The sequence below is a fragment of the Agreia sp. VKM Ac-1783 genome (genome assembly GCF_900177765.1).
Taxonomy (GTDB): domain Bacteria; phylum Actinomycetota; class Actinomycetes; order Actinomycetales; family Microbacteriaceae; genus Agreia.
The window spans coordinates 860067-916614 of sequence record NZ_FXWI01000002.1 but is presented as its reverse complement, the minus strand read 5'-3'; the positions used below and the strand labels follow the sequence as shown (position 1 = coordinate 916614).

The following is a 56548-nucleotide window of genomic DNA, read 5'->3' as shown; positions in this document are numbered from 1 at the left end:
CCGTATTTCGAGGGCATCGCGCAGGGATTGAGCGACACCGGCGACACATACAAGGCCGGTGTCTACGGATCGCGGTTGGTGTGCTCGCGGATCAGCGGCGCCAGCCTCGCCCACTTCTCGTTCGTGGCGGGCATGTCGTCGGGATGGGGCGGCAATGAGACCGAGCCTCTGCCAGGCAACTGGGCGTTCAACCAGATCCAAGCACGACAGATCACCTCAGCAGGCCAGGCCTTCGACATCGACGCCAATGTGCTGTCGGGTCGAGACGGCGGCATAGGTCCCGAGGAGTGGGACTGAACGGACGGCGCGCGCCCGTCCGTTAGGTTCAGAGCATGAGCGATGCTGACCGACACGAGGGTGGGGACGGTGGCAGAACCCGAGGAACGGGTGCGATCGAGCGGCTTGACGTTCGTGCTCTCGCCCTACTGGGAGTCGGCTGGGCCGCGCTCGGCGGGATCGTAGCGGTGATCTTCGCGCTGGTCGTAGCGCCTCACCTCCCCGATCTTTTTCTGATCGAGCTGGCGGGTCGCGGAACCGCATCGTCGTTGGAGGTCGCCACCGACGTCTTCGTGATCGTTCAGCTGGTGTGTGCCGCGCTGACCATGATCGCCAGCATCGTTGCGCTCGTGGCCGGTGCTCGCCATGGTCGGCTCTCGGTGCCCATCAGTGCACTCGTGTCGATCGCCACGCCGCTTGCGATCGCGGTCGTTCTCGTGAACGGGATCATTCCGGCAGGCGGCGACGTCGACCGTGCGGGGCTGGCCTTCCTGGGGATGCTCGGGGGAGCCATCCTGGGAGCGGGATCGTTCTTTGTCGTCGTCCGGGTGTCCGGGCGAACAGACGAGACCGCCACGGAGTCGCCGATCGAGAGTCGTGCGCGCCAAGATCGAGCATGGCTAACCGACTGATGCTGCTCAACACCGCTTGGCTGTACCGGTCAACGCGATCCGGGGGCTGCTCGATATCATTGCCCGGCTCACGGCAGAGTTCGAGGCCGCCCACCTCATCGGTCGGAAGCGATGTATGTAAGAACGGCTCAGTTACTACGGGCGACCGGGTGTGTTTTTACCATCGGATCGAGGATTTCTCGGTAGGTGCGGTGCATTCGTCGAATCTTGGATAATTTCTACCGGATGGCGTCACGAATGGGGCCGGGGCACGTCTTACTCCATCGGATGCTGGCTGCCCCATCAGCTGGCATCCCGCCGCCTCCCCGCTGATCCGAATGCGCTTTTGTCGAAAGGAAACGTATGACCGACTACTCCGCCATCGCGGCGCGCCTCACCTCGCCCGACCAGATGCTCGCCCTCTGCGATGAACCGAAGGTGTTCGGCGCCAAGAAACAGGCGCAGACCGCATACGAGCTCTGGAGCCGGGCGGACGAGCGGTTCGTCGGCGCCTACGCTGGACTTCGCGCTCCCGGTGGGTCAGGTACCGGTTTTGTCATCCGGTTGTTTTGGGATCCGTCCCGAACCACGCCTGACCTCGCCGCCATTCGCATGGCGATCGCATCCGAGTTGCCCGTCGGCATGACGCGCGCAGACGAGAAGGCGACCTACAAGGGCCGAGACAAGAAACAGGGAGTCTTCTTCACCTGGCAGGGCATGTCGTCGCGTCCTCTGTGCGCTTGGTTCAGGGAGCGGTTCGGCGTCTATGCCTGCGCCACCCAGTTGTTCGATGAATCCGATCTGACGCGGGACGTCGCCGTGGTGGCCGTGTCGGGCGGGGTAGATCACCTCTGGACCCTCACCGCACCCTGACGGTCTGCGCGCGGGGCATCACTCGAACGAGCGAAGGAACACCATGATGGGCGAAGGCGAGCGATCCGACAACGAGTTGGTGGCGGCCACACGAACCGGTGACCGCTCCGTCTACGCCGAACTGTGGCCGCGTCATTCCCGAACGGCGATCGCGGGCGCCCGGTTGTACACCGTAGGCAATCGGGTCGGACCGATGCGCACGATCGTGCCTGCGTTCCGATGACAGGCCGCGCTCGCAGGCCACGGGGCCGGCCTTCGTGGTCTCGCTTCATTCGCACGCAGGGGTTCTCGGGCAGCGGCCTCGCCGCGATCGTGGCTGGTGTCGTCTTCGCCGCCGTCGTCATCACCGCGGTCGGGGTCGGCCTGCCTCTCGTGCTGGCCGAGTACACCGCGCTGATCGTGTTCGTCGGTGTTCCGATTCTCGTCGTGATTTTCGTCATGTCGATCGCCTTTGCGGTGAGGTCCACACATCGCGGGGCGGGTGTGCAGGCGTGGGCCGAGAAGTCGGGCATGAGGTACGTGCATCAACGGCGCAGCCGCGACTCCGCGCCATGGAGGGGGACACCGTTTCCCCGAACGGGCGGCTACGCCGTGCGCCACCACGCGATCGGTTCCGACGTCGAGACCGCGCGATTCCGCTCGCTGCCCGACGACTCCGGATATCACTCGGCCGGCCTCGTCAACTCATTCACCTTCGTCAGGTTCACCTTGCCGACGTCGGTGCCGCACCTCGTGGTCACGAGCAATCGATCGTCCACGCTCAACGCGGCCGGGCTCGCCATCTCAGGCGGACGCGTGCTCCGCGGCAGTATCGAGTTCGACGCGTCGTTCACGCTTCACTGTCCCGCCGACTATGAGCGTGACGCGCTGTACATCTTCACACCGGATGTCCTCGCGCTGCTGATCGACGTCGCACCCGGCTGCGATCTCGAGCTCGTCGACGACACGGCATATCTCTATATGTCCCGCGAGCCGAAGCTCTGGGATGAACGCGTCGGCGCCGACCTGCTGGCCGTCGTCGAGCTTCTTCGCCGTAAGCTCGATCGGCAGACGCGGCATTACGTCGACGAGCGATCGAGCGCCGGCACGTCACGGGCTGGTTCGCCCACCGTAGCCAGGAGCGGCTTGCGATTGGCGAACAGAAGGAGCGCGCGCGGCGTCCTTCTTGCAACGGCCTTGTGGATTCCTGGAATCGCCGTGGCCGTGGCGATCATCGCCCAAGCCCTCGGATGGGTCTCCGTTCTCTGAGACCGTGCACAGGCCGTATCGAGCGTTCCTCCGACTCTTGGTTATGACAGTCGTCATAGCGACGGTTGTCATCACCACCGAGGAGTGCAGATGCTTACCAACCAGGGAGCACTCGACGGCGACAAGTAGCTCGCCGTGTGCGCCGGCTCAGCGATCTCGTGGCCGCGGGCGACGCGACCCTCGCCGAGCGCACCTGGGGTCGCGCCCACAGGAACGACGAGATCGTCGGCGCTGCCCACGACGAGATCGCTCGACTTCAGGCGGGCTGATCGACGCTGGTCATTCCGCCATCGGAGTGTGAAGATCGAGCATGGCCGACCGACTGATGCTCCTCGACACCGCCTCGCTGTACTTTCGCGCGTTCTACGGGGTGCCCGACTCCATCAAGCGAGACGACGGCACCCCGGTCAACGCGATCCGGGGGCTGCTCGACATGATCGCCCGGCTCACGACAGAGTTCGAGGCCACCCACCTCATCGCCTGCTGGGACGACAACTGGCGCCCGAGCTGGCGCGTCGATCTGCTCCCGAGCTACAAGGCTCAGCGGGTCGCTGAGACCGCGGTGAATGGGCTCGACGTCGAAGAGGTGCCCACCGGCCTGACCGCGCAGATCCCGCTCATTCGTGAGGTTCTCGACCTCGCAGGAATCGCGATCGTCGGGGCGGCGGATCATGAGGCCGACGACGTGATCGGCACGTATGCCAGTCGCGCCGATCACGCCGTCGACATCGTCACAGGCGACCGCGATCAGTTCCAGCTGGTCGACGACGCCCACGACGTGCGGGTGATCTACACGGCGCGCGGCATGAAGAATCTCGAGCTCGTCACCGACGAGGTGATCGTGAGCAAGTACCGGGTGCTGCCCAGTCAGTACGTCGACTACGCCACCCTGCGCGGCGACACGTCCGACGGGCTGCCCGGTGTCTCGGGCGTCGGCGACAAGACCGCGGCGACGCTGCTCGCCGAATACGGCTCGCTCGTGTCGGTGCGTGATGCAGCGAAGGATGCCGACAGCGGGTTGAGCGGGTCGGTGCGGTCGAAACTCACGGCGGCGAGCGACTACCTCGACGTGGCGCCGAAGGTCGTGAGGGTCGTTCGCGACCTCGAGCTTCCCACGCCCAGCGAGGCCGGTGCGCGCCTGACACCCGTGACAGGCACGAAGCGCGACGAACTCGAGAGTCTGTCGAAGGACTGGAACCTGGGCGGTTCCGTCACCCGACTTCTCGCCGCGCTCGACACCTACGCCTGATCCGACTCCCTCTGCGCCGAGGCGAAGCTCGCCGTGAGTTCGTCGGCGATCTCGGATGCGAGGAATCCGGTATCGAACACACGCTCAGCGAGCCGGTCGCCGGCCTCGGAGTGCGCCCACGTTCCCCAGCAGGCCGAGCCGATCGGGTCGAGTCCGCGAGCGAGGAGGCCGGTGATGGAGCCCGCGAGCACATCGCCGCTGCCCGATACGCCCAGGCCGGGCCCGCCCTCGGTCACGATCCACGACGAGCCGTCGGCATCCGAGATGCGGTCGAAGCACGACACGACGGCGCCGTAGCGTGACGCGACCTCGTCGACGTCGCCGTCTTCGGGCTCATCGTCGGGCGATCTGCCGAGGAGGATCGAGGCCTCTTTCTTGTTCGGGGTGAGCACCAGTCGGCCGGCGAACGGTTCGATGTGATCGATGAGACCCGGCAGCACTCCGAGCGCGAACGCGTCGAGCACCAGCCCAGTGGAGCTCGGCACGTGGGGGAGCAGCGCCTCGAGCACGGTGCGGGCCTCGTCGGCGCTGTGCAGGCCGGGTCCGATCAGAAGGGCGTCGCTGCCTTCGAGCTCGGATCGCAGTGCGAAGACCACGCCCTCGCCCAGCTGACCCGACGAGTTTTCGGGCAGGCCCACGATTCCAGCCTCGGGCAGGGCCGCCGACGCGGCTGCGGCGCGCGATTCTGCGAGGGCGAGCGTGAGACGGCCTCCGCCCGAGCGCAGAGCCGCGCGCCCGGCGAGCAGCACGGCGCCCGGCGACTTGGGCGATCCTCCCACCATGAGAACGCTGCCTCGGTCGCTCTTGGACTCGCCACCCGACGGCAGCGGCCACCTCTGGAGCGACTTCGGGGTGACGCGCTCGGCGTCCTGCTGAGTGGTGTTCTGCTCAGTGGTTCGGTCTGTCATCCATTCCTCCAGAGTGCGTGGTCACGGGTGCACCGTCGTCTGCGAGGTGCGATACGTCGTTGACGCTGTCAGCCGTCCAGAATCCCGAGCCGCTCGGGCGCGAGAGCCGAGTGAGCGAGGCGTTGGCCACGGCCGATCGCTGCGAGGTCTCGAGCAGTTGCGCCTCGGTCATGCCCTCGCAGATATAACGAAGGATGAGGATCATCGCGTCGTGGCACACGATCATGACCCGTTGCCCGTCGTCGATGAGGTCGATGTCCGCCAGGACCGACCGCGCTCGCAGCGTCATGTCTGCCCACGACTCGCCGCCCGGCGGCCGGTAGTAGAACTTGCCGAGCCAGCGACGCCGCTCTGCCTCGAACGGAAGTCTGGCCTCGAAGCCTCGGGTGGTGAGCAGATCGGTGATGCCGAGCTCGCGGTCGCGCAGACGCTCGTCGCCGCGCAGAAGAAGATCGAGGCCCGACTCCGCAATCGCGCGTTGACCCGTGGTCGCTGCCCTGACGTAGGGCGAGGTCCATGCGCGCGTCGGGCGTTGCTCAGGATCGAGGTCGCGAAGCCATGCGCCGACGGCCGTGGCCTGCCGCTCGCCCGTCTCGCTGAGCGGCACGTCGGCATCCCGCATCGCGATGTCGATGGTCTCGGCGCCTTCTCGTTCGGCACGGCTTGCCGCCGCATTACCGATGCTCTCGCCGTGCCGGACGAGAAGAAGTTGTGTGGCGCCCATCGCTCCACGCTAACGAGAAGCAGAATGCTCGACGAGCGGTTGACACGGGCGCGTCACAGCGTGACGACGTATTTGGTGGCCGATGCTCCCCGCCGCAGCGCGTCGAGGGCAGGCTGGATGCTCGCGAGGCCCGAGCCGACGATCTCTGCCCGCGGCGTGGGGGTATAACTTCCCTCGGCAAGCGCGCGTGGAAGGAACTCGCTCCAGAGCATCGGGCCCACCTCGTTGTTCATCAGCGAACTTCCCCAGACGAACCGTGCGCGAATTCCGTGGCGCAGGCCGCGCAGCTGCAGCAGCCCCATGCGATACGCCATCAACGCGCCGAAACGCGCGAGAGAGAGCCAAGCCCGTGGGCGCCGCGGGAGGATGCTCATCGAGACCGATGGGCTGGCGAGGACGACACGCTTGCACCCCAGTGCCGCGGCGATCGCCACGGACGGTTCTGCGGATCCCGTTCCGATGGCGAACACTCCCGCGAGCCGGTGGCCCTGGAGCAGGGAGACGATCTCGCGCACGGCCGACGGGCTGCGGTAGTCGACGACGTGCTGAGCGCCGAGCTCACGCATCCGGTCGTGATTCTGGGGCGACGCTGTGGTGAGCACCGAGTACCCTGCCGCGACGGCGAGTTGGATCGCGTTGCTGCCCACGCTCGTCGATCCGCCCCACACGACGACCCAGTCGCGAGGAGCGTCTCCACGAGGGTGCGTTGTGGGATGCCGGAGGCCCAGCTGGTCGGCCTGGAAGAGGGCGGACGCGGCGGTCGAGACGGCGAGGGGCAGCACGACGGCGCTCTCGAATGCCAGGTCGTCGGGGATGGGCGATGCGAGGTCGGCGCGTACGACCGTGAACAGCTGGAACCCGCCCTCCGCGGCGTGGTTGCGGTTCTTCTCCATGCCCACGGCGTAGGCGATCACCCGATCACCGACGGCGAACCCGGTGACTCCCGGGCCGACGTCGACGACCTCTCCCGCCACGTCTTCGCCCAGAATCGCGGGGTGAGGGAGCCACGAGTACATCAGGTCACCCGTGGACTGTTTGACGTCGTCGAGCGGGTTGACCGCGACGGCACGATTGCGAATGACCAGCTCGCCTGCAGAGGCGGCGGTGTAGGGCGCGTCGCCGACGGTCAGATCGGCATAGGGCGCGGAGAGCCAGGCGGCTGAATTGGTGGGCATGAGGGTGTCCTCGCTGGTTCGATGTAGTGATGGCATGCAGTGACATCAGAATACACGTGATGACACTGCGTGTCATCACTAGAATGGTCCTATGACTCGATGGCAACCGGATGCGCGTGAGCGGCTCGAGCGCGCCGCGTTCGATTTGTTCGTCGAGCAGGGTTTCGCCTCGACTACCGTGCCCGAGATCGCTGCCCGTGCGGGACTGTCGACTCGCACGTTCTTTCGTCACTTCGCCGACAAGCGCGACGCTCTCTTCGCCGACGAGCATGCCGTGCCCGAGCAGGCGGCGCGCATCGTCGACGAGGCGCCGACCGGGCTCGGCCCCCTGCAGATCGTTGCGAGCGGCTTCGACGCCGTCGCCTCGGCGCAGTTCGCACGCGAGAAGAGCTACTACATCCTGCGCCAGCAGATCATCCAGTCAGACGACGGCTTGCGCGAGAGGCAGCTGCGCACCCAGGCTGCGCTGGTCGAGGCCCTCCGCAGCGGTTTCGTGCGGCGAGGTAGCGATCCGGTGGATGCGCTTCTGGCAGCCCACCTCACGGCCACCGTCTTCAGTGTCTCGATCGGTCGCTGGCTGAGTGCAGAGAGCACGGAGCCTCTCGCCGCGCTCCTCCGCGACACCTTCGATCGGATGGTTCGCACGGCGAGGCCGTGAGCGCATTCACTCCGACGCCGGGTGTCCTCCTATTCGGCGTGAGAGTTCACGGGCATATCGCCTCGTCTGGTCAGCCAGCTCGTTCCAGTCGGCGGGGTCTCGGGATGCTCTGTCGAATGTCACCGCTATCGCCGCCGCGGGCCACGCCGCGTGGTCGATGACCGAGACGGCGATCGACGCGATGCCGGGGGTGATCGTCTCGTCCTCGATAGCGAACCCGCGGGCGCGTGTCTGAGTCAGTACCCGCCGCAACTGCGCGTAGCTGCGCGGCCCTCGCACGTTGCCCCGCCTGGCGAAGGCCTTCTCGTCGGGGAAGAGCGCTCGCACCTGGGCTGCGGGCATCGAGGCGAGCATGGCCAGTCCGCTCGCCGTGAGGTGCGCGGGCAGACGCACGCCCACATCGCTGACGAGCGCCGGTCGCCGAGGAGCACGTTCCTCGATCAGGTAGAGCACGTCGCGCCCGTGAGGCACGGCGAGGTGCGCGCTCTCGGCGATGCGGTCGACAAGGAGCGCCAGCACCGGATGGCCCAGCCGCGCCAACGGCTCCTGGCGGGCGAAGCCAGAACCCAGCTCGAACGCCGCGATCCCGAGACCGTAACGCCGGGTCTCGGCGACATGCAGAACGAATCCGGCATCCACCAGCACGCCCAGCAGCTTATAGACCGACGAACGGGGGAGCGACAGGCTCGATGCCAGAGTCGCCGCGGGAACGGGTCTGCTCTGCGCGGCCAGATAGCTGAGGATGCGCAGCGTCGCGCTGGCGGCCGGAACGCCCGTGTCGATGGTCATGGTCAACAGTCTCGTATACGAGACAGCAATGCGGGGTTCGGCTCTCGAAGATCCGGCCGTCTGCGGTCGACTTGCTTCATGACCTCGCAGCTTCTGACCGAACAGCCGCTCTCGACCGTCGTGGTGGTGGGAACCGGCGCCATCGGCATCGACGATGTCGTGGCCGTGGCACGCTACGACGCCCGGGTGCAGATCGACGACGAGGCCCGGAGCGCCGTGGACGCGAGTCGCGCCATCATCGACGCGCTGGCCGTCGACACCGCACCGCACTACGGAATCTCGACGGGCTTCGGTGCACTCGCCTCGACATTCATCGCCGGCGAGCAGCGTGCTCAATTGCAGCGCAGCCTCGTGCGATCGCACGCCGCAGGCTCTGGCGCCGAGGTGGAGCGCGAGGTGGTTCGCAGTCTGATGCTGCTGCGCATCTCGACATTGCTCACGGGGCGCACCGGAATTCGACTCGCGACCGTCGAGAGCTATGTCGCGCTGTTGAATGCCGGCATCACCCCGATCGTGCGCGAGTACGGCTCGCTTGGCTGCTCGGGCGATCTGGCGCCCCTCGCGCACTGCGCTCTGGCGCTGATGGGCGAGGGCGAGGTGCGCGATGCCCAAGGCGTGGCGATGTCCGCCGGCGACGCCCTCGACGAAGCGGGGATCGAGCCCGTCGTGCTCGCCGAGAAGGAAGGGCTGGCTCTGATCAACGGCACAGACGGAATGCTGGGTCAATTGAGCCTCGCCATCAACGATCTGCGGATGCTGCTCACCAGCGCGGACATCGCCGCAGCGATGAGCGTCGAAGCGCTGCTCGGCACCGATGCCGTGTTCGCCTCCGATCTGCAGGTCCTGCGACCCCAGCACGGGCAGGCCCTGTCGGCGTCGAATCTGCGTGCGATGCTCGCCGGGTCGCCCATTGTCGAGAGTCATCGGCCCTCGACGCACACGGTGGTGCAGGATGCCTACTCGTTGCGCTGCTCGCCCCAGGTGCACGGCGCAGCCCGCGACACGATTGACCACGCGGCTCGCGTCGCCGGCAGAGAACTCGCCTCCGCGGTCGACAACCCCGTCGTCACCGTCGATGGACGAGTCGAATCGAACGGCAACTTCCACGGAGCGCCCGTGGCCTATGTGCTCGACTTTCTCGCCATCGTCGTCGCCGATGTGGCGAGCATGTCGGAGCGCCGCACCGACCGCATGCTCGACCCAGCCCGCAGCCACGGGCTCCCCGCGTTCCTCGCCCACGATGCGGGAGTCGACAGCGGGCTCATGATCGCGCAGTACACGGCGGCCGGCATCGTCTCCGAGCTCAAGCGCCTCGCGGTGCCGTCGTCGGTCGATTCGATACCCTCCTCTGCCATGCAGGAGGATCACGTCTCGATGGGCTGGGCGGGGGCGCGCAAGCTCCGCACTGCGGTCGACGGGTTGAGCCGCGTGGTCGCGATCGAGGTCATGACGGCGTCGCGAGCACTCGATCTGCGTACGCCGCTCGTGCCCGGCGCGGGCTCCGCCGCCGTGGTCGAGCTCGTGCGCCGCGAGGTCGAGGGGCCGGGGCCGGATCGCTTTCTGTCGCCCGAGATCGAGGCCGTCGCATCCCTCGTTCGCCGCGGCGCCGTGCGCGACGCGGCCGAAGCGCGGCTCGGCCCGCTGAACTGAGCCGGCGTTCTACTGCACTGTGCCTTCTGCGCGGCGGCCTACTGCACCGACGCCGTGAGGCGGGCGACGGTGTCGAGAGCCTGTGCCACGGCGGGGCGGGCGATCCACTGCTCGAGCGTGATCTCGCGAGACTTCTCGCGGTAGCCGTCTTCGATGTCGCGCAACTGCTCGACGAACGAGGCGCTGCGCACCATCAGAGAGACCTCGAAGTTGAGGCTGAACGAGCGCATGTCCATGTTGCTCGAGCCCACGACGGCCACGTCGCCGTCGACGGTGAAGTGCTTCGAGTGCAGCACGGTCGGCTCCTGGTAGAGAAAGATGCGCACACCGGAACGCAGAAGGGTCTCGTAGTAGGAGCGCTGAGCGTGATACACGACGTACTGGTCTGCCACGGCGCAGGCGAAGAGCTGCACGTCGACGCCGCGTTCGGCGGCGGTGGTGATGGCGTAGAGCATCGAATCGTCGGGAACGAAGTAGGGGCTCGCGATGATCAGGCGCTCCTGCGCGCCGTAGACCAGGGCGTTGAAGAGACGCAGGTTGTTCTCTCCGTCGAATCCCGGCCCGCTCGGAACAACCTGGCACTCGATGCTGTCGGGCGAATTGAGGGGGGCCGCGCGTGAGTCGTCGGCCTCGACGATGTCGCCCGTCTCGCTGTACCAATCGGTGACGAACAGCGCATCCAGCCCCAGTGCTGCGGGACCTTCGAGCCGGACCATCAGGTCTTTCCACTTGAGGCCACGCCGGATGTTGCCGCGCTTGTTGTAGCTGGCATCGATCATGTTCTGCGATCCCGTGAACGCGATGTGCCCGTCGACGACCACGATCTTGCGGTGATTGCGCAGATCCGGTCGACGCCAGTTTCCCTGCCAGGGACGGAATGGCAGCATCTCCTCGAACGGGATGCCGCTCTCGCGAAGCCACGCGCGCGTCGAGCGTCCGCGCGGATTGCGCATGGTCGCCCAGTGGTCGTAGAGCACCCGCACCGTGACGCCGCGCTCGTGAGCTGACTTCAAGGCATCGAAGAACGCCCCGGTCGTGTCGTCGCGCCCCAGAATGTAGAACTCGACGTGCACGTACTGGGTTGCCGATGCGACGGCGTCGGTCATCGCCTGAATCGATGCTTCGTAGTCGGGCAGCAGCGTGGCCGTGTTGCCTGCGATGAGCGGCATGGCACCGAGGGTGCGATTGAGGTGCACGACCGAACCGAACCAGGCCGGTTCGGTCGTCGTGGATTCGGCGCTGTCGAAGGGGCCCGCTGCGTCGAGGATGAACGCGTTGACCTCGCGCTGCTTGTCGCGTCGGTCTTTCGGCAACCGCGAGCTGCCGAGCAGCACGTAGAGGAGGCTGCCAGGGATGGGGGAGATGAAGATCGCGAGGAGCCACGCCATCGCCGAACTCGGTCGTCGATTGCGAGGAACCGTGACGACGGCTCCGATGCGGATGAGGATGTCGACCACCAGGATGATGGTTGGAAACACCTTGAGGATCGAGCGCCAGGTCGTTCTGGCCATCAGGCGGCCGTGAGGGTGCCGAGCGGTCGCTCGGTTGCGGGACGATCCGGAAATGCGGGCACAGGCTCAGATTAGCAATGTGTCGCGCGCCGGATATGGGGTGAGTGTTTCGCGCCCACGAAAAAGCCCCGCCGGCCCGCCCTGGAGGGCGAGGCGGCGGGGCTTCGTCGTGCGGTACTAGGCGCTGGGCGCCCCGGCGTGCTTCGGTCGCGGGGCTTCGTGGGTGTCGTCCGTGTGCTTGCGCTGCAGAGACGCGCCCTCGACGTCGACATCGGGCAGGATGCGGTCGAGCCACTTCGGCAGCCACCAGGCCGACTTGCCGAGCAGGGTCATCACAGCCGGGATGATCAGGAGCCGCACGATGAACGCGTCGACCAGCACACCGAGAGCGAGGCCCAGACCGATCGACTGGATCATGACCGAGTTGGAGAACACGAATCCTCCGAACACGCTGATCATGATCAGGGCGGCGGCGATGACGACCGTGCGCCCGGCATGCACGCCGCGCTGCACCGCCAGTCTGGCCGGCGAGCCATGCGCATACGACTCACGCATGCCGCTCACGAGGAACAGCTGGTAGTCCATCGCCAACCCGAACAGAACGCCGACGACGAGGATCGGAAGGAAGCTCAGGATGGGGCCGGGATCGTGCACTCCGAAGACGGGTGCCAGCCAGCCCCACTGGAACACCGCGGTGATGCCACCGAAGGCCGCGAAGAGAGACAGCACGAATCCTGCGGTCGCGGTGATCGGCACGAGAATCGACCTGAATACGAGGATCAGGATGATCAGCGAGAGCCCGACGACGACGGTCAGGTAGAGGGGCAGAGCGTCGGCGAGCTTTTCGCTCACGTCGATATTGCCCGAAGCATTGCCGGCGACACCGAGTTCGGCCACGCCGTCGATGTCGAGGCCCCGAAGGTCACGCACCAACTGCTCCGTGGACTCGCTGGTGGGGCCCCCCTTCGGAACCACCTGGAATGCCAGCAGCAGATCGTCATCGCTGGCACCGATCGGCGCCACGGCGACGACATCGTTCTCGCCCTTAAGCGCGGTGCCGATGCGCACCTGCTCGCTCACGAGCTGGTCGTCTGTGATCGCCTTGTCGAGGTCGGCCACGACGATTAGCGGTCCGTTGACACCGGCCCCGAACTTGTCGTCGATCAGTTTGTACGCCTTGTAAGCGCTCGAATCGACTGGTTCGGAGGAGCCCGCCGGCAGACCGAGTCTCATCGAGAGCGCGGGCAGGGCCACGACGAGCAGCACCGCGATTCCGACGACCACCGTGATCGCGGCACGCAGCATGTTCATGGGCTTGTTCGGCACCCGTGCCTGGTGATCGGTGTGACCGACCTTGGCGCGCGCCTTCTTCGTGAGGATGCGCATTCCGGCCAACCGGAGGAAGGCGGGAGTCAGGGTGATCGCGATCAGGATGGCGACGAAGACGCAGACCGCGCCCACGGTGCCCATGAGCCCCAGGAACGGGATTCCCGTGAGGTTGAGAGCGAGCAGTGCGATCAGCACGGTCGAGCCCGCGAACACCACGGCATTGCCGGAGGTGCCGTTCGCCAGGCCGATGGATTCCTGCACCTCGGCGCCCGAGCGCAGTTGCGTTCGGTGCCTGTTCAGGATGAACAGCGAGTAGTCGATTCCGACCGCGAGCCCCAGCATCACGCCCAGCACGGGGGTGATCGAGAGCATGGTGACCGTGCCCGACAGTGCGAGCGACACGAGCACGCCCACGCCGACACCGATGATCGCGTTGATCAGCGGCAGGCTGGCACCGATCAGCGTGCCCAGCATCACGAACAGCACGATGGCGGCGAAGATGACGCCGGCGATCTCGCCCGGGCCGAGAACCTCGGGAATAGTGGCCGCGATGTCGTTGGACACCTCGACGGAGACGCCGTCGATCTTGGCGTTGTTCATCGTGTCGACCACGGCCTCTTTGGCCTCGGACGGCACGAGGTTGAGCGACTTGTCGAACTGGACTGTGCCCACGGCGGTTGTGTCGTCAGACGAGACCTGGCGGATGTTGGAGGCCAGGTCGAGCAGCTTCGCACCCTCTTCGAGTGTCGCGCTCTGCGTTTCGAGCTCTGTTCGACCGGAGTCGATCGCGGCCTGCTGCGACGTCAGTTCGGCGTTACCCGCGTCGAGCTGCGCCTGCTGAGCGTCGAGCTGCGCCTGCGCGGCGGCGAGTTGGCCGGAGGCTTCGGCCTGAGCCTTCGCCTGGTCGAGCTGCTGCTGGCCTGCCGCCGCCTGGCTCTTCGCGGCATCGAGCTGAGTCTGACCGGCGTCGAGCTTCGCCTTGCCGTCGGCGATCTGCTGGCGACCGTCGGCGACCTTCTGGGCCTGCGCGTCGATCTGCGCCTGCGTGTCGAACGGGTTGGTCGTGGACTTCACATCGGCCAGCGACTTCGCGTTGGTCAGCAAGTCTCCGATGGCCGTCTTCTGCGCGTCGGTGAATGCCGAGTCGTCGGTCGTCGTGAACACGACCGTTCCCCGTCCTCCGCTGGCAGACGGGAACTTCTGCGAGAGTTCGTCGCTCACCTTCTGCGTAGCCGTGCCCGGAATGCTCACGGCTGAGGTGAGGGTGCCTCCGAACAACGCGAAGGCGCCACCCGCGAGTCCGAGGATCACCACCCACGCAACGATGACGAGCCACGCTCGTCGCGCAGAGAACCGACCGAGTCGGTAGAGAAGGGATGCCATGTTTCTCAGCTTCTTTCTGAAATGAGCGGTGACGGGGGAGGACTCTCACATCGCATCGTTGGGAAGAAGAGGGGAAGCGGGTGGCGGAACTCAGCTCGGGGCGGAGTATCCGTCGCGGACTATCGTGATCAAGCGATGGAGAAGGCTGTTCCACAGGTCGCGAGATGCAGTGTCGAGGGAACCGCCCGACTGCACCATCCAGTACTGAGCAACCACGCCGATGCCGTTCATGAGCGTGCTCACGAGGATCGCGACCTCGAACTCGTCGGCGCCACTGCGGCGGGCGAGTTCGACCGTGAGGTCTTCTGTTGATCGCATGAAGACGCTGTCTGCATTCTGAGTGCGTGCGTCGTCGCCGTCGAGAAGTCCGAAGAAGTAGGAGACGAGGCTAGGCAGATCCATGGCCTGGATCGCTGTGGCGACTTCGTCGAAGAGCTGCACGCGGCTGCCATGGCTCGACGGCGTCACGCTGGCGACGGTAAGAAACTCGTCGATCGCACGATTGAGTGTGCGCGTGCAGCTGGTCATGATCACGTCGTCGAGCGACGAGAAGTGATTGAAAACGGTGCGCCGGGCGATGTCGGCGCGATCGGCGAGTTCGTCGACGCTGAATCGAGCCTTGCCCTTGTCGAGAATCAGCGAGTCTGCTGCGTCGAGAATCGCCTCACGGTGCCGCGCCTTCAACTCGGCGCGGCGATCCATAGCGATCGGCTCGGTAGTCACGGTCGTTACACTACGTGCAACGACGCACTCAGTGCAATCGAAAGCTCGGGCTTCCGTGGAACTCTCAGAAAGCGTCGTCTCGGGCCGCGGGTGCAGTGTGCACTGCGAGTGTGTCCTCTCGAGACATTCGCGCGCGAGAAGTCGACGTGGGTGGCGGACTGGCGGATGCTTGAGAGGTGTGGCCGGTTCAATGGCGGCGGCCGCGACGCCATGGAAGGAGAGAGATGACTGACAAGCTCCGCATCGTCATCGGGTGCGATGACGCAGGTTTCGACTACAAGGAGGTCCTGAAGAAGGATCTCGAGGCCAGCGACCTCGTCGCGAGCGTCACCGATATCGGCGTCGGCTCGACCGGGCGCACTCCTTACCCGAAGATCGGCGTGGCGGCGGGTGAACTGATCGCGGCGGGGGAGGCCGACCGCGCGCTTCTCTTATGTGGAACCGGCATCGGCGTCGCCATGGCAGCCGGCAAGGTCGCGGGAATTCGCGCATCCGTCGCCCATGACAGCTTCTCTGTCGAGCGGCTGATACTCAGCAATAACGCCCAGGTGCTGACGATGGGCCAACGTGTCATCGGAATCGAACTCGCGCGGCGCCTCGTGCGCGAGTGGCTGACGTACCGTTTCGACGAGAGCAGCGCGAGCGCCGAGAAAGTCGCCGTCCTCTCGGAGTACGAGGCGACGGGTTCGTGCTGACGGCGCTTCTTCCCTGAGTTCGTTCAACGGGACAGCCCTACTCGTCTTGTTGTTAGGCTTACCTAACTTGCTGTCGAAGTTAGGTTGTCCGATGTCTGTCACTGCCCCCGCTCCTGGCGCACGTAAGCCTCGCGCGCAGATCGCGCTCACCGTTCTGCGCTCGGAACGGCTGACGCCCCACCTCGTTCGAGTTGTCCTCGGCGGCGCAGGTTTCGACGAATTCGAAAGCAACGACAAGACCGACAAGTACGTCAAGATCCTCTTCACCGACTCCGACGGGCACGATGTGACCCGCACGTACACGGTGCGCGAGGTGAATACGGTCGAGAAGTCCATCTCGATCGATTTCGTCGTGCACGGTGACGAGGGTCTGGCCGGCCCCTGGGCCGCCGCGGCGCGACCGGGCGACGCGGCCGTCATCTCCGGCCCAGGCGGAGGCTACGCGCCCGATCCCTCGGCCGACTGGCACCTGCTCGTCGGCGACGAGTCGGCCCTTCCGGCTATCGCATCGGCTCTGGATGCTCTTCCCCCGTCCGCGCGCGGCGTCGCGTTCATCGAGACCTACTCCGACGCCGACGTTCTCGACCTGCGCGCGCCCGAGGGCGTCGACGTCCGCTGGCTCCTGCGTGGCCAGCGCCCGGCGGGGGAGGCGACCCTCCTCGCCGAAGCCGTGTCGCAGCATCCGTGGCCCGAAGGACGAGTGCAGGTCTTCGCGCACGGGGAGCGCGGCGCCATGAAGCAGTTGCGAGACGTGTTCAAGCAACGCGGCGTCACGCGTGCGCAGCTCTCGCTGTCGGGCTACTGGGCATTCGGCCGCACAGAAGACAGATTCCAGGCCGAGAAGCGTGAGCCGGTGGGAGTAATCGAGCCCGTCTCTGATTGACAGTGCGTGACGATCGGCACACCGGCGTGCAGAATGAACTCATGACCCACGCCTCGCGCCGACCGCGATTCGCTCTTCTTGCACTGACGGTGATGCTGGGCCTCACGGCCTGTGTTGCCGCGCCGGCTCCCGCTCCGACCGTCACGGTCACGCAGAGTGCTCCCGCCGTCACGGTGACTCCAACGCCCACGCCGTCGCCGACACAGCCTCCCGCTGCCGAGCCGGCGCCGGAGCCGACCCCCGCGCCCGAGCCGCCGGCGCCGCCCGTCGCTCCGAATGCGGCAGGCGGCCAGACCGATGGCGGCAATACGGCGACGACACCGTTGGTCAACGACTCGGGATCGCAACCCTTCGCCACGGGGGCGGCGGTGGCGCTCAACGACTACGAGTACACCTACACGGTGGCCAATCAAGACCAGGTGCTGGCTATTGCTTCTCGGTTCAATCTGCAGGTCGACGACGTGGTTCGGGTGAACTTCCGCTGCTCCAACTACCTCGAGGTGCAGCCGGGCGATGTGCTCGACATTCGGTGGCCCCTCGACTCCGAGAAGGTCGGCGTCTGCTGAAGCGAACGGTCTGGTGCAGGCGGGCACTCCTGCTGTCGGGATGACGCCTCGTTATTTCGGTGGAGGCTCTTGCGCATGGGTCGAGACCACCTGCGCTCTTCTGCGCTCTTCTGCGCTGGTCGAGTAGGCCGCCCGCGGCCGTATCGAGACCCACGTGCGCTGGTCGAGTCCCGCTCGTGCGCTGGTCGAGTAGGCCGCCTGCGGCCGTATCGAGACCCGGCCGCGTTAGTCGAGTAGGCCGTCCGCGGCCGTATCGAGACCCGTTCCGCCCTTCTGCGCTGGTCGAGTAGGCCGTCCGCGGCCGTATCGAGACCCGTTCCCTAAGCCTGTCGAAGGGGGTGGGAGGAGGCGTCTAATCCTCCACAGGGCGCCTATTTGGGAGTTATCCACAGTGATATCACCTGATCAAGGGTCAAATGCGGGTTCTAAACCAGTGTCGGTGGCTGCTGTTTGACTTCAGGTATGACATCCACGATCCCGCTCCTCGAGCCCGACCCATACGTGGTCGCACTCGAAGAGGTCGCCGCTCTCGATCAGCAGATAGCCCGGCTGTCTGCGATCAGGGCCAGACGCGTCACCGACGCGAGAAACCACCTGCACAGGCAGGCACCCGCTGACACCTCGACGGGTGGTCCTGTGTGGTCGACGGCCCGAGTCGAGAGGGTCGAGTTATTCACCGAACTCGCCATGCTCACCCGCCGCACCGAGTATCGGGCCGCGACTCTGATCGACACGAGCACTGCTCTCGTGGATCGTCTCCCCGCCACACTCGCCGCAGTAACTGCGGGGGTCGTGTCGTGGGAACACGCCGAGGTCATCGCGAAGCACGCCGACGGCCTCGACGGCGACGCCTTGGTGTTGTACGACACGAGGCTCTCAGCGCTGGCTACAGAGGTGAATCCAAAGCAACTCGATCGAAAGGCACGCCACGAGGTCGAACTCGCCCAACCCACCACCGCGGTCGAACGGGCAGAGAAGGCCGCGGGCACACGTCGTATCTACGTCGATCCCGCAGCGGATGGCATGGCGTATCTCACCCTGTTCGCTCCGGCGCCCGAGATTCACGCGATCACAGACAGGGCGACTCGATTGGCGGCAGGTCTCAGGGCGGGAGGTGACCCGCGGAGTATGACGCATCTGAAACTTGATGTCCTCACCGACCTCATGCTCAACGGAGAAACCTCGATTCCGGGAGCCACCCGAGGCATCCGGGGCAGGGTGCACGTCATGGTTCCCGCGATGACACTGCTCGGGGTTGGTGACGAGGCCGCCATCCTTCGCGGCTATGGACCGATCGACCCGGCCACCGCAGCACATCTGACCGCGGAGGCGACCTCGTGGCGGCGCATCTTGACCGACCGGATCACGGGTCGCATCCTGACGACGGACCCAAGGGATTACCGGCCCACCGCCAGGATGATCGACCACGCCAGGTTGGTACACCCGACGTGTGTGTTCCCGGGATGCACCGTCCCATCGGAGCAGGCAGATGTTGACCACACCGAGGACCATGCCTACGGAGGGGACACCGTTCCGGAGAACCTGGCGCCGTTGAGTCAGGCGCATCACAGGGTGAAGCACCACACGAGGTGGCAGATCGTGCAGAACGGAGACGACACCCTGACGGCCACGTCACCCGCCGGATACCAGTACACGGTCCGGTCGGAAGGCAGGATGCGACCCGCACCGAAACAACTCATCGTCCAAGCACCCGCACCCGCACCCGCACCCGCACCCGCACCCGAAATCGAAGTCGCGGCCGGATCGACAGGACCGGACGACGACCTCGCGGACTGCCCCTTCTGAGAGATCCATGCCCGCACCCGGGTTCGCCCGGCTAGTAGAGGATGACCACCGTGCGACCGTGCCCGTAACTCAGGACATCTCGCGTGCCCGGGGACCGGCAGTCAGGTCACCGATTGCCGCGTGAGAGATTGAGCACCTCACCGGTGAAGGCCTGTGCGTCTTCGGGGTTCGGCGACCTTCTCGGGTTGAGGTAGAAGAGGTCGTCGAGGGCGATGCCGAAGCGTTGAGCGATGGCCGAGAGAGTGTCACCCTGGGCGACTGTGTAGGCGATGGGCTTGTCATCGCTGTCGAGAGTCACGATGCCCATGGCGCCTGCCGAGGCGCCCGAATCCTCGACATCGAGGCCCGGACGCATGTCGGGAATGTTCCAGACAAGCGGCGCATGCGAGACGATCGGAATGGGACATGCTTTGTCGACGGTGCCGCCGGTCGGTGCGCGGGTGAGAACCACCTCACGGATGAACGAGAGATCGCCCTGGCCGATGCCGTCGCTGCCGCCGATCGGGAAGACGAGTGCGGCGGCCGGGTCGTGGCCCGCATCCACCTGCCCGAGACCGAAGCGCCAATCGGAATCGAGGCACGCTTCGTCGGGAGAGAGCGAGTCGGCGGTGAGGGTGAACTGCGTCGCGAGACCATCGGTGACGGAGAGATCGGTGACCACGAGCTGGAAGATGCCCTCGTCATCCACCGTGATGGCGACGGAACCCGTGATGGCACCGGACGCCGCGCCTGTGTCGACGAAGGTGCCGGTTGCCGCTGTCGTGCCGGGAGCGAGCACGGGGCGGGCGTCATCCTGGGCCGCGCCGCCCTGCGGGCCGCCCGCGTTGGGGCTCGGGGCGGGCGTGCCGGCGTCCGCCGAGCATCCGGACAGAAGCAGGATGCCGAGCGCCATGGCCAGAGGCCCCAATCCTCGCGTCATAGCGCAAGTATGCCGTGCGCGAGGTGCGCACGCACGGTTCTCGTGCAGCACGGGCGAGCCGGCTGCCGGTATCGTTGAGGCGACGCAAACCGCACCGCGGCCGACGACGGACGCCGTGCCGCAGCCAGAAACCGGAGCAGAGCATTGACCGATTCCCACCTGGCCATCGTGATCCTGGCGGCAGGCCAGGGCACGCGTATGAAGTCCACCACTCCCAAACTGCTGCACACCCTTGCAGGCATTCCGATCGTGAGCCATGTGCTCGCGACGGCACGTGAGATGGATGCCGCATACACGGTCGCCGTCGTCCGTCACGAACGCGACCAGCTCGCCGAGGTCATCGACGAGCAGTTGCCCGGCGGCATGATCGTCGATCAAGACGAGATTCCGGGAACAGGCCGTGCAGTCGAGCAGGCCGTCGCGGCGCTCCCGGCCGACTTCACCGGCGAGGTTCTCGTCGTGAACGGCGACGTTCCCCTGCTCGATGCCGCAACGCTCACCGCGCTCATCGAATCCCACCGCGCCGGCGCCTCCTCGGCCACACTCCTCTCTGCGTTCCTCGACGACGCCACCGGCTACGGCCGCATCGTGCGCGATGCCGACGGTCGGCTCGAGCGCATCGTCGAGCACCGTGACGCGTCCGAATCTGAACTCGCCATCGCCGAGATCAATGCGGGCGTCTACCTGTTCGGGCTCTCCGAACTGCGCGACACGCTCGCCTCGCTCGACACGCAGAACTCTCAGGGAGAGAAGTACCTGACCGATGTGGTCGGCCTCCTTCGCGAGGCGGGTTCCGAGGTCGCTGCCGTTCCCGTCTCCGAGCCCTGGCTCGTCGAGGGCATCAACGATCGCGCTCAGCTGAGCGTCGCGGCCGCCAAGCTCAACGCTCTGATCGTGCGCGGATGGCAGCTCGCCGGTGTCACCGTTCACGACCCCGCCACGACCTGGATCGATCTCAAGGCGACCATCGCCAACGACGTCGAGATCCTCCCCGGAACACAGATCCGTGGGGCCACCGTCATCGCGACCGGAGCCACCATCGGCCCCGACACCACGCTCGTCGATTGCGAGATCGGCGAGGGCGCTGTGGTGAAGCGCACGGATGCGACCCTGTCGGTCATCGGTGCCGGTGCCAGCGTCGGCCCCTTCGCGTATCTGCGCCCGAACACCATCCTCGAGGCCGGCGGCAAGATCGGCACGTTCGTCGAGACGAAGAACTCCACGATCGGAGCGGGCAGCAAGGTGCCGCACCTCTCCTATATCGGCGACACCACCGTGGGAGTCGCGTCGAACGTCGGCGCCGGCACCATCACGGCCAACTACGACGGCGTCAACAAGAACAAGACGATCGTCGGTTCGCACGTGCGCACCGGATCGCACAACGTCTTCGTCGCCCCCGTTAGAATTGGCGACGGAGCCTATACGGGCGCCGGAACGGTCGTCCGCAAGGACGTGCCCGCCGGGGCCCTGGCCATCAATGTCGCTCCACAGCGAAACCTCGAAGGCTGGGTCGCCACCAACCGACCGGGAACCGCCGCGGCGATCGCCGCTGAAGACCATGCATCTGAACAAAGCGCACCTCAACAGAGTGGAGACTAATTTGTCGGACATCACCTCCACCGGGGAGAAGCGCCTTCTGGTCGCATCCGGTCGCGCACACCCGCAGCTCGCCATCGATGTCGCGGCAGCGCTCGGAACCGATCTGCTCCCCACCGATGCCCGCACCTTCGCCAACGGCGAGCTCTATGTGCGTTACGACGAGAGCGTGCGTGGCGCCGATGTCTTCGTCATCCAGTCGCACAGCGCACCGATCAACGAGTGGCTCATGGAGCAGCTCATCATGGTCGATGCCCTGAAGCGCGCCTCGGCGAAGCGCATCACCGTCGTCGCGCCGTTCTATCCATACGCACGTCAAGACAAGAAGGGCCGTGGGCGCGAACCCATCTCGGCCCGCCTCGTCGCCGACCTCTTCAAGGCCGCCGGCGCAGACCGCATCATGTCGGTCGACCTGCACGCCGCGCAGATCCAGGGATTCTTCGACGGACCCGTCGACCACCTGTTCGCAATGCCTGTGCTTCTCGCGCACATGCGCACCGCTCTCGACCCGTCGATGCTCACCGTCGTGTCGCCCGACATGGGCCGCGTCCGCGTCGCCGACATCTGGAGCGACAAGCTCGGTGTGCCGCTCGCCATCATCCACAAGCGTCGCGACCCGCTCGTTCCCAACCAGGTCTCGGTGCACGAGATCGTGGGAGACGTCAGCGGCCGGGTCTGCCTGCTCGTCGACGACCTGATCGATACCGGCCGAACGATCGTGGCGGCATCCGAAGCGCTCAAGAAGGCGGGCGCCCTGAGCGTCGTCGTCGCGGCGACCCACGCCGTCTTCTCCGACCCGGCATCCGAGATCCTTCAGTCCGACTTCATCGACTCCGTCGTGGTCACCGACACCCTGCCCCTGCCGGTCGAGAAGCGATTCGACAAGCTCACGATTCTGCCGATTGCACCGCTCATCGCGCGCGCCATCCACGAGGTCTTCGAAGACGGCTCTGTGACGAGCATGTTCGACGGGGATGCCTGATCGTTTTTCGAGCGTAGGCTCGTTGGCATGGACTACATTCCCGACGCCGGTACCATCACCATGTTCTCCACCACATGGTGCGGGTACTGCTCACGCCTCAAGACTCAGCTCGACAAGCAGGGCATCGGCTACACCGAGGTCAACATCGAAGAGGTCGAAGGAACCGCTGAGCTGGTCGCGTCGCTGAACGGCGGAAACCAGACGGTTCCGACAGTGATCTTCCCCGACGGCACGAGCGCCACCAACCCCTCGGCGCGCGAGGTCGTCACGCGCCTGGGCTAGGTCGGCTGACCGGGCTCGGGCCTGGTGGGAATCGAGGGAAAGAGCCCGAGGGGCGCGACATTGCGGTCGCCGCCATAGGCACCCACGGTGTAGCACTGCCATCCGAGACCTCCCTCGCCGAAGAGTTCGAAGTGCGCCGATGATCCCTGCGTCGACGGGTCTTGGTACGGTGCGATGATCGCGCAGGCGCGCTCCGCAGTGGCGTGGCTGAAGCTCGCCGTGGTGAGGATTCCCGGCAGCACGAGGCAGATGAGTCCGATGATCACGACGATGCGCATCGCACGGCGCATGCGCACACTCCGAAGGGGCCGTTCGCCATGCGGAACGTAGCCCGAGAGCTCTGGTTCGTCTGAGTAAGAGGACATCTGCGCTCTAGTCTCTCATCCAGTGCCACGAGCTGCGGATCCAGGTTGTAAACACTTCATTACGGCACTGATTCCGTCGCCGTCGGTGAGTTATGCTCTGGATATCGGAGGGCGCCAGAAGTGACTAGTCATGCAGACATTGTCTTCGAGAACGGCTCGGTGTTCGACGGCAGCCGACTGCTTCCCGCATCGACGCGGGTAGCGATCTCGGGCAAGACCATCCTCGCGGTGGGTTCCGATATCGATGCTTTTGTCGGGGCCGGCACTCGCAGGATCGACCTGGAGAGTGGACTGCTCCTTCCCGGATTCACAGACGCGCACGTGCACCCCGTCGAGGGCGGCCTCGAGCGTATGCGTTGCGATCTGTCGTCGGCGTCGACGCGTGACGAGTACCTCTCCCTCATCCGCGCGTACGCAGACGCCAACCCCGATCTGCCCTGGATTCTGGGCGGAGGATGGCAGCTGGCGGCGTTCCCCGGAGGCGTGCCGCAGGCATCCGATCTCGACAACGTCGTCGGCGCACGACCCGTGTTCCTCGCGAACCGCGACCACCACGGCGCCTGGGTATCGACTCGAGCGCTCGAGCTGGCGGGCATCGACAGCAGCACCCGAGACCCGACGGACGGCCGTATCGAGCGACACGTCGACGGTTCGCCGAGCGGGGTGCTGCAAGAAGGCGCACGACTGCTGGTCTCGCGGTTCATCCCTGACGACACCGATGACGACAACTACTCCGCGCTGCTCACTGCACAGAGCTATCTGCATTCGGTCGGAGTCACCGGCTGGCAGGACGCCATTGTGGGCGACTACGGAAACCACAGCGACACGGGAGACGTGTATCTGCGTGCGGCGAAGAACGGCGACCTCACAGCTCGTGTCGTGGCCGCGCTGTGGTGGGACCGCAACCGAGGCGCGGAGCAGATCCCCGAACTCGTTGCGCGTCGCGATGAACTCGCGCACGAACGTTTTGCCGCCTCGAGCATCAAGATCATGCAGGACGGCATTCCCGAGAACCAGACGGCCGCGATGATCGATCCCTACGTCGTGCCCTCCGGGTGTCGATGCGGCGCAGACGGACTCGGGTCGGGACTGTCTTTCGTCGACCCCGCCGTGCTGGGCGATTACGTCGCCGCCCTCGACGCGCTCGCCTTTCAGGTTCATTTTCACGCGATCGGTGATCGCGCGGTGCGCGAGGCACTGGATGCTTTCGCCGAGGCGCGCAGGCGCAACGGGCCGAGCGCGAACAGGCACCATATCGCCCATGTGCAGGTGGTGCATCCACACGACATCGCTCGATTCGCCGAGCTCGACGTGACCGCGAATCTGCAGACGTTGTGGGCGAGTTTCGAGCCGCAGATGGTCGAGCTGAACCTGCCGGTGCTCGGGGCGGAGCGGTCGTCGTGGCAGTATCCATTCGCCGACCTGGCGAACGCCGGTGCGAGCCTCGCCTCCGGCAGCGACTGGCCCGTGACGACGCCCGATCCCTGGGCTGCCCTGCACGTCGCGGTCAACCGCACGCTTCCACCCGACGACGCCGACTACACGCCCCGCCCCTTCTATCCCTCGCAGACGCTGAGCCTCGAGCAGGCGCTGGCGTCGTATACCTCGGGCTCTGCCCGCATCAACGGCCACGACTCGGCCGGCCGCATTGCAGAAGGATTCGACGCCGACCTGGTCGTCGTCGATCGCGATCCCTTCGCCGCGCCGACCGAGTTCATCTCCGAGACCCGCACCCGGGAGACCTGGGTTCGGGGTCGACGGGTGTTCTGATGGCACCATCCCGCACTCTGCTTCTTGTTCCCGCACCACCATCACCATCATTGAAATCACCACACCGAATGAGGCTCCAATGAAATCGATCAGACTCGTCCCCGTCGCGCTGCTGGCCAGCGCGGCCCTCCTGCTCACGGGATGCGTGAACAACGAGCCCACCGCGCCCGCGTCGAGCGGCACCGCGCCTGCCGTCGCGAAAGATGACGCCGCGGCGAAGCTCCTTCCCGAAGACATCGCATCGGCAGGCAAGCTCGTGATCGGCACCGACGCGACCTACGCTCCGAACGAGTTCAAGGACGCCGACGGCAACCCGACCGGCTGGGAGATCGAGCTGGCCGACGCGATGGCCGCCAAGCTCGGCCTGACGACCGACTACCAGATCGCCAAGTTCGACAACATCATTCCGTCGATCACCGGCGGAAAGTACAACCTGGGACTGTCGTCGTTCTTCGACACGAAGGAACGCCAGCAGCAGGTCGACATGATCGACTACTACACCGCCGGAATCCAATGGGCGTCCCTGGCCGACAAGAAGGTCGATCCCGAGAACGCCTGCGGCATCAAGCTCGCTGTGCAGAACGGAACGACGGAGGCCCTCGACGACGGCCCCGCGAAGTCCGACGCCTGCGTCGCCGCGGGCAAGGAGCCGATCGACCTGCTCGGCTATGACACGCAGGACGACGCGACGGCGGCCGTCAGCCTCGGCCGCGCCGACGCGATGTCGGCTGACTCTCCCGTGACGCAGTACGCGGTCGCACAGTCGGACGGCAAGCTCGTCACCTCGGGCGACGTCTACTCCGTCTTCCTCTACGGCATGCCGATCGCCAAGGACTCGGGGCTCGGCGAGGCGCTTCAGGCCGCACTGCAGTCGCTGATGGACGACGGCACCTACACGGAGATCCTCTCGAAGTGGGGCGTCGAGCAGGGCGCGATCGACAAGATCGACATCAACGGCGCCACGGAGTAGCTCGGATGGAGACCACAGGTTCTTCCGGCCAGCCGGAGAGGATCGTCGCGATCCCGCTCCGGCACCCGGTGCGCAACGTCGTAGCCGTTGTCATCATCCTCATCGTCGTGCTGTTCGTGGTCGATGCGGCGTTCTTCCGCCCGGCGTACGACTGGCCGGCGGTGGGAAAGTACATCTTCGACGTGCGGGTCTCGCAGGCGGCGCTCGTCACGATCGAATTGACCGTGCTCGCTATGGTGGGCGCGATCGTGCTCGGCACGCTTCTCGCCGTGATGAGGCTGTCGCCCAATCCGGTGCTGAAGTCGGTGGCCTGGGCCTACCTGTGGATCTTCCGCGGCACCCCGGTCTACGTGCAGCTGGTCTTCTGGGGACTGCTCGCCACGATCTACAAGACCATCTCGGTCGGGGTGCCCTTCAGCTCGGATGTGCTGTTCAGCTGGACGACCCAAGACGCCATCAGCGTGTTCTGGCTCGCCGTGATCGGCCTCGCTCTCAACGAAGCCGCCTACATGGCAGAGATCGTGCGGGCGGGAATGCTCTCGGTCGACCCCGGACAGAGCGAGGCGTCGACCGCGCTCGGTATGTCGTGGTCGCAGACGATGCGTCGCATCATCATTCCGCAGTCGATGAGGGTGATCATCCCGCCCACGGGCAACGAGGTGATCTCGATGCTCAAGACGACCTCGCTGGTCACGGCGGTGCCCTTGTCGACCGACCTCTACACGCGCACGAGAGACATCTCGGCAGAGACGTTCAATCCCATTCCGCTGCTCATCGTGGCGTCGATCTGGTACCTGTTCTTCACCTCTCTTCTGATGGTCGGACAGTACTTCCTCGAGCGTCGCTTCGCCCGCGGATCGCGCTTCGTCGACGTCGGCCCCGGCCAGGAGAACCCGACCGTTCTCGTGGGCGCGACCCCGACCGCTCCGGTCGAAGCGCAACCGGGCACCTCGACGGAAGGCCGATCCTCATGACCGAACCCCTCGCATCCACACCCATGGTGATCGCCGACCGCGTCGTGAAGTCGTTCGGGTCGCACACCGTGCTGAAAGACATCTCTCTGACCGTGAACCGCGGCGAGGTGGTGTGTGTCATCGGGCCGTCCGGCTCGGGCAAGTCCACGTTCCTCCGCTGCATCAATCACCTGGAGAAGCTCGATGGAGGCAGGCTGACGGTCGACGGCGAGCTGATCGGATATCGCCAGCGCGGCGACAAGATCTACGAGCTGAAACCAAAGGAGGCGGCGGCGCAGCGCAAAGACATCGGCATGGTGTTCCAGCGTTTCAATCTGTTTCCTCACCTGACCGTTCTCGAGAACATCATGGAGGCGCCGCTGCAGGTGAAGCGGCAGAGCCGGGCGGCCGCGTCTGCCCGCGCGCTCGAGCTGCTCGCCAGGGTGGGGCTCGCCGAGAAGGCGAAGGCCTACCCGGCTTCTCTGTCGGGCGGGCAGCAGCAGAGGGTCGCCATCGCGCGCGCTCTGGCGATGGATCCGAAGCTGATGCTGTTCGATGAGCCCACGTCTGCGCTCGACCCCGAACTCGTGGGGGAGGTTCTCGATGTGATGAAGCAGCTCGCCAAAGACGGAATGACGATGATCGTTGTGACGCACGAGATGGGCTTCGCCAGGGAGGTGGCCGACTCGCTCGTCTTTATGGACGGCGGCGTCGTGGTCGAGCGGGGCGATCCTCGCGAGGTGCTCACGAACCCTCAGCAGGATCGTACGAAGGCGTTTCTCTCGAAGGTGCTGTAGACGACGAAAAGCCCCGTGCCCGCTGAAGAGCAGGCACGGGGCTTTTTCGTGTCGGCTAGTGCGAGGAGCCCTCGGACTCGATCTCGGTGCGGTCGCCCGACCACAGCGTGTGGAAGGTGCCCTCTTTGTCGATGCGCTTGTAGGTGTGCGCACCGAAGAAGTCGCGCTGGCCCTGCACGATGGATGCCGGCAGGCGGTCTGCGCGCAGGCCGTCGTAGTAGGCGAGCGACGACGAGAACGCGGGGGTCGGGATTCCGGCCTGAACCGCGCTCACGACGACCCGGCGCCAGGCGTCCTGCGTTCCGGCGATCGCCTCGGTGAAGTACGGGGCGGTGACCAGGGCGACGAGGCCCGGGTTCTCGGCGTACGCCTCGGTGATGCGGTTGAGGAAGCGGGCCCGGATGATGCAACCGCCGCGCCAGATCTTGGCGATCTCGCCCTTCTTGATGTCCCAGCCGTAGTGCTCGGCGCCGGCGACGATGGCGTCGAAACCCTGCGAGTAGGCGATGATCTTCGACGCGTAGAGCGCCTTCCGCACATCTTCGATGAACGCGGCCGGGTCGTCGACGGCCACGGTCTCGCTCGGACCGGGCAGGCTGCTGGATGCGGCGCGCTGGGCGGGCTTGGACGACAGGGCCCGGGCGAAGACGGCCTCGGCGATGCCCGAGACGGGGATGCCGAGGTCGAGCGCGGTCTGTACTGTCCAGACGCCGGTGCCCTTCGATCCTGCCTGGTCGAGGATCACGTCGACGAGCGGGCGGCCCGTCTCGGCATCGACCTGGCGAAGGACCTCGGCGGTGATCTCGATGAGGTAGCTCTCGAGCTCGCCGGTGTTCCACTCGGCGAAGACGTCGGCGATCTGGGCGGGGGAGTAGCCGGTGCCGCGGCGGATCAGATCGTAGGCCTCGGCGATGAGCTGCATGTCGGCGTACTCGATGCCGTTGTGGATCATCTTGACGAAGTGGCCGGCGCCGTCTGTACCCACGTGGGTGACGCAGGGCTCGCCCTCGGCGACCGCGGCGATCGAGGCGAGGATGGGGCCGAGGGTCTCGTACGCCTCTGCGGAACCGCCCGGCATGATGCTGGGGCCGTTGAGAGCTCCCTCTTCGCCTCCCGAGATTCCGGCGCCGACGAAGTTGATTCCGCGCTCGCGCACGGCCTTCTCTCGGCGGATGGTGTCGGTGAAGAGCGCGTTGCCGCCATCGACGATGATGTCGCCCTCTTCGAAGAGGTCGGAGAGCTGGCTGATCACCGCGTCGGTGCCCTTGCCCGCCTGCACCATGATGATCGCTGTGCGGGGCTTCTGCAGTGAAGCCACGAACTCCTCGATCGTCTTGGAGGCCACGAACTCGGCCTCGGGGTGCTCGCTGGTGAGGAGGTCGGTGCGCTCGGGAGAGCGGTTGTACACGGCGACCGTGTTGCCCTCGCGGCTGGCGAGGTTGCGGGCGAGGTTCGACCCCATCACGGCGAGGCCGACCACGCCGATGTTGGCGGTGGCCGTTGAACTTGAAGTGTCTGACACTGTCTGGTCTCCTAGGTGTTGTTCCGTCGTCTACAGCGTAGCCAACGGGGTTACTCGGGGCCTCTGATATAGCGGTGAATGACGGCGAGGTCGTCGTCTCCGAGACCCGCTGCGACGAGGCCGTCGAACTGGCTGCGCAGCGCATCCAGAACCGGCGCGGCCGTGGCCGTCTCGACGGCCGCCGCGTGGGCGAACGACAGGTCTTTGACCATGTACCGGGCCGCGCCTGTAGGGGAGTAGTCGCGCTCGACGAGCCTGTTCTTCTTGGTCTCGAGAACGCGACTGCCCGCATACCCGCCCTGAAGCAGCGTCAGCAGGGCGTCGAGGTCGAGCCCCGAACGCTCGGCGATGACGCTGGCCTCGCTGATGGCCGCCATCGTCGCGGCGACGATGAGCTGGTTGCAGGCTTTGGCGATGTCGCCCGAGCCGAGGGGGCCGAGGTGAACGGGCGTGCCGCACGCCGAGAGAACAGGCACGACGAGGGAGACATCGGCATCGGCGCCTCCGACCATGATCGACAGCGTCGCTGCCGCCGCGCCCTCTGTGCCGCCCGAGACGGGGGCGTCGACGATGCGCATGCGGCCGTCGGTCTGGCGCCGCAGACGCTCATCGGTCGCGCGGATGCCGGTTGGTGAGACCGACGAGCAGACGACGACCACGCAGGTGGTCGGCGCCTCGGCCATGCCCCCCTCGCCGAACAGGAGTTCGTCGACCTGAGGAAGGTCGGGGACCATGAGGATGACGACGTCGCTCGCCTGGGCGACGTCACCCGGAGTGTCTACCCATGATGCGCCTGCCGTCAACACGGCGGCGGCCCGATCGCGGGAGCGGGCTGTGACGGTGAGTGAACCGGGGAAGGCGGCGAGAAGATTCACGGCCATGGGGGCGCCCATGTTGCCGAGACCGATCATTCCCATCGAGGGCCGGGTATCAGAATTGCTTGCACCTGAAGAGGCTGTATGCGCCGTTGACATATGAACAGCATATAGAACACTGTTCACAATGGTGAATAGCTGGATAGACTGACGTTCAGACAAGCTTACGGATTTCAAAGGACTGTGACGTGACTCGAGAAGACAATCGACTCCGCGTGGTAGCGGCCACCCCGATCAGCGAAGAGCTCATCGACATGGTCGTCGCGCGCGAACCTCGCATCGATTTCATCCGCGACCAGGAGCTTCTGCCCCTGATGCGGTTCCCGGGTGACCACTCGGGAGACCCCTCCTTCGAGCGCACCCCGGAGCAGCAGGAGCGCTTCGAGTCTCTGATCGACAGTGCCGAGGCGCTCTATGGCTTGCCCGACGAATCGGCCACTGCGCTCAAGCGCGCAGCCGACGCGAACCCGGGCCTGCGCTGGGTGCAGGGCATGCCGGCTGGCGTGGGTGGCCAGGTCAAGAGGGCAGGCCTCACAGACGAGCAGCTCGATCGAGTTGCTGTGACCTCGTCGGCCGGCGTGCACGTCGGCCCGCTCGCCGAGTTCGCCGTCTTCGGCCTTCTCGCGGGCGCCAAGACTCTCCCGCGGTTGCAGGAGCAGCAGCGCGAGCACCGCTGGACCGACCGGTGGAACATGAAGCACCTGGGCCAGCAGACCATTCTCGTCGTGGGTCTCGGCAGCATCGGTCGCGAGACCGCACGAAAGCTGAAGGCGATGGGCGCGAAGGTCGTCGGAACCAGCAGGCACTCGGCCCCGGTCGAGCACGTCGACGAAATCGTGCATCCGGATGAGCTGGCCGAGGTCGTCGCTCGGGTCGACGGAATCGTCGTCACGCTCCCAGGAACGTCTGCAACCGAGAAGATGATCGATGCCCGTGTGCTCGCGAACGTCGTTCCCGGTACCACGCTCGTGAACGTGGGTCGTGGCACCGTCATCGACGAAGACGCCCTCGTCGCCGCTCTCGCCGATGGGCGAGTCGGCTTCGCGGCGCTGGACGTGTTCGCGTCCGAGCCGCTCTCAGGAGACAGCCCGCTCTGGGATTCGCCTCACGTGCTGGTGAGCCCGCACACCGCTGCGGTCAACTCTGAAGAGGACCGGCTCATCGCCGAACTCTTCGCAGAGAACGCGCGGCGTTATCTCGACGGCGAAGATCTGATCAATCGGGTTGATACGGTCGAGTTCTACTAGCCGACGGGCCGCGAGTCCGAGTCGAAGGGGAGACGATGGCCGTTCCAGACACCGAGGCCGACAAGGCTGCGCTCGCTCCGGCAGTCGTGAAGGCCGTCAAGATCCTCGATCTTCTCTCCGAGACGCCCGGGCGCGCCAGAGCCCTGAGTGATATCGCGCGAGAACTCGGCATCGCGAAGTCGTCCACGTCGAATCTGTGCGCCTCCCTCGAAGAGGGCGGTCTCGTGCGACGCACGGAGGGCGGCTTTCTTCTGGGTAGGCGCGCTGTCGAGCTCGGTAGCGCGTATCTGGCCGGGTTCGATCAGATCCGCGAGTTCTATCGCATCTGCGAGGAGTCCGAGGTGCTGCGCTCTCAGCTCGTGCAGATCGCGATGCTCGACGGGGCGCGAGTTCTGTACCTGGCTGTGTACGAGGGGCGCGAGAGGTTTCCGCTCTCGGCCAGTGTGGGCGACCGCTATCCGGCATCCGCGACCGCCGTGGGCACCGCTCTGCTCGCCGAGCTCGATCCGCAGCGCATCGAAGCACTCTTTAGGGAGCCCAGCCACCTCGTGACGCTCACCAATCGATCGACCGCCGACCTCGAATCGTTGCAGGCGAAGCTCGAAGAGACGCGAACGCGCGGATACGCCATAGACGACGGAGAAGTGCACCTCAGTGTGCTCGGTCTCGCCGTTCTCATCCCGTCGAGTCGCGTGGGCGAACCCTCGTTCAGTATCGGCGCGTCTCTCGTGCATCCGGGAGACACCCAGGAGCAGCGCGATGGCGTTCTCGATGCCCTGCGTGTGGCCGCTGACGAACTGACGCGTCCTCTGCTTGTCGCGTGACGACCGCGCACAAAGTGAGCAAAAAGTAATTCGTTCAGAATGTTGAACTCTGTTCAGCGGAGTGTTAGCGTCGGTTTCGGCGGGCAAAGCAGCCCGCTGAGGTCGACGCCTCGAAATCAACGGTGACTTCTCGTAGAGCACCGCGTGGGGTGTCTCCGAGCGAGGGGAACAACCGTGACTACACACGATCAAGCAACACCGGCCAGGGCATCCGACGATCCCGACTACGCTGCGAATCTTCGTCGAGCTACGCTCGCCTCCAGCGTGGGAAGCGCGCTCGAGTACTACGACTTCGCTCTCTACGGGCTGGCTTCGGCGCTCATCTTCTCCAAGGTCTTCTTCAGCGATCTCGATCCCGCGGTGGGCGTCGTGGCGAGCATGGCCACGTTCGGCGTCGCCTTCATCGCGCGTCCGCTCGGCGGCATCTTCTTCGGAACCATCGGAGACCGTCTCGGTCGCAAGTGGGTTCTCCTCGTCACGATCGCTCTGATGGGCGGAGCGTCTACGCTCGTCGGCGTTCTGCCGAGCTACGAGCAGGTCGGCATCTGGGCTCCTATTCTGCTGGTGCTCATGCGTCTGTTGCAGGGCTTCGGAGCCGGTGCTGAACAGGCGGGAGCGACCGTTCTGATGGCCGAGTATGCCCCTGTTCGTCGCCGCGGCTTCTTCGCCGCCCTACCGTTCATCGGCATTCAGGCCGGAACGCTTCTGGCCGCCGGCGTCTTCGTCTATCTCGGCACCCTGCCGACAGAGGTGCTGCTCGCCGGTGTATGGCGCATCCCGTTCCTCGCCTCGATCGTCCTCATCGGCGTCGCCTTGTTCATCAGGCTCCGGCTTCGCGAGAGCCCCACCTTCGTTCAGCTCGAGAAGCAGGAGCAGGTCGCAGACAGCCCGCTGAAAGAGATCTTCACCAGCTCATTCCCCTCGGTACTTCGCGGCATCGGTCTGCGGATGGCGGAGAACGGCGGTTCGTACCTCTTCAACACGCTGGCCGTCAGCTACGTGGTCGGCACCATCGGCATCGGCGCGTGGATCGGACCGCTGGCCGTCGCGGTCGGCTCTCTGGTGGGAATGATCTCGGTACCCTTCGCCGGCCACCTGTCCGACCGGTTCGGACGGCTCCCGGTCTACCGATTCGGAGCCGCGTTCCTGCTCGTGCTCGCTTTCCCGGGCTGGTGGCTGCTGTCGCTGGGCAACCCCGTGATCGTGATCATCGTGATCGCCGTCGCGATCGGTTTCGGTGTCAACACGATGCTCGGCGCGCAGTGCGCGATGTTGCCCGAGCTCTTCGGCAACCGTCACCGCTACATCGGTGTAGCCACCGCACGTGAATTGAGTGCGGTGCTGGCCGGAGGCCTCGCCCCCGTTCTCGGCGCGTGGTTCATCGCCATCACAGGCGGAGCATGGTTGCCGCTCGCGATCTACGTCTTCGTTCTTGCGGCCATCACGCTCGGCACCACGTTCATCACTCCCGAGACGCGTGGACGAGACCTGACGAGGCTGCAAGACGCGGTGCTCGACAGCGAGGAGGACGTGCGCACCCGCCCGACCGCCATGGTCTCGAAGAAGGAACACCTTGCTCGCTCCTCGCGCTGACGATCACACTCCATGATCTGCACCCGGCTCGAATCACACAAAAAAGGACTCCCGATGACAGACCTCTTCGACCTCACGGGCCGTACCGCCCTCGTCACCGGTTCGAGCCGTGGCATCGGCCTCACGCTCGCCCGAGGCCTGGCGACCGCCGGCGCGCGCGTCGTACTGCACGGTCGTGACCAGGCCACTCTCGACGCGGCCCGCGAAGTGGTTCTGGCGTCCTCGGATGTCGAGATCTTCACCGCCACGTTCGACGTCACCGATCGTGACGCCGTCGAATCGGGGGTCACTCGGATCGAGCGGGAGTTCGGCGACGTCGACATCCTCGTGAACAACGCGGGGATCCAACGCCGGGCGCCGTTCACCGAGTTCAGCGCCGACGACTGGAACGATCTCGTGGCGACGAATCTGTCGAGCGCGTTCTTCGTCGGACAGCGGGTCGCACGCGGCATGGTGCGTCGAGGCTCGGGAAAGATCGTGAACATCGGCTCGGTGCAGTCGCAGCTCGGGCGGCCGGGTATCGCCGCCTACGCGGCGACCAAGGGCGGCATCGCCATGCTCACCAAGGGGATGTGCGCCGATCTCGGACCGAGCGGAGTGCAGGTGAACGCGCTCGCGCCCGGGTACTTCGCGACCGAGCTCACCCAGGCGCTCGTTGACGACGCGGTCTTCAGCGAGTGGGTCAGAACGCGCACCCCGGCCGGTCGCTGGGGCGACACGCAAGATCTGGTGGGCACGCTCGTGTTCCTCTCGTCGCGTGCCTCGGACTTCGTCAATGGACAGATCGTCTACGTCGATGGTGGGATGACCGCCGTCGTCTGACCCGCGAGCTGGTTCTCTCCTCTGCTCGCACTCTCTGAAAGGCACCGATATGCGCATCGCGCGAATTGAGACATCCAACGGCCCGAGCCACGCCGTGGCCGACGCGACGGGCTGGCGGCACATCGCCGATCCCTTCGCCGCCGAACTCGTGTTCACGGGCGGATCGACGGCGTTCGACGAGGCGGTGCTGCTGGCACCCGTCGATCCCCGCGTGCTGCTCGGGATCGCTCAGAACAAGGGCAACAACGACCATCTGCTGCCCATTCAGGCCTGGTACAAATCGCCCCACACGGTGACCGGGCAGAACGCGACTATCGAGATCGTGCGCGGAGTGGGCCAGGTCAATATCGAGGGCGAGCTGGCCGTGGTGATCGGTCGGCATGCGTCGAAGCTCACTCCCCAGAATGCTCTCGACGCCGTGCTGGGCTACACGGTCGCGAACGACGTGACCAATGTCGATCAGGTTCCCATCGACGAGAAGAACTTTCAGAGCAAGAGCGGCCCGAACTACACGCCGCTCGGCCCGTGGATCGAGACCGAGATCGCCGACCCCGAGTCCGTACCCACCGAGGTCGCCATCAACGATGTCGTGCTCGCCGAATCGGGCTCGTTCAACCTCGGCTCGACGGTGGTCGAGACTCTCGTCTATGTCACGTCGTGGCTTGACCTCGAGGCCGGCGACGTCGTGATGACGGGAGCCCCTCGGACTTTTCTTCCCGTCCAGCCCGGTGATCGGGTCGATATCCGCCTCGAGGGAATCGGAACCCTCAGTAGCACGATCGTTTAGGAGACGCACCCGATGAATTCCAGCACTGACGCACCCTCGGCCGACGTCTCTGTCGGCGTCGTGGCGCATGCGAAGGACGATCTGCGCGTCGAGAACATCGCCGTGCCGGTGGCCCGTGCCGACCAGGCGATCATCGACGTGGCGTATGGGGGCATCTGCGGCTCCGATCTCCACTACTGGTTGCACGGGGCTGCTGGCGAGTCGATCCTGAAGCGGCCCATGCTCCTGGGGCACGAGGTCGTGGGCACGGTGCGTATCGCGGCCTCCGACGGCTCGGGACCCGCGGCCGGCACGCGCGTTGCAGTGCATCCGGCCACGCCCGGAGCGGGCGATGGCTCTCGCTATCCCGAGGATCGGCCCAACCTGTCACCCGGATGCACCTACCTCGGCAGCGCAGCCAGAGACCCGCACACCGATGGAGCCTTCGCGTCTCGCGTCGCGCTCGACGCCAGGATGCTTCGCGCACTTCCCGAGGGACTGTCGTTGCGCGACGCGGCGCTCGTCGAGCCGGCCAGTGTGGCCTGGCACGCGGTCGCCCGGGCGGGCGACGTGCGGGGCAAACGAGTTCTCGTGATCGGAAGCGGTCCGATCGGAACGCTGATCGTCTCCGTGCTGAAGCGTGCCGGAGCCGCCGAGATCATCGCGACCGACATGTTCGAGGGGCCGCTTGCCATCGCATCGGCAGTCGGAGCCGACAAGACGATCCTGGCGACGGATGCTGATGCCATCGCCGCAGTCGACGCAGACGTCGCGCTCGAATCGTCGGGCAGCCACCGAGGCCTTGCCTCGGCCATGCGCGGAGTGACGCGAGGCGGCCGAGTAGTCATGGTCGGGCTCCTGCCCTCGGGCGAGCAGCCCGCCCTCATCTCCCTGGCCATCACTCGCGAACTCGAGCTCGTCGGGTCTTTCCGATTCAACGACGAGATCGATGACGTGATCGCCGCGCTCGCGGACGGTTCGCTGCGAGTGGGACCTGTCGTCACCCATGAGTTCGGCGTCGACGAGGCGTTGCAGGCGTTCGCGGTGGCGAAGGATTCCGCGGCTTCAGGAAAGGTGCTGCTGCGGTTCTGAGCGCACGAGGTCGGCGGGGTCGGGCGCGAGCTGCAGACGTCTGCTCTGCGGAATGACGTAGTTGTCGGTCTCCGGCAGCACGGAGCGCAGATAGCGCTGGTTCGTGCCGCTGACGCTCAGGCCGTCGCCTCCGTATTGCTCGCAGCAGATGACGCCCTGAAATCCGCACGAGAGTGCGATGTCGAGAGCCTCTCGATAGCTGATCACTCCGCCCTCGAGCGTCGAGGGCACGGCGGTATACCTGCCCGAGCTCCTGTCCTCGTCACGCTGGTAGTTCTTCACATGCCAGTAGTTTGCGTAGGGGAGTGTGCGCTCGAGAACGTCGCGCCAGTCGTCGATGGCACGGTGCAGTCGCAACAGGTTGCCCGTATCGGGATTCAGCCCGACGGAGTCGAGCCCGACGTCTTCGACGAGGTGCACCGCAGAATCCGCCGTGCCGAGGTAGGTGTCCTCGTACATCTCGAGACTCAGCAGAACTCCGACCTCCTGCGCATGACGCCCCAGCTCTCGCAGACGAGCGACGGCGCGCGCCCACATGTCAGGATCGCCCACTGGATCCTGATGGCCGGTGACCGTCCAGAACCAGAGCTGTTCCTTCTGTTCGGAGGTGAGCTCCTGGTGCAGACCGACAGACACGACGCTGGCCCCGATCAACGCTGCTGCGTCAATGGCTCGATGGCTGTAGTCGAGGTTCTCGTCGCCGCGGCTCGCGTGAAGCACGCTCCGACGGATGAGCGAGATAGCGGGAGTCGAGAGGCCCTCTGATCTTGCAGCCTCTGCGAACGCTCTGAGACGGGCCGGCTGCAAATCGGCAGCACGCACCCATACGTCGGTGAGATCGACACTGCGGAATCCTGCCCGAGCGACCTGATGGAAGGCCGCAGCCCACCTTTCGGGAGTGGCATCCTGCGCCTTCGTGCCGTCTCTCGCGACGGAGGAGAACTGGAGAAGGGCGACGGCGATCGGCCAGGTGTCGGCGCTATAGGGCATGACAGGCCCCTTTCATTGGTGGTGCAGAAGGCGGTGACGCTGGAAACAGTGATGCGGGGCGGATGCGCTGATCGCGCATCCGCCCCGGCGCGGTGTGGCTACTTGCCCCACATCTTCGTGAACACGTCGCGGTAGCCGCTATCGGGGTCGAACACATCGCCACTCGGCACGTTCTTCACCGTGATGAGGCCGGGCGCCGGAACGAAGGTCGACGGATCGGTGCCGGCGAACGCGCGATTGGTCTCGTCGATCAGCTGCCAGGCCTCGAGAACGAGCGGCTCGGCGACGGTCGCCGACTGGTAGTCGACGTTCCGGATGCGCTGGAACTCGGCCGGGTCACCGTCTCCCGCGGCGACGGACTGCGGCGAGCCGGCTGGGTCCTTGCCGGCTGCCCTCAGTGCCTGCTGGGCTCCGCCGAAGTAGTTGCCGTTGATCGCGAGCAGATACGTCAGCTTGTCGCCCTGCTCCTGGAGGAGATTCGAGATCAGCCCGGGCATGCGCTGGCTGGCCTCGGCGATGGGCGAATCGTTGTAGCTCAGCACGGAGCATCCCGAGCAGGCTTCGATGTACGCCTTCATGGCATCGGCCTTCTTGACGGCGATGCCGTACTGGCCATCGGTGAAGATGGCGACCCCGGCCTTGCCGTCGGAGTCTGCCACCGCGTAGGCGGCCGCGAGTTGAGACACCTGCAGCGGATCGGTGCTCACATTGGTGAACAGCCCGTTGCCCGGGCCTGTATCCGCGCCGGCATGCCAGCCGAGAACCGGGATCCCTGCCTCGGTCGCCTGCTTGATCGAGCTGGCAGACTCCGTCGGGTCGGAGCCGCCCAAGATGATCGCGTCGGACTTCGCCGCGATCGCCTGGTTCATCGCCGTGGTTCGTCCCTGGGCGGATGCCTTGCCGTCGTAGACGTCGACGGTCCAGCCCATGACTGCCGCCGCTTCCTGCAGACCCGTGGCGACAGCATTGACTCCGCCATTCGTCAGGTCGCTTCCCACATACGCGATCTTGGCCCCGGGCTTCTGCGCCGTCGGTCCGTCGGTCGATGGCGTGAAGCCTGTCGCTGCGCTGAGGCTGTCAGCGACGAGTTTCTTAGAGGCCTCGACGATGTCACCCTCGGGGATGATCGACGAGAAGTCTTCCGCAGCGGCGGTCGCGGCGCCTGTTCCGCCCGCCTTCTCCGCCACACTGCCGCTGGAGCACGCGGAGACGCTGATGAGGACTGCGACGGTGAGGCTCGCTAGTGCGACCCGGCCGACCGTTCTAGGGATGGTCATGGCTCATTTCTCTTCTCTGTTGGTGAAGGACACGGCGTCGTCGTCGTGCGGTTCTTCGGGGGTTTCGGTGGGCGAGGCGACGATCGGGGCGTCCGCGCGGGACGCGCGGCGACGGCTGGCGAGCGAGGCGATGGTGATGGCGGCGACCAGGGTGAGTCCGTTGAAGAGGGGCTCGAGGAAGAACTGGCCTGGGATGAGCTGCTGCAGGCCCGAGATGCCGATCGTGGCGATGACGACGCCGAGGATCGTTCCGAGTGCGTTGACGCGGCCGGGCTTGATGGTCGTCGAGCCGAGGAAGGCGGCAGTCAGGGCAGGCAGAAGGTATTCCGGGCCGATGTTGGCCTGAGCGACGCCCGCCTGCTTCGAGGCAAGGAGCACTCCGGCGACGGCGGTCAGCACACCGGAGGCGACCATGGCGGAGACGACGTAACGACGCCGGTTGACGCCGGTGAGCTCGGCTGCGCGCGGGTTTGCTCCGACGGCATAGAGGTAGCGCCCGGCGGGAAGGAATTCGAGCACGAGCCACAGCAGCAGGGCGAGCACGAGGGCGATGACGAAGGGGCCGGGAACAGGCCCGAGCGACCAGGTCGATAGGGCATCGAACGCGCTCGCCCGCACGCCGGCATTGTCGGTCACCTGGCGTCCGCCGGTAGTCCAGTAGGTGATCGCGAAAATGACCTGACCGGTGGCGAGCGTCGCGATGAACGCGTCGACCTGGGCGAGCTCCACCAGAAGGGCGTTGAAGAGTCCGACGAGAGCCCCGCCGAGCAGACTCAGGAAGATCACCAGGCGGTAGTCCATGCCCGCGATCTGCCATTGCAGGGCCATCACCTGCCAGAGTCCGACTCCGTAGCCGATAGACAGATCGATCTTGCCGGCGACCATGGGAATGGTCACGGCGATCGCGAGGATCAGCAGTGTCGACTGGCTCGACGCGAGCAGCTGGAAGTTGAGCAGCGTGGCGAATGTGTCGGGTCGGGCGATCGCGAAGATCACGAAGAGCACCCCGGTCAGCACGACCATGCCGTAGACGGTCGTGAGCTTGCGATACCAGGGAGCGGATTTCGGCGGCTCGAGTGCCGTCGATTTCAGCGATGTGTTCATGGTCATGATGCGCTCCCTTCGAGCACGGTGGTCTGTCTATCGAGGTCGGATGCGGCCGCGATCAGGTTTGCGATGGTGAGGTCGGCGCCCGTGATCTCGGCGACGACGCGGCCCCTGCCGAAGACGATCGCGCGGTGGGCGATCGCGGTGACCTCCTCCATATCTGTCGAGACCACTACGGCAGCCGTGCCCTCCCTGGCGGCGTCGCGCAGGAGGGCGTAGATATCGGCTTTCGCTCCCACATCGACGCCCATGGTCGGCTCTTCGAGTACCACGGCCTTGCGGCCAACGCCAAACCAACGGGCGAGGATGACCTTCTGCTGATTTCCTCCCGAAAAGGTGTCGAGCGGCAACTCCGGGTCGGACGGACGGATGCCGAAGTCGTCGATGTAGCGGCGGGCCGCGAGCTTCTCTGCTCGCGCTCCGCGGAACTGCCAGAAGCGCCTGCCCCACACCGCCGGATTCAGGAACAGATTCTCGCGGGCAGAGAGGCCGGCTCCCACGGCCTCGCTCTCTCTGTTCGATGTTGCGAACCCGACGCCCGCCTCGACGGCGACGCGGGGATTCTTTGGTTCGAACGCTGCTCCGTCGAGTTCGAACGAGCCCGCCCGCACTCTGGCGTCTCCAGCTATGGCGCGGCCTATCTGCTCGTGGCCCGCCCCGCGGAGTCCGCAGAGTGCGACGACTTCGCCGCGGTGCACATCGAGTGAGACGGGTCCGACGTTGCCGACCTCCACCGCGTCGAGGCGGAGGCGAACCTTGCTCTGCGGGGCGTCGAAGGTGGGATTGACCGTGTTGCGCCCCACGATCAGGTCGACCAGTTCGCGGTGGCTGAGCGACGCCACTGTTCGATCGCCCACGACCTGCCCGCTGCGCATCACGACCGTGCGGGTCGAGATCTGATAGATCTCGTCGAGACGGTGAGACACGTAGATCATGCCGACACCCGAATCTCTGAGCCGCCTCAGCACCGAGAACAGGCGCTCCACGTCTTCGGCGGGCAGCGAGGCGGTCGGCTCGTCGAGCACGAGGAGCTTCGGCTTGGTGACGAGACCGCGTGCGATGGCGAGAAGGCTGCGCTCGGTGCGCGGCAGATCGAAGATCCTGGCGTTCGGGTCGATCCCTCCGCCGACGAGCTCGAGCACCTCGCTCGCTCGCCTCATCACGGCCGCGTGGTCGATGAATCCCAGCCGTTTCGGGTAGCCGAGCACCTGTGCGATGTTCTCAGCCACGGTCATCCACTCGATGAGGCCCAGGTTCTGATGGATGAAGGAGATGCTGCGGCGGGTCTGGCCACTCGCCAGGTCGGCGCCGGCGAGAGTCATGGTTCCGCTGTCGGGCTTGTAGACGCCCGCGAGCATCTTGATGACCGTCGACTTTCCGGCACCGTTCTCTCCGAGCAGCGAGACGACCTCGCCCTGGCGCACATCGAAGCTCACGCTCTGAGCAGCGTGGGTGGCGAAGAACGACTTGTCGAGATTCCTGACTTCGAGCAGAGGAATCATGGGTACTCCCGTTCGGGTTGAGGGTGGGTTCGTGCTGTTTTCGGCATGGCTGAAGAGCCCCGGTGTCGCGGGCTGAGACGCCGGGTGGGGAAGGAACAGGGCCGTGCGGGTTCTAGGTCGCGGCTCCGGCGAGCTGCCTCGACAACTTGCGCAGGTCGAGGATCAACCGATCGCGCAACTCCGGAGTGGCGCGGTACGACAGCAGAGTGGAGCTCACCGCGGTGGGCTGGCGCAGTCCGGTGACGGCGACGCCGAAGCACGTCACTCCGGTCGTGTTCTGCTGGTCGTCGATCGAGTATCCGCGCACGCGGATGGCAGCCAGGTCGCGTCGCAACTCGTCGACCGTGCGGAAAGAGTGATTCGTGAGTCGGGGCATCTCCGTCACGTGTTCGAGACGGGCATTCATCTCGTCTTCGGGCAGTGACGCGAGCATCGCCTTGCCGAGGCCTGTGACGACGGCGGGCAGACGATGGCCGATGTCCGTGGCGAGACGCACGGGCTGATTGCCGTTGTGTCGCGCGAGGTAGAGCACGTCGAGACCGTCGAGCACGGCGATCAGCGCGGTCTCTTCACGCAGCGTGGGCAGCATGTTCGCCAGCCGACGGAACTCCGAGACGAGATCGGTCGACGAGAGCACCGACTGGCCCAGCTCGAGCACCTTGTATCCGAGAACCCATCCTCGAGAAAGCTGGCGCGCCATGCCGGCCGCCTGCAGCGTCGTCATCAGATTGGAGATCGACGACTTCGCCATCCCGGTGGCCCTGGCGATCTCCGAGAGCGTGACCGGCCCCTTGTTCTGGGCCATGACGTCGAGGATGCGGACGGCGCGCATGACGGCGGGAACCGGCGTGGAGGACTCCCGGGCCTGGGCGATATCGATGAGCGCCATCGTCACGCCTCCTGCGGTCGAGCCAGCATCGTCGACGCGGCATCTCTGGTCGACGTGGCGATGGAGTAGAGGCTGGTGGTCGCGGTGATGAAGAGGGTCGTGCCGTCTGGGCCGCCGAAGCACACGTTCGACACGGTTTCAGGAACGGGAATGTGGCCGAGTCGTGTGCCTTCCGGTGAGTACACGCTGACTCCCGACGCGGTCGAGGTCCAGACATGTCCATCGACGTCGACGCGGAAGCCATCGGAGATACCCTCGTCGATGACCGCGAAGACGCGGCCGTTCTTGCATCGGGTGCCGACGACGTCATACGCGCGGATATGATGATTGCCGCCGCCGGTTCGCAGCGCGGCCGATGTATCGGAGACGTACAAGACGGATCCATCAGGCGAGAAAGCCAGTCCGTTGGGCTCCTCGACGTCGATGACGACAGGTCGCGTCTCACCGGTGTGCGGATCGTGGCGGAACACGAAGTTGTCGCCATACTCGCGTTCGCCGGGGTGGCCCTCGATCGGCACGACGATGCCGTAGGGCGGGTCGGAGAACCAGATGCTGCCATCGGAGGCCACGACGACGTCGTTGGGGGAGTTCAGGCGTGCGCCGTTGTACGAGTCGACGATCGGCGTCACGACACCGTCTCTATCGCGCTCGATTCGTCGGCGTCCGTGCGAGCACTGGATAACAGAACCGTCGTGATCGAGAGTCCGTCCGTTGGTGAACTCGACCTCGGTGGCGTAGACGGAGAGAGATCCGTCGGCAGGGGAGTACTCGAGGATCCGATTCGCGGGGATGTCGCTCCACCGAACGGACTGCGTCGCGGGAATCCATGCCGGACCTTCGGACCAGGTCGCACCCGTCGCGAGTACCGCGAGTTCCGCTCCCGTGGCGAGCAAGCCACTGAGACCGGATGTCTCGGGGGAACGAGCGTCCATGGTCACCTCCGTTGGTTGATAGCTACTACAGCACCACTGGAGTCACCGCGCAATGTCGTGTTCGAAATACCGAACGCTGTTTATTACTCTGAATTGCGTGCTGTCGCGTCCTCGCCGCGCGCATGCGCAGCTTCGGCCACGAGCTCGTCGAGAACGAGTCCCACCGCACGTCGCGCGGCACGGTCCGGTCGCATAAGTATTTCGATTCGTCGGCCCGCGCGAAGATCGGTGAGCGGCAGCAACACATAGCGTCCGGATGCGCGTTCGAGCGACGTATGGCGGGGTAGCAGAGCGACGCCATGACCCGCCGCCACGAGTTTCTCGGTGAGCGGCAGATGGGTGGTGCGGTGCACGACCCTGGCGGTGATGCCGGCCTGCGCGGACATCGCCTGCAGCACTCGGTCGAGCGGAAAGTCGAGGGGAACCCCGATCCAGTCCTCGTGGATCACATCGGTGGGGGAGACCCGCGACCGCGACGCCAACTCATGATCCAACGGCAAGGCCACGTCGAGCGGTTCGCGCAAGAGAGGGATGACGCTCAGGCGCTCGCGGTCGGGTGGCAGCACGTCGTCGGAGCGGTGGGCGACGACGACATCGAAGTCGCTCGTGAGTGCGGCGAAGTCGTCTTGCGACACGTCGCGGTCCGAGATCTCCAGCGAGATCCCCGGATGCGCACGCATGCGCGTGAGCAGGCCCGGCACGAGAAGTTCTGCCGCCGAGTAGAAGATCGCCATGCGTACGGTTCCGGATGCGCCGCCCTGGAACGCGCTCCAGGTCGCTTCGGCCTCGGCGATGGCCGTCGCCACCCGCACCGAGCTCTCTGCCAGGGCGTGCCCGGCGTCGGTGAGACGCACGCCGCGACCGACTCGCTCGACGAGGACGGTGCCCATCTGCCGCTGCAGGGTGCGCAACTGCTGAGACACCGCGCTCGGCGTCTTACCGAGGGCGTAGGCCACCTCGGTGACGCTGCCGCGCTCGGCCAGTTCTCGAAGCAGGGCGAGCTGATTCACATCCATGAAGTCAGGCTACAAAGTGAATGATCTTTGTTGCAATTGTCCTTCAGTGAGACTTCGGCCACGATGGGCACATGTCCACCCGAGATCGACTCCTGGCCGTGATCGTAGCCGTGTGCTGGGGAGTGAACTTTCCTGCCACGGCACTCGCCCTCGAGCACTTCCCGCCCTTCTTCCTCGTAGCTCTCCGATTCGCGTTGATCGCGATTCCGACGGTGCTCTTCGTGCCGCGTCCCCAGATCAAGCTGCGCTGGCTGCTCGGTGTCGGACTCGGCATCGGCCTGCTGCAGTTCGCCTTCCTCTACGCAGGCATGGCCGCCGGGATGCCGAGCGGGCTCGCCTCGCTCGTGCTGCAGGCATCCGCGCCCTTCACCGTGCTGATCGCCGGCATCTGGCTGCGCGAGCGGATCACGCAGCGACAGGCGATCGGCATCGCCGTCGCTGTGCTCGGGCTCGCGGCGATCGCTGTGCACCGGGCTCAGGTGGCGGCCCTGCTCCCTGTCATCCTCACTCTGTGCGGTGCGCTCGGTTGGGCGATCGGCAACGTCTCGACGCGCAAGGCCGAGGCGCCGAATCCCTTCCGCCTCACACTCTGGATGTCGGTGGTGCCGCCGGTCCCGATGCTCGCGCTCGCGTTGCTGGTCGAGGGGCCGCAGCGCATCGGCGACAGCCTCGGAACGATGTTCACCCTCGACGCTCTGCCTGCCGTATTCGGGCTGCTCTACATCGTGCTCATCGCCACGCTCGTCGGCTACGGGATCTGGGGCGGGCTTCTGAAACGCAACCCGTCGAGTGTGGTCGCACCTTTCTCCATGCTCGTTCCCGTGGTGGGCGTGCTCGCGTCGTGGCTGGCGTTCGGAGAGGTCATCGACGTCGTCGAACTGATCGCCGGCGTCTTCGTGGTGGGTGGCGTGCTGTTCGCCAGCATGCGAAGCAGACGGGTGGCGGTGCCCGCGACGGCCTGACAGGATCGCTGCATGTCTCAGCGAATCTTCTCCGCGTCCGACTTCCAAGAATCTCCCGGCCGAAGGTCTCGCTCCGGGGGGTCGGTCGTCGGCAGGATCGTCAGCTCGCTGATCGGTCTGATCCTCACGATGCCAGCGCTGTTCCTCGTGATCTCGGGAGGCGGTCGCGGCTACTCGCAGACGCTGATGGAGAAGAATGCCGAGCTCGACATCGGAGCCATCCTTCTCGCGCTGGTGGGCCTCATGCTTCTCCTCGTCGTCGTTCTGACGGGACTGTTCTCTGCGGCTGGACTCCTGGTCGGCGGAGTCCTCACCACGGCCGCTGGCGCGGCATTCGTGATCGATCCCGGTGTCGCCCGGTGGGTCGCCGAGTTCGTGCCGGGGTTCGGACCGGCGGCGCCCTTGACGCTCGGCGTCTGGGGGCAGTCCGGGCTCCTGCTCGTCGTTGGCATCGTGCTGCTCGCGTCGTCGCTTGCACGCGTCGTCGCTGCGCGCTCGGGAGGAACTCGCTCTCGAGGAGCGCGCACCCTCATCTCCATCATCGTCGCCGTCATCGCCACCGTCGGCGGACTCGCACTGGTCATCGTCGGATCAACCGCGTTGCTTCGCGCCGTCGGGTCATACGGCGGCAATGGGTCGATCGACATAGGCTCGCTGCTCATTCTCCTGGCGGGGGCAGTGGTTCTTGGAGTGGTGGCGCTCACCTCGGCGTGGAGCTCTGTCGGCGCGATGATCGTCGGCGCCGTTCTATTGGTCGCCGGTGTCGCGGGATTCCTCCCAGCTATATCGCGTGGCGTCTTCCAGGCTGTCGCGCCGTTGTCGTCGGACGGCGCAGCCGGAGCATCCAACGTCTTTGCGATCGGAGTCGTGGCGGTGCTCGGCGTGGCACTGGTCGGGGCGGCGGCGTCCTGTGCTCGAGCGCGACGAGCGGCGCGCTGACCCGCCGTGTACACTGGCGACTGAACTTCGGCGAGGGATGCCATTTGGCGTGCGGTGAACGCACCCGAAAGCATCCGTTATCGACGCGGTGGATGAGGCACGCAAGAACTGGGTCTTTCCTCTCGCAATACGCGGTCGAGTTGAATCATTGACACTAACGATGCGGGCCTCGCGGCTCGCCAAGGAGCATTCTCATGGCTGACAAAAAAGAAGCCCAGAACGAAAACAGCGTCGTAGCCGAGGTTCGCACCTCGTTCGGCAAGGGCGCTGCCCGCAAGATCCGCGCCGTCGGCAAGATCCCGGCCGTTCTCTACGGTCACGGCACCGAGCCCGTGCACATCACGCTGCCCGGCCACCAGGTCGCGCTGATCCTGCGCAAGGCGAACGCCGTTCTCGACCTCGACATCGAGGGCACCGAGCAGGCCGCCCTGGTCAAGGACGTTCAGAAGGACCCGGTTCTGCAGATCATCGAGCACATCGACCTCATCGTCCTGCGCAAGGGCGAGAAGGTCCAGGTCGAGGTTCCGATCCACGTCGAAGGCGAGTCGTTCGCCGGTACGTTGGCGTCGCTCGACGAGAACACGCTGCTCGTCGAGGTGCTGGCCATCAGCATCCCGGAGCGCATCGTCGTGAACATCGAAGGAGCCGTCGAGGGCACGCAGATCCTCGCGAAGGACGTCGTGCTGCCCGAGGGTGCCACGCTGGTCAGCGACCCCGAGCTGCTCGTCATCAACGTCACCGTGCCCGAAGAGGCCGACCTCGGCGACTCGCTGAGCGCGGGCGACGAGGCCACCGGTTCGCCCGAGGCTGCCGAGTAACACCGTTCAACGGAATACGTGAGGCACGACGCTGTCTGACAACGTCTGGCTCGTAGCCGGGCTCGGGAATCCCGGGCCCGGCTACGCTGGCAATAGGCACAATGTGGGCCAGATGGTCCTCGCCGAACTGGCCGCCCGAAACGGCGCGAAGTTCGGCAAACACAAGACGAACTCCACGGTCGCCGAGGGGTTTCTGCGCCCCGGCGGGCCGAAGCTGATTCTCGCCAAACCCAATTCGTTCATGAATAACTCGGGCGGCCCGGTCTCCCAACTTCTCAACTTCTACAGTCTCGAGCCGTCGAGGCTCATCGTGGTGCACGACGAACTCGACATTCCGTTCGACACTCTCCGGCTGAAGTCGGGGGGAGGTCCGGGTGGTCACAACGGCATCAGAGACATCATCAGCGCCGCAGGCACGCCCGATTTCATCCGCGTGCGGGTCGGTGTGGGTCGGCCGCCCGGTCGAATGGATGCGGCCGACTTCGTGCTGCGGGACTTCTCTGCCGCCGAGCGTCAGGTGCTTCCCAATCTGCTCGTGGATGCCGCGGACGCGGTCGAGAAGATCGCCGACGACGGTCTGACGGCCGCGCAGCAGCAGTTTCACTCGCCTGTCTGAGGCATTTACCGGCTTGATGCGGCAGATCAGCCGACGTTGCTGAAGATCTCCGGAGCCGAGGCGAACGTCACGGCGTAGAACACGACGAACGAGATCACGGGCGTGGCGACCGAGAGGGCCATGGCCACGATCCCGAATGCCCTGCCGCGTTTCTTGATCGTGGCGATCAGGCCCTGTACGAGGGCCCACAGTCCGAGCACTGTTCCTCCGATGAAGAACGCCGTGCTGAGCACACCGAAAGCAGCGATGCCCGGATCGCTGCTGTTGATGACGGTCTGGTCGATCGTGCCTCCGGCGGTGATCGCCTTGCCCGCGATGGGCGCGAAGGCGAGACCTCCGACGACCGAGAGCACGACAGCGAACAGGAGCACGACGAGGCCGGCGACGAACGCCACGACTCCGAGCGTCTTCGGCTTCGCCGGGGGAGCGTTGTGGAAGATGGCGGACGACGGCGTGAACGTCGAGGCGGCGAAAGGCTGGGACTCTGCGGCGGTGCTCGTGGGTGCGGCGACCGACTCGACAGCCTCGACGGGAGGGTTCTGCGACGCGGGCGCGTACTCGCCATAGCGTGGCCGCGGGCGCTCGTCACGAGCGGGCTCGGATGGTTCGATGGGGGGAACGTGCGACACGGGAGTCCTCAGAACGGTTCGGGCAGAGTGAGTCCCTAGGAACTCTACCGGCGCCAGGGGCGCCTGTCGGTGGGCCCGCGTAAGCTTGCACGGTGATCCTTCAGGGCTTGACTCACGCGCTTTCGCGCGCCTCCACGTTCGACAACGCCCTTGCGTATGCTGCGCGCGACGTCGACTTCTCCCTGACCGAGGGGCTTCGTGCTCCGCTGCTCGCGGGCCTTCTCAGCCAGCGCGGGGCGAATGGTCTGCCGCAGGCTCTGCTCGTGGTCACGGCCACCGGACGAGAGTCGGAGATGCTCAGGGGAACTCTGGCCTCGATGACTCCCGAGGCCGAGATCGTCGAGTTCCCCGCGTGGGAGACGCTGCCACACGAGCGACTCAGCCCCAGCGCCGAGATCGTCGGCAAGAGAATCGACGCGCTGCGTCGACTTTCGACCTGGAACGGCAAGAAGCCGCTCGTCGTCGTCGCGTCAGTGCGTGCCGCCCTGCAGCCTCTCGCTGACAACCTCGCCGATCTCGAGCCCATCCATCTCGTCGCGGGCGCGCGTGGGCACGACCTTGCGCGGCTGTCGCTCGACCTGGTGAACCTCGCGTACTCGCGTGTCGACATGGTCACGCGCCGCGGCGAGTATGCGGTGCGCGGCGGCATCCTCGATGTCTTCCCTCCCATCGCCGAGCACCCCTACCGGGTCGACTTCTTCGGCGACGAGGTCGAGACGATCCGTGCCTTCTCCGTCGCCGACCAGCGCTCTCTCGACACACCGGTCGAGTCGGTCGACCTTCCGCCCAGCCGTGAACTCCTGCTCTCCGACGCTGTGCGCCAGCGTGCCAGAGAGATGCAGCACGAGTTCCCGAGCATCGCAGGACTGCTCGCGAAAATCGCCGAAGGAATCCCGGTCGAGGGCATGGAGTCTCTCGCTCCGGCACTGCTCGATCGGCTGGTCACCGTCGCGCACTACCTGCCGAAGGGCTCGGCCATCGCCGTGCTCTCGCCCGAGAAGGTCGCCAGTCGCGCGGTCAGCCTCGCCGAGACGAACCGTGAGTTCCTCGCGGCGGCGTGGACCGCCGCGACAGCCGGGGCCGAAGCACCGATCGACCTGACCAGCGGCGAGTTCATCACCCTCAACGAGCTGCGGGCCGCGGCCGGCCCCGACCGTGCGTGGTGGACGCTCTCGACGTTCCAGTCCGCTCCGGGAGCAGCCGACGGTCTCATCGAGGTTCTGCCGGAGCACCGCGACATCGAGGAGCATCTCACGGTGCGCATCGAGGCCGACCCGGTGCCGAGCTTCCAGGGCAACGTCGACGGCGCGATCGAGCACGTGCGGGGGCTCGTGGCCGACGGGTGGACCGTCGCGGTCGTGGCTCAGGGCGCCGGGCTCGTCGAGCGCGCCGCCGATGTCCTGGCCGAGAATGAGATCGCGGCCCGTGTCGTCGAGCTGTTCCCGGCAGACGCCGAGCCCGGCATCGCCTATCTCCTGAAAGCCACGGTCGACCATGGCTTTCAGTTGCCCGAGATCAAGCTGGCACTCATCGCGGAGTCCGAGTTCTACGGTCGAACGGTCGGGTACGACTCGCGCCAGGTCAAGAAACTGGCCTCTCGACGGCGCAACGTGGTCGACCCGCTGCAGCTCAAGCAGGGCGACTACGTCGTTCACACCACCCACGGCATCGGTAAGTTCATCGAGCTGACCCAGCGCGAGGTCAAGTCGGGTGGCCGAAACCCCATCAAGACCACGCGTGAGTACCTCGTCATCGAGTACGCGCCGTCGAAGCGCGGATATCCCGGCGACAAGCTCTACGTGCCCACCGACCAGCTCGACATGCTCTCCCGCTACGTCGGCGGTGAGGCCCCCGGGCTGTCGAAGATGGGCGGCAGCGACTGGTCCGCGGCAAAGGGCAAGGCGCGCAAGGCCGTCCGCGACATCGCGGTCGAGCTCGTCAAGCTGTACTCGGCCCGCATGGCGTCGAAGGGGCATGCGTTCGGCCCCGACACCCCCTGGCAACGCGAGCTCGAAGAGGCGTTCCCGTTCGCCGAGACCCCTGATCAGCTCACTGTCATCGACGAGGTGAAGGCCGACATGGAGCGGCCCATTCCCATGGACAGGCTCCTGTCGGGCGACGTCGGTTTCGGAAAGACAGAGGTCGCGGTGCGGGCGGCATTCAAGGCGGTACAAGACGGCAAGCAGGTCGCTGTGCTCGTTCCGACGACGCTTCTCGTTCGTCAGCACCTCGAGACCTTCCAGGAGCGCTTCGCCGGCTTCCCTGTGCATCTGCGGCCGCTGAGCAGATTCCAGACAGAGAAGGAGTCGAAAGAGACGATCGCCGGCATGAAAGACGGCACGGTCGACGTGGTGATCGCGACGCACCGACTGCTGTCGGAGAACATCGGCTTCAAAGACCTCGGCCTGATGATCATCGACGAGGAGCAGCGCTTCGGAGTCGAACACAAAGACGCGCTGAAGAAGCTCAAGACCAACGTCGACATCCTCTCGATGAGCGCCACGCCTATTCCGCGCACGCTCGAGATGGCGGTCACCGGCATCCGTGAGATGTCGACGCTCGCCACCCCTCCCGAAGACCGGCATCCGATCCTCACCTTCGTCGGCCCCTATTCCGACAAGCAGGTCGGAGCGGCGATCCGCCGCGAGCTGCTGCGCGAAGGCCAGGTCTTCTTCGTACACAACCGGGTCTCGAGCATCAACAAGGTCGCGGCCCAGCTCGCCGAGCTCGTTCCCGAAGCACGCATCGGTGTCGCCCACGGCCAGCTCGGCGAACACCAGCTCGAACAGGTGATCGTCGACTTCTGGGAGCGCAAGTTCGACGTGCTCGTGTCGACCACGATCATCGAGACCGGGCTCGACATCGCCAACGCCAATACGCTGATCGTCGACCGCGCCGACAAGTACGGTCTGAGCCAGCTCCACCAGTTGCGAGGCCGCGTAGGACGCGGGCGCGAGCGCGCCTACGCCTACCTCCTCTATGACGAGCACAAGCCGCTCACCGACCTGGCGAACGACCGGCTCACCACCCTGGCGGCCAACAACGAGCTCGGCTCGGGCATCCAGGTCGCTCTCAAAGACCTCGAGATCAGAGGCGCCGGAAATCTCCTGGGCGGAGAGCAGTCCGGGCACATCGCCGGCGTCGGCTTCGACCTCTATCTGCGCATGATCGGCGAGGCCGTATCGACCTTCCGAGGAGACGTCGCCGAGGGCCAGACCGAGCTGCGGCTCGAGCTTCCCGTCGATGCGCACATCCCCGACGACTACGTCGACAGTGAGCGGCTGCGCCTCGAGGCTTATCAGAAGCTGTCGACGGCGAGTTCGCCCACGTCGAACGACGAGCAGATCGACCTCGTCATCGAGGAGCTCACCGACCGCTACGGACAGCCGCCCGAGCAGGTGGCCAACCTCGTCGCCGTGTCACGACTACGCCGTCAGGCCCAGAAGTCCGGGCTCGGCGAGGTCGTCACCATGGGGTCGAATCTGCGCCTCGCGCCGGCCGATCTTCCCGACTCGATCCAGGTGCGCATGCGCCGCATGTACCCCGACGCCAAGTACTTCGCTCAGGCCGGCGCCGTCTCCATCCCGCTGCCCGTCATCGACGGCGCGGTTCTCGAAGACGCCGCCCTCATCGAGTGGACGAAGAGCGTGCTCACCGCGCTCTTCCCCGCGCCGGTGCTGGCAGAGAGCGAGAAGCAGTCATGACGTACCCCAAGCTCGACGAGCTCGTGCGCACCGTCGCCCGGTTGCGCGGACCGGGCGGATGCGCGTGGGACGCGGATCAGACGCACGAGTCGCTCGTGCAGTACCTCGTCGAAGAGAGCTACGAGCTGATCGAAGCGCTCGAAGCAGGCACGCGCGACGACATCATCGAAGAGCTGGGAGACGTGCTCTACCAGGTGCTGTTCCACGCCGACCTCGCCGCCCACACTCCCGGTGAGGACTTCGATATCGAGGTCGTCGCCGAGCGTATGACCGCCAAGATGGTCGGCCGGCATCCGCACGTGTTCGGCGACGCAGTCGCTCATACGGCCGACGATGTCGTAGCCGTCTGGGACGAGCTGAAGGCCGTCGAGAAGCCGGGGCGCACCAGCGTGCTCGACGGAATACCGCAGGGCATGCCCGCACTGGCGCTCGCTGACAAGGTCATCGGGCGGGCACAGAAGGTCGGCGTCCTCGACAAAGAGGCGATCGCGGCGACCCCGATGCAGACCGAAGACGAGCTCGGCGGGCTGCTCCTGGCCATCGTCGCGTCGGCCAAGGCTCAGGGCCTCGACGCGGAGCGCGCTCTCCGATCCGCACTCCGCGACCTCCAGGGTGAGATCCGCGATGCCGAGACGCATGCCGGCGGTCAATAGAATCGAACAATGGCTTCTGCAGTAACTCCTCCCCGTGGCATGCGCGATTTTCTCCCCGGCGAGAAGGCCAAGAGGGAGCACGCGCTCGGTGTGATCCGACGCAGCTACTCGGCTCACGGTTTCGACGAGATCGAAACTCCTGTCATGGAAGACATCCAGCGCCTTCACTCGGGTCTCGGCGGCGACAACGAGAAGCTGTCGTTCAGCGTGCTGAAGCGAGGCATCGAGCAGAGCGACCTCGATGCGGCGGCACAGAGCGACGACGCCCAGGTTCTGGCCGATCTCGGGCTGCGCTTCGACCTCACCGTTCCGCTCGCACGGTTCTACGCCACGCATCGCGCAGAGCTGCCGCCGGTATTCCGCAGCGTGCAGATCGCGCCGGTCTGGCGAGCGGAGCGCCCGCAGAAGGGCCGCTACCGCCAGTTCATGCAGTGCGACATCGACATCATCGGCGATGCCTCCTCGTTGGCGGAGGTCGAACTGATCTCGGCGACGCTCTCGACTCTCGACGCTCTGGGTCTCCAGGGCTGCACGGTGCGCATCAACGACCGGCGTCTGCTCATCGGCATGCTCGACCTCTTCGGTTTCCCGGCAGATCAGCACGACTTCGTTCTCATCGTCATCGACAAGATCGACAAGATCGGCACCGAGGGCGTCGTCGCCGAACTGCGCACCAAGGCTCCCCAGCTGGCCGAGGCGACCGATGCGCTCGAGGCATTCTTCCTGCGCCCGGATGCCGGAACGGCACCGGCCTTCGGGCGCGACGCCATCGCACGGTCGTTGCCCGAGGGCATCGACGCAGACGTGATCGCTCAGCTCTCGTCCATCGGCGACGCGCTGGATGCCGGTCGCATCCACTTCGACCCGTTCCTGGTTCGAGGCATGGGCTACTACACGGGCACCATCTTCGAGATCGCTCACCCCGACTTCTCGTTCTCTCTGGGCGGGGGCGGTCGCTACGACGGCATGATCGGACGGTTCCTCGGAACTGATGTTCCCGCGGTCGGATTCTCGATCGGCTTCGAGCGCATCGTCGATCTCGTCGATCTGCCCGACGAGCAGGCGACCGACTCGGTCGTGGTGCTGCACGATGCGGCGGCATCTGCGGTGCTGTTGCAGTCCCTGAAGACCGAGCTGATCGCATCCGGTTCTCGGGTGCGGCTGGAGCGCAAGGCCAAGAACGCCAAGCTCCAGCTCGAGCGACTCAGCGCTGCCGGTTTTGCGCGTGTCGCATCCGTGCAGCCCGGAGTCGAACGGTCCGCAGACCTGACATTCCGGTCGCTGGGGCACTAGAGCATAGCTGGGCTATACAATGAATCAAGTGAACAGCGAACTCAGCACCATTCTCGGCGACCTCGTATCGGTCACCCACCGTCTTACCCGCCTCGCTGCGCAGGCCACCGGCGATTCTACGTCTCCTGCCACCTGGCGCACGCTCAGCGTGCTCACCTCTTTCGGCCCCATGCGTCTCGGCGAACTCGCCAAGCACAGCCGGGTCAGCCAGCCCACCATGACCAAGATCGTTGCGAATCTCAACGAGCTGGAGTGGATCAAGCGCATCGCAGACACCACGGATGCGCGCGCGTGGCAGATCGCCGTCGCTCCGAAGGGTCAGCGCGCTCTGGCCGACTGGCGCGATCGCCTCGGTTCCACGCTGGAGCCCCTCTTCGAAGAGCTCGATCCCGACGACGTCGCCGTGCTCCAGCGCACGGTCGATCTCCTCGAATGCAGCATCGCGGTGCGCAGTGAGGTCGTCGCCGCCTGATCTGAAAGTCAGACGACGTGCACCGACCCTCGGAGAAATCCGGGGGTCGTTGTGTTTTATCAACTAGTTTGATATCGTTGACGCAAGTCAACTTTCTCCTCATCGACGAGCGGTGAGGAGTTTTCTTTTTCAGGAGCCCCTTTGTCTTCTCTCTCCACGGCCGAGTCCCAACCCGGCGCCGCTGCTTCAGCGCGGCCATCCATGACGCCACGGCAGACGCTGCAGGCCCTGTCGGGTCTCCTGCTCGGTATGTTCGTCGCCCTTCTCGCCTCGACGGTCGTGTCGAGTTCATTGCCCAAGATCATCGGCGATCTCAAGGGCAATCAGGCCGCGTTCACGTGGGTGGTGACGGCGACCCTGCTCGCTACCACCGTCTCGACGCCGATCTGGGGCAAGCTCGCCGACCTCACCAACCGCAAGCTGCTCATCCAGATCTCCCTCGTCATCTTCACGCTCGGATCGATCCTTGCGGGCTTCTCGCAAGAAACGGGAACGCTGATTCTCTTCCGCGTCCTCCAGGGGCTGGGCGCCGGCGGTTTGACCGCCCTCGTTCAGGTCGTGATGGCCGACATCATCAGCCCGCGGGAGCGTGGAAAGTACATGGGGCTCCTCGGTGCGGTCATGGCTGTCGCGACTGTCGGGGGACCGCTGGTCGGCGGCATCGTCACCGACTCCATCGGATGGCGCTGGAACTTCTACATCGCCGTTCCCTTCGCGGTCGCCGCGATCATCGTGCTGCAGCTGACGCTGAAGCTTCCCAAGGTGCGCAAGAAGGTCACCATCGACTACCTCGGCGCCGTGCTGATCGCCGCCGGTGTCTCCCTGCTGCTCATCTGGGTCACCCTCGCGGGCAACAACTTCGAGTGGAACTCGTGGCAGACCTACCTCATGGTCGGCGGCAGCGTCGCGCTGCTCGGTGCCGCCGTGTGGGTCGAGCTCACCGTGAAGGAGCCCATCATTCCGATGACGCTCTTCAAGAACCGCACGTTCACTCTCGCTGTCGTCGCCAGCATCTCTGTGGGCGTCGCCATGTTCGGCACCAGCGTCTTCCTCGGTCAGTACATGCAGTTGGCCCGTGGCGCCACCCCGACCGAGTCCGGCCTCCTGACGATCCCCATGATCGGAGGCGTGCTCGTCTCCTCGACCGTCATCGGCCAGCTGATCAGCCGCACCGGTACCTGGAAGCGCTACATGGTCGTCGGTTCGATCCTTCTCACCATCGGTGTCTCGCTGATGTCGACCCTGCGCTACGACACGAGTTACGTTCTCGTCGCAGTCTTCATGTTCATCATGGGTTCCGGTGTGGGCATGGTCATGCAAAACCTCGTGCTCGTCGTGCAGAACTCCGTAGACCCGCGCCAGCTCGGCGTGGCGAGTGCCTCGGTCGCATTCTTCCGCAGCCTGGGAGGCACGATCGGCGTCTCTGTCATGGGCGCGGTTCTCGGCACCCAGGTCGCTCAGTTCGTGAAGGATGGCCTGACGGGCCTCGGTGCGGCCGGCGCGCAGGCGGCGCAGGGCCTCAGCGGCGGAGCGATTCCCGATGTCAGTTCCCTTCCGGCTCCCGTGCGAGTGATCGTCGAGTCGGCATACGGCCACGCGATCGGAGATGTCTTCATGCTGGCCATCCCGCTCGCCATCGTCACCGTGATCGCGATCGCATTCCTGCCGGCCAAGCCGCTCGGAACCAAGACGGCTCTCGAGCAGATGTCGGATGCGCCCGCCGACACGATCGTCGCCGTGAGTGCCGACGAGGTCGCCGCGACGCCGCGCACCGACTCGATGCCTGCTGTGAAGGCCCGCTAATCTAATGGCTGTGACAGATCCCACGAACGTCGAGCAGGAGTTGCTGCTCGGCATCGAGGCCGGCATCGCCCAGCTCTTCCGCTCCGGACGATCGGCGCTGCGGGACTACTCGAACGGCTTCCATCCCGAGCTGCAGCCCACCGGTTTCAACATCCTGCGCATGATCTTCACGTGCGCCCCGGCCCAGGCGAGCACGATCATCCAGCAGACCGGACTCGACAAGAGTGCCGTGAGCAGGCAGATCAAGGTGCTGCGCGACCTCGGGCTCGTCGACACCCAACCCGATCCCCGCGATGGGCGCTCGAGCTTCCTGGTTCCGACGCCGCTGGCCGAAGAGCGCATGGAGGTCCTGCGTCAACGGGTGAAGAGCGATTACCGGCACAGGCTCGGAGAGTGGAGCGTCGATGAACTCTCCACGTTCTCTGCTCTCCTCGAGCGTTTCAACGCGAGCGACCCACGGGCCTGACACAGCCACGCGCATCCGGCGGTCGTTAGACTTGCGAGCGGACAGCGG

At 65.8% G+C, this 56548-nt stretch carries 55 protein-coding genes (1 of these 55 running past the window's edge); 36 read left to right on the top strand and 19 right to left on the bottom strand.

The window, feature by feature from the left end:
- From CCK87_RS09325 to CCK87_RS09300, 7 genes are all read left to right on the top strand, one after another.
- A protein-coding gene (locus CCK87_RS09325; RefSeq protein ID WP_086461098.1) for a glycoside hydrolase domain-containing protein crosses the window boundary here: on the top strand, nt 1-297 show its final stretch. It extends 1338 nt beyond the left edge of the window; the window shows 297 of its 1635 coding nt (coding positions 1339-1635); its start codon lies off the left edge, out of view; its stop codon occupies nt 295-297.
- A gap of 35 nt (nt 298-332) precedes the next feature.
- On the top strand, nt 333-908 hold the full coding sequence (locus CCK87_RS09320; RefSeq protein ID WP_086461097.1) for a hypothetical protein: 576 nt from the start codon (nt 333-335) through the stop codon (nt 906-908).
- A 342-nt stretch (nt 909-1250) separates the two neighbouring features.
- The gene (locus CCK87_RS09315) at nt 1251-1760 is read left to right on the top strand and encodes a hypothetical protein (protein ID WP_086461096.1); all 510 of its coding nucleotides are present in this window, start codon (nt 1251-1253) and stop codon (nt 1758-1760) included.
- Between the two features lie 43 nt (nt 1761-1803).
- Nucleotides 1804-1983, top strand: a complete 180-nt coding sequence (locus CCK87_RS09310) for a hypothetical protein (protein ID WP_086461095.1) — start codon at nt 1804-1806, stop codon at nt 1981-1983.
- Nucleotides 1980-3008 carry a hypothetical protein gene (locus CCK87_RS09305; protein WP_086461094.1) on the top strand — a complete coding sequence of 343 codons (1029 nt, stop codon included), beginning with the start codon at nt 1980-1982 and terminating at the stop codon, nt 3006-3008. Before CCK87_RS09310 ends, CCK87_RS09305 begins: the two co-directional genes overlap by 4 nt.
- Before the next feature lie 137 nt (nt 3009-3145).
- Entirely contained in the window at nt 3146-3277 is a 132-nt protein-coding gene (locus CCK87_RS18645; RefSeq protein ID WP_283160432.1) for a hypothetical protein, read from the top strand.
- Between the two features lie 41 nt (nt 3278-3318).
- Complete coding sequence (locus tag CCK87_RS09300) at nt 3319-4257, top strand: 5'-3' exonuclease (protein WP_086461093.1); 939 nt, start codon at nt 3319-3321, stop codon at nt 4255-4257.
- Here the strand turns inward: CCK87_RS09300 and CCK87_RS09295 are convergent.
- The 3 genes from CCK87_RS09295 to CCK87_RS09285 are packed head-to-tail and all read right to left on the bottom strand — an operon-like array spanning nt 4248 to nt 7064.
- The gene (locus CCK87_RS09295) at nt 4248-5165 is read right to left on the bottom strand and encodes an ADP/ATP-dependent (S)-NAD(P)H-hydrate dehydratase (protein WP_086461092.1); all 918 of its coding nucleotides are present in this window, start codon (nt 5163-5165) and stop codon (nt 4248-4250) included. The genes CCK87_RS09300 and CCK87_RS09295 overlap by 10 nt on opposite strands.
- Entirely contained in the window at nt 5146-5889 is a 744-nt protein-coding gene (locus CCK87_RS09290) for a histidine phosphatase family protein (protein WP_086461091.1), read from the bottom strand. Before CCK87_RS09290 ends, CCK87_RS09295 begins: the two co-directional genes overlap by 20 nt.
- A 53-nt stretch (nt 5890-5942) precedes the next feature.
- Complete coding sequence (locus tag CCK87_RS09285) at nt 5943-7064, bottom strand: zinc-binding alcohol dehydrogenase family protein (RefSeq protein WP_086461090.1); 1122 nt, start codon at nt 7062-7064, stop codon at nt 5943-5945.
- A 91-nt stretch (nt 7065-7155) separates the two neighbouring features.
- On the opposite strand from CCK87_RS09285, the gene CCK87_RS09280 reads away from it, so the two are divergent.
- The gene (locus tag CCK87_RS09280; RefSeq protein ID WP_086461089.1) at nt 7156-7722 is read left to right on the top strand and encodes a TetR/AcrR family transcriptional regulator; all 567 of its coding nucleotides are present in this window, start codon (nt 7156-7158) and stop codon (nt 7720-7722) included.
- Between the two features lie 6 nt (nt 7723-7728).
- Here CCK87_RS09280 and CCK87_RS09275 read toward each other — a convergent pair whose 3' ends face one another.
- Nucleotides 7729-8511, bottom strand: a complete 783-nt coding sequence (locus CCK87_RS09275; protein ID WP_086461088.1) for an IclR family transcriptional regulator — start codon at nt 8509-8511, stop codon at nt 7729-7731.
- A gap of 78 nt (nt 8512-8589) precedes the next feature.
- Here CCK87_RS09275 and hutH point away from each other — a divergent pair, with 78 nt between their 5' ends.
- Entirely contained in the window at nt 8590-10161 is a 1572-nt protein-coding gene (gene hutH, locus CCK87_RS09270; protein ID WP_086461087.1) for a histidine ammonia-lyase, read from the top strand.
- 38 nt (nt 10162-10199) lie between these two features.
- Here hutH and cls read toward each other — a convergent pair whose 3' ends face one another.
- The 3 genes from cls to CCK87_RS09255 all read right to left on the bottom strand — a co-directional run bounded on the left by cls (nt 10200) and on the right by CCK87_RS09255 (nt 15107).
- On the bottom strand, nt 10200-11672 hold the full coding sequence (gene cls / locus CCK87_RS09265; RefSeq protein ID WP_086461086.1) for a cardiolipin synthase: 1473 nt from the start codon (nt 11670-11672) through the stop codon (nt 10200-10202).
- Between the two features lie 177 nt (nt 11673-11849).
- Complete coding sequence (locus tag CCK87_RS09260; protein ID WP_086461085.1) at nt 11850-14384, bottom strand: MMPL family transporter; 2535 nt, start codon at nt 14382-14384, stop codon at nt 11850-11852.
- Nucleotides 14385-14474: 90 nt separating this feature from the next.
- Entirely contained in the window at nt 14475-15107 is a 633-nt protein-coding gene (locus CCK87_RS09255) for a TetR/AcrR family transcriptional regulator (RefSeq protein WP_140162800.1), read from the bottom strand.
- Between the two features lie 224 nt (nt 15108-15331).
- Here CCK87_RS09255 and CCK87_RS09250 point away from each other — a divergent pair, with 224 nt between their 5' ends.
- The 4 genes from CCK87_RS09250 (at nt 15332) to CCK87_RS09235 (ending at nt 19057) form a co-directional block, all read left to right on the top strand.
- Nucleotides 15332-15802, top strand: a complete 471-nt coding sequence (locus CCK87_RS09250) for a ribose-5-phosphate isomerase (RefSeq protein WP_086461083.1) — start codon at nt 15332-15334, stop codon at nt 15800-15802.
- A gap of 91 nt (nt 15803-15893) precedes the next feature.
- Complete coding sequence (locus tag CCK87_RS09245; protein WP_086461082.1) at nt 15894-16685, top strand: siderophore-interacting protein; 792 nt, start codon at nt 15894-15896, stop codon at nt 16683-16685.
- A gap of 41 nt (nt 16686-16726) precedes the next feature.
- Nucleotides 16727-17251 carry a hypothetical protein gene (locus tag CCK87_RS18245; protein WP_170927210.1) on the top strand — a complete coding sequence of 175 codons (525 nt, stop codon included), beginning with the start codon at nt 16727-16729 and terminating at the stop codon, nt 17249-17251.
- Between the two features lie 462 nt (nt 17252-17713).
- A complete protein-coding gene (locus tag CCK87_RS09235; RefSeq protein WP_086461080.1) occupies nt 17714-19057 on the top strand; it encodes an HNH endonuclease signature motif containing protein in 1344 nt (447 codons plus the stop codon).
- A gap of 106 nt (nt 19058-19163) precedes the next feature.
- On the opposite strand, the gene CCK87_RS09230 is transcribed toward CCK87_RS09235, so the two are convergent.
- Nucleotides 19164-19976, bottom strand: a complete 813-nt coding sequence (locus CCK87_RS09230) for a LysM peptidoglycan-binding domain-containing protein (protein WP_086461079.1) — start codon at nt 19974-19976, stop codon at nt 19164-19166.
- A 144-nt stretch (nt 19977-20120) separates the two neighbouring features.
- Here CCK87_RS09230 and glmU point away from each other — a divergent pair, with 144 nt between their 5' ends.
- The 3 genes from glmU to CCK87_RS09215 are packed head-to-tail and all read left to right on the top strand — an operon-like array spanning nt 20121 to nt 22836.
- Nucleotides 20121-21575 carry a bifunctional UDP-N-acetylglucosamine diphosphorylase/glucosamine-1-phosphate N-acetyltransferase GlmU gene (glmU, locus tag CCK87_RS09225; protein ID WP_086461078.1) on the top strand — a complete coding sequence of 485 codons (1455 nt, stop codon included), beginning with the start codon at nt 20121-20123 and terminating at the stop codon, nt 21573-21575.
- A gap of 1 nt (nt 21576) precedes the next feature.
- Entirely contained in the window at nt 21577-22554 is a 978-nt protein-coding gene (locus CCK87_RS09220) for a ribose-phosphate diphosphokinase (RefSeq protein ID WP_086461077.1), read from the top strand.
- Nucleotides 22555-22581: 27 nt separating this feature from the next.
- The gene (locus CCK87_RS09215; protein WP_086461076.1) at nt 22582-22836 is read left to right on the top strand and encodes a mycoredoxin; all 255 of its coding nucleotides are present in this window, start codon (nt 22582-22584) and stop codon (nt 22834-22836) included.
- Here the strand turns inward: CCK87_RS09215 and CCK87_RS09210 are convergent.
- Nucleotides 22833-23201, bottom strand: a complete 369-nt coding sequence (locus CCK87_RS09210; RefSeq protein WP_086461075.1) for a hypothetical protein — start codon at nt 23199-23201, stop codon at nt 22833-22835. The genes CCK87_RS09215 and CCK87_RS09210 overlap by 4 nt on opposite strands.
- Before the next feature lie 120 nt (nt 23202-23321).
- Between CCK87_RS09210 and CCK87_RS09205 the strand changes: the two genes are divergently transcribed.
- The 4 genes from CCK87_RS09205 (at nt 23322) to CCK87_RS09190 (ending at nt 27691) form a co-directional block, all read left to right on the top strand.
- Entirely contained in the window at nt 23322-24971 is a 1650-nt protein-coding gene (locus CCK87_RS09205) for an amidohydrolase (RefSeq protein WP_086461074.1), read from the top strand.
- Between the two features lie 79 nt (nt 24972-25050).
- On the top strand, nt 25051-25941 hold the full coding sequence (locus CCK87_RS09200; protein ID WP_086461073.1) for an ABC transporter substrate-binding protein: 891 nt from the start codon (nt 25051-25053) through the stop codon (nt 25939-25941).
- Nucleotides 25942-25946: 5 nt separating this feature from the next.
- The gene (locus tag CCK87_RS09195) at nt 25947-26915 is read left to right on the top strand and encodes an amino acid ABC transporter permease (protein WP_086461072.1); all 969 of its coding nucleotides are present in this window, start codon (nt 25947-25949) and stop codon (nt 26913-26915) included.
- Nucleotides 26912-27691, top strand: coding sequence for an amino acid ABC transporter ATP-binding protein (locus CCK87_RS09190; protein WP_086461071.1), 780 nt, complete (start codon nt 26912-26914; stop codon nt 27689-27691). The genes CCK87_RS09195 and CCK87_RS09190 overlap by 4 nt, the downstream gene beginning before the upstream one ends.
- Nucleotides 27692-27746: 55 nt before the next feature.
- On the opposite strand, the gene gndA is transcribed toward CCK87_RS09190, so the two are convergent.
- Both gndA and CCK87_RS09180 read right to left on the bottom strand, forming a co-directional pair.
- The gene (gene gndA, locus CCK87_RS09185) at nt 27747-29213 is read right to left on the bottom strand and encodes an NADP-dependent phosphogluconate dehydrogenase (RefSeq protein ID WP_082466153.1); all 1467 of its coding nucleotides are present in this window, start codon (nt 29211-29213) and stop codon (nt 27747-27749) included.
- A gap of 50 nt (nt 29214-29263) precedes the next feature.
- Nucleotides 29264-30130, bottom strand: a complete 867-nt coding sequence (locus tag CCK87_RS09180; RefSeq protein WP_249273801.1) for an NAD(P)-dependent oxidoreductase — start codon at nt 30128-30130, stop codon at nt 29264-29266.
- A 146-nt stretch (nt 30131-30276) separates the two neighbouring features.
- On the opposite strand from CCK87_RS09180, the gene CCK87_RS09175 reads away from it, so the two are divergent.
- The 6 genes from CCK87_RS09175 (at nt 30277) to CCK87_RS09150 (ending at nt 36432) form a co-directional block, all read left to right on the top strand.
- Nucleotides 30277-31335 (top strand): D-2-hydroxyacid dehydrogenase, encoded by a 1059-nt coding sequence (locus tag CCK87_RS09175; protein WP_249273800.1) that lies wholly within the window; start codon nt 30277-30279, stop codon nt 31333-31335.
- Between the two features lie 35 nt (nt 31336-31370).
- The gene (locus tag CCK87_RS09170; protein ID WP_086461069.1) at nt 31371-32159 is read left to right on the top strand and encodes an IclR family transcriptional regulator; all 789 of its coding nucleotides are present in this window, start codon (nt 31371-31373) and stop codon (nt 32157-32159) included.
- A gap of 174 nt (nt 32160-32333) precedes the next feature.
- Nucleotides 32334-33752, top strand: a complete 1419-nt coding sequence (locus tag CCK87_RS09165; RefSeq protein WP_086461068.1) for an MFS transporter — start codon at nt 32334-32336, stop codon at nt 33750-33752.
- Nucleotides 33753-33806: 54 nt separating this feature from the next.
- Nucleotides 33807-34574 carry an SDR family oxidoreductase gene (locus tag CCK87_RS09160; protein WP_086461067.1) on the top strand — a complete coding sequence of 256 codons (768 nt, stop codon included), beginning with the start codon at nt 33807-33809 and terminating at the stop codon, nt 34572-34574.
- A 49-nt stretch (nt 34575-34623) separates the two neighbouring features.
- A complete protein-coding gene (locus CCK87_RS09155) occupies nt 34624-35361 on the top strand; it encodes a fumarylacetoacetate hydrolase family protein (protein ID WP_086461066.1) in 738 nt (245 codons plus the stop codon).
- Between the two features lie 12 nt (nt 35362-35373).
- On the top strand, nt 35374-36432 hold the full coding sequence (locus CCK87_RS09150) for an L-idonate 5-dehydrogenase (protein ID WP_086461065.1): 1059 nt from the start codon (nt 35374-35376) through the stop codon (nt 36430-36432).
- On the opposite strand, the gene CCK87_RS09145 is transcribed toward CCK87_RS09150, so the two are convergent.
- The 7 genes from CCK87_RS09145 to CCK87_RS09115 all read right to left on the bottom strand — a co-directional run bounded on the left by CCK87_RS09145 (nt 36406) and on the right by CCK87_RS09115 (nt 44145).
- Nucleotides 36406-37422 carry a sugar phosphate isomerase/epimerase family protein gene (locus CCK87_RS09145; protein ID WP_086461064.1) on the bottom strand — a complete coding sequence of 339 codons (1017 nt, stop codon included), beginning with the start codon at nt 37420-37422 and terminating at the stop codon, nt 36406-36408. The two genes, CCK87_RS09150 and CCK87_RS09145, sit on opposite strands and share 27 nt — an antisense overlap.
- A 98-nt stretch (nt 37423-37520) precedes the next feature.
- A complete protein-coding gene (locus CCK87_RS09140) occupies nt 37521-38699 on the bottom strand; it encodes a substrate-binding domain-containing protein (RefSeq protein WP_086461063.1) in 1179 nt (392 codons plus the stop codon).
- Between the two features lie 3 nt (nt 38700-38702).
- Nucleotides 38703-39809, bottom strand: coding sequence for an ABC transporter permease (locus CCK87_RS09135; protein ID WP_212638204.1), 1107 nt, complete (start codon nt 39807-39809; stop codon nt 38703-38705).
- On the bottom strand, nt 39806-41308 hold the full coding sequence (locus CCK87_RS09130) for a sugar ABC transporter ATP-binding protein (protein WP_086461062.1): 1503 nt from the start codon (nt 41306-41308) through the stop codon (nt 39806-39808). The genes CCK87_RS09135 and CCK87_RS09130 overlap by 4 nt, the downstream gene beginning before the upstream one ends.
- 112 nt (nt 41309-41420) lie before the next feature.
- Nucleotides 41421-42197: an IclR family transcriptional regulator gene (locus tag CCK87_RS09125; protein ID WP_086461061.1), complete on the bottom strand. Its 777-nt coding sequence runs from the start codon at nt 42195-42197 to the stop codon at nt 41421-41423.
- 2 nt (nt 42198-42199) lie between these two features.
- Nucleotides 42200-43129 carry an SMP-30/gluconolactonase/LRE family protein gene (locus CCK87_RS09120; protein ID WP_086461060.1) on the bottom strand — a complete coding sequence of 310 codons (930 nt, stop codon included), beginning with the start codon at nt 43127-43129 and terminating at the stop codon, nt 42200-42202.
- 83 nt (nt 43130-43212) lie between these two features.
- On the bottom strand, nt 43213-44145 hold the full coding sequence (locus CCK87_RS09115) for a LysR family transcriptional regulator (protein ID WP_086461059.1): 933 nt from the start codon (nt 44143-44145) through the stop codon (nt 43213-43215).
- A gap of 71 nt (nt 44146-44216) precedes the next feature.
- Between CCK87_RS09115 and CCK87_RS09110 the strand changes: the two genes are divergently transcribed.
- The 4 genes from CCK87_RS09110 to pth all read left to right on the top strand — a co-directional run bounded on the left by CCK87_RS09110 (nt 44217) and on the right by pth (nt 47480).
- Complete coding sequence (locus CCK87_RS09110) at nt 44217-45107, top strand: EamA family transporter (protein ID WP_086461058.1); 891 nt, start codon at nt 44217-44219, stop codon at nt 45105-45107.
- A 12-nt stretch (nt 45108-45119) separates the two neighbouring features.
- Nucleotides 45120-46046 (top strand): hypothetical protein, encoded by a 927-nt coding sequence (locus tag CCK87_RS09105; protein WP_086461057.1) that lies wholly within the window; start codon nt 45120-45122, stop codon nt 46044-46046.
- A 194-nt stretch (nt 46047-46240) separates the two neighbouring features.
- On the top strand, nt 46241-46864 hold the full coding sequence (locus CCK87_RS09100) for a 50S ribosomal protein L25/general stress protein Ctc (RefSeq protein ID WP_086461056.1): 624 nt from the start codon (nt 46241-46243) through the stop codon (nt 46862-46864).
- A gap of 31 nt (nt 46865-46895) precedes the next feature.
- Complete coding sequence (gene pth, locus CCK87_RS09095; protein WP_086461055.1) at nt 46896-47480, top strand: aminoacyl-tRNA hydrolase; 585 nt, start codon at nt 46896-46898, stop codon at nt 47478-47480.
- A 26-nt stretch (nt 47481-47506) separates the two neighbouring features.
- On the opposite strand, the gene CCK87_RS09090 is transcribed toward pth, so the two are convergent.
- A complete protein-coding gene (locus CCK87_RS09090) occupies nt 47507-48109 on the bottom strand; it encodes a hypothetical protein (RefSeq protein ID WP_086461054.1) in 603 nt (200 codons plus the stop codon).
- A 92-nt stretch (nt 48110-48201) separates the two neighbouring features.
- Between CCK87_RS09090 and mfd the strand changes: the two genes are divergently transcribed.
- From mfd to CCK87_RS09060, 6 genes are all read left to right on the top strand, one after another.
- On the top strand, nt 48202-51813 hold the full coding sequence (mfd, locus tag CCK87_RS09085) for a transcription-repair coupling factor (RefSeq protein ID WP_086461053.1): 3612 nt from the start codon (nt 48202-48204) through the stop codon (nt 51811-51813).
- On the top strand, nt 51810-52466 hold the full coding sequence (locus CCK87_RS09080) for a MazG family protein (protein WP_086461052.1): 657 nt from the start codon (nt 51810-51812) through the stop codon (nt 52464-52466). Before mfd ends, CCK87_RS09080 begins: the two co-directional genes overlap by 4 nt.
- A 9-nt stretch (nt 52467-52475) precedes the next feature.
- Nucleotides 52476-53759 carry a histidine--tRNA ligase gene (hisS, locus tag CCK87_RS09075; RefSeq protein WP_086461051.1) on the top strand — a complete coding sequence of 428 codons (1284 nt, stop codon included), beginning with the start codon at nt 52476-52478 and terminating at the stop codon, nt 53757-53759.
- Between the two features lie 28 nt (nt 53760-53787).
- Nucleotides 53788-54231: a MarR family transcriptional regulator gene (locus tag CCK87_RS09070; RefSeq protein ID WP_249273799.1), complete on the top strand. Its 444-nt coding sequence runs from the start codon at nt 53788-53790 to the stop codon at nt 54229-54231.
- A 201-nt stretch (nt 54232-54432) separates the two neighbouring features.
- On the top strand, nt 54433-56034 hold the full coding sequence (locus CCK87_RS09065) for an MDR family MFS transporter (RefSeq protein ID WP_086461049.1): 1602 nt from the start codon (nt 54433-54435) through the stop codon (nt 56032-56034).
- Nucleotides 56035-56044: 10 nt separating this feature from the next.
- The gene (locus CCK87_RS09060) at nt 56045-56500 is read left to right on the top strand and encodes a MarR family winged helix-turn-helix transcriptional regulator (RefSeq protein ID WP_170927209.1); all 456 of its coding nucleotides are present in this window, start codon (nt 56045-56047) and stop codon (nt 56498-56500) included.
- The last annotated feature ends 48 nt before the right edge of the window (nt 56501-56548 follow it).

What these genes read in the sequence shown, in the direction of transcription:
- CCK87_RS09210 (WP_086461075.1), bottom strand. Translation starts at nt 23,201, where the DNA reads ATGTCCTCTTACTCAGACGAACCAGAGCTCTCGGGCTACGTTCCGCAT.
- CCK87_RS09200 (WP_086461073.1), top strand. Translation starts at nt 25,051, where the DNA reads ATGAAATCGATCAGACTCGTCCCCGTCGCGCTGCTGGCCAGCGCGGCC.
- CCK87_RS09080 (WP_086461052.1), top strand. Translation starts at nt 51,810, where the DNA reads ATGACGTACCCCAAGCTCGACGAGCTCGTGCGCACCGTCGCCCGGTTG.
- CCK87_RS09280 (WP_086461089.1), top strand. Translation starts at nt 7,156, where the DNA reads ATGACTCGATGGCAACCGGATGCGCGTGAGCGGCTCGAGCGCGCCGCG.
- CCK87_RS09105 (WP_086461057.1), top strand. Translation starts at nt 45,120, where the DNA reads ATGTCTCAGCGAATCTTCTCCGCGTCCGACTTCCAAGAATCTCCCGGC.
- CCK87_RS09230 (WP_086461079.1), bottom strand. Translation starts at nt 19,976, where the DNA reads ATGACGCGAGGATTGGGGCCTCTGGCCATGGCGCTCGGCATCCTGCTT.
- CCK87_RS09180 (WP_249273801.1), bottom strand. Translation starts at nt 30,130, where the DNA reads ATGGGAATGATCGGTCTCGGCAACATGGGCGCCCCCATGGCCGTGAAT.
- CCK87_RS09235 (WP_086461080.1), top strand. Translation starts at nt 17,714, where the DNA reads ATGACATCCACGATCCCGCTCCTCGAGCCCGACCCATACGTGGTCGCA.
- CCK87_RS09275 (WP_086461088.1), bottom strand. Translation starts at nt 8,511, where the DNA reads ATGACCATCGACACGGGCGTTCCGGCCGCCAGCGCGACGCTGCGCATC.
- CCK87_RS09215 (WP_086461076.1), top strand. Translation starts at nt 22,582, where the DNA reads ATGGACTACATTCCCGACGCCGGTACCATCACCATGTTCTCCACCACA.
- CCK87_RS09150 (WP_086461065.1), top strand. Translation starts at nt 35,374, where the DNA reads ATGAATTCCAGCACTGACGCACCCTCGGCCGACGTCTCTGTCGGCGTC.
- CCK87_RS09305 (WP_086461094.1), top strand. Translation starts at nt 1,980, where the DNA reads ATGACAGGCCGCGCTCGCAGGCCACGGGGCCGGCCTTCGTGGTCTCGC.
- CCK87_RS09160 (WP_086461067.1), top strand. Translation starts at nt 33,807, where the DNA reads ATGACAGACCTCTTCGACCTCACGGGCCGTACCGCCCTCGTCACCGGT.
- hutH (WP_086461087.1), top strand. Translation starts at nt 8,590, where the DNA reads ATGACCTCGCAGCTTCTGACCGAACAGCCGCTCTCGACCGTCGTGGTG.
- CCK87_RS09125 (WP_086461061.1), bottom strand. Translation starts at nt 42,197, where the DNA reads ATGGCGCTCATCGATATCGCCCAGGCCCGGGAGTCCTCCACGCCGGTT.
- CCK87_RS09130 (WP_086461062.1), bottom strand. Translation starts at nt 41,308, where the DNA reads ATGATTCCTCTGCTCGAAGTCAGGAATCTCGACAAGTCGTTCTTCGCC.
- CCK87_RS09110 (WP_086461058.1), top strand. Translation starts at nt 44,217, where the DNA reads ATGTCCACCCGAGATCGACTCCTGGCCGTGATCGTAGCCGTGTGCTGG.
- CCK87_RS09300 (WP_086461093.1), top strand. Translation starts at nt 3,319, where the DNA reads ATGGCCGACCGACTGATGCTCCTCGACACCGCCTCGCTGTACTTTCGC.
- CCK87_RS09290 (WP_086461091.1), bottom strand. Translation starts at nt 5,889, where the DNA reads ATGGGCGCCACACAACTTCTTCTCGTCCGGCACGGCGAGAGCATCGGT.
- CCK87_RS09245 (WP_086461082.1), top strand. Translation starts at nt 15,894, where the DNA reads ATGTCTGTCACTGCCCCCGCTCCTGGCGCACGTAAGCCTCGCGCGCAG.
- CCK87_RS09145 (WP_086461064.1), bottom strand. Translation starts at nt 37,422, where the DNA reads ATGCCCTATAGCGCCGACACCTGGCCGATCGCCGTCGCCCTTCTCCAG.
- CCK87_RS09250 (WP_086461083.1), top strand. Translation starts at nt 15,332, where the DNA reads ATGACTGACAAGCTCCGCATCGTCATCGGGTGCGATGACGCAGGTTTC.
- CCK87_RS09195 (WP_086461072.1), top strand. Translation starts at nt 25,947, where the DNA reads ATGGAGACCACAGGTTCTTCCGGCCAGCCGGAGAGGATCGTCGCGATC.
- CCK87_RS09120 (WP_086461060.1), bottom strand. Translation starts at nt 43,129, where the DNA reads ATGGACGCTCGTTCCCCCGAGACATCCGGTCTCAGTGGCTTGCTCGCC.
- CCK87_RS09155 (WP_086461066.1), top strand. Translation starts at nt 34,624, where the DNA reads ATGCGCATCGCGCGAATTGAGACATCCAACGGCCCGAGCCACGCCGTG.
- CCK87_RS18245 (WP_170927210.1), top strand. Translation starts at nt 16,727, where the DNA reads ATGACCCACGCCTCGCGCCGACCGCGATTCGCTCTTCTTGCACTGACG.
- CCK87_RS09135 (WP_212638204.1), bottom strand. Translation starts at nt 39,809, where the DNA reads ATGACCATGAACACATCGCTGAAATCGACGGCACTCGAGCCGCCGAAA.
- CCK87_RS09065 (WP_086461049.1), top strand. Translation starts at nt 54,433, where the DNA reads ATGACGCCACGGCAGACGCTGCAGGCCCTGTCGGGTCTCCTGCTCGGT.
- CCK87_RS09140 (WP_086461063.1), bottom strand. Translation starts at nt 38,699, where the DNA reads ATGACCATCCCTAGAACGGTCGGCCGGGTCGCACTAGCGAGCCTCACC.
- CCK87_RS09115 (WP_086461059.1), bottom strand. Translation starts at nt 44,145, where the DNA reads ATGGATGTGAATCAGCTCGCCCTGCTTCGAGAACTGGCCGAGCGCGGC.
- cls (WP_086461086.1), bottom strand. Translation starts at nt 11,672, where the DNA reads ATGGCCAGAACGACCTGGCGCTCGATCCTCAAGGTGTTTCCAACCATC.
- CCK87_RS09310 (WP_086461095.1), top strand. Translation starts at nt 1,804, where the DNA reads ATGATGGGCGAAGGCGAGCGATCCGACAACGAGTTGGTGGCGGCCACA.
- CCK87_RS09260 (WP_086461085.1), bottom strand. Translation starts at nt 14,384, where the DNA reads ATGGCATCCCTTCTCTACCGACTCGGTCGGTTCTCTGCGCGACGAGCG.
- CCK87_RS09170 (WP_086461069.1), top strand. Translation starts at nt 31,371, where the DNA reads ATGGCCGTTCCAGACACCGAGGCCGACAAGGCTGCGCTCGCTCCGGCA.
- CCK87_RS09285 (WP_086461090.1), bottom strand. Translation starts at nt 7,064, where the DNA reads ATGCCCACCAATTCAGCCGCCTGGCTCTCCGCGCCCTATGCCGATCTG.
- CCK87_RS09100 (WP_086461056.1), top strand. Translation starts at nt 46,241, where the DNA reads ATGGCTGACAAAAAAGAAGCCCAGAACGAAAACAGCGTCGTAGCCGAG.
- CCK87_RS09320 (WP_086461097.1), top strand. Translation starts at nt 333, where the DNA reads ATGAGCGATGCTGACCGACACGAGGGTGGGGACGGTGGCAGAACCCGA.
- CCK87_RS09295 (WP_086461092.1), bottom strand. Translation starts at nt 5,165, where the DNA reads ATGACAGACCGAACCACTGAGCAGAACACCACTCAGCAGGACGCCGAG.
- hisS (WP_086461051.1), top strand. Translation starts at nt 52,476, where the DNA reads ATGGCTTCTGCAGTAACTCCTCCCCGTGGCATGCGCGATTTTCTCCCC.
- CCK87_RS09315 (WP_086461096.1), top strand. Translation starts at nt 1,251, where the DNA reads ATGACCGACTACTCCGCCATCGCGGCGCGCCTCACCTCGCCCGACCAG.
- CCK87_RS09190 (WP_086461071.1), top strand. Translation starts at nt 26,912, where the DNA reads ATGACCGAACCCCTCGCATCCACACCCATGGTGATCGCCGACCGCGTC.